We start from the raw sequence: 57,671 nt of genomic DNA, 5'->3' as shown, positions 1-57,671 counted from the left end.
AGAAGACAAGGTCATAGACCCCTTGGGACAGGCAGCGGAAAGCCAGCATCACATTATCAACCTGCTGCGGCAGAAACTGCCCAACCTTTCTCCCCGTCCTATTGTGGGGCGGGCTGCCTGGTTTACCTCGGTGGTTTTGGACAGGAAACTTCCCTTGCCTCCATCAGCCTCTCTTGACATACTGCTTGACGAGAGTGATTTAGATGCCCCGGAAGCCGGGCTAAAAAAAGCCTTTGCCTTTTGGAAAGAGAATCTGAATGCAGGTAAGACAGACCTCTCTCCTGCGCAGTTTGCACAAGTGGTCAATACTCTCATGCCCAGTTTCCGCATAGCGCCCGCCATTAGCAGCATTATCCGGGAGAACAAGGAGCAGTATGTGCGTATGACCGGTCAGCAGTCTGCTATCCTGGAATTTTTAGGCGAACAGCCTATGGCTGCCATCCATGGCCCTGCGGGTACAGGCAAAACCCTGCTGGCCGTGGAAAAAGCCCGGATGCTCTCTGCCTCCGGCCAGAAGACCTTGTATCTGTGTTTTAATGAATTCCTGCTGGAATCCCTACGCAAAGCCTACCCTAACGAAGAAAATATCACCTTTCACAATGTACGCACCTTAGGGCAGGAAATCCTTGGCCGGGAGGATATTCCCATTGATAAGATAGTTGCTGCCTTTGAGCAGTACCTCGATGAAGAATACGATGACAGCCTATGGCCTTACCCCAACATCATTGTAGATGAGGCTCAAGACCTGAGCGATACCCTGCTGGAGCACCTTTCCTATCTCATGGAGGTCAATAATGGTGTCTTCTACACATTCTATGACCGCAATCAGGCTATTATGAAGAAAGAGCCGTCCAAATGGATTGACGAACACGCCGACTGCCGTCTGGTACTTTACCGTAACTGCCGCAATACCTCCGAAATTGCAAAGCTGATCAGCGGACTGGTCCCCGTCAGAAAGGAACGCTATATCAACAACATCCACGGCAATCAGCCGAAATGCTTTATTTATCGGAATGGCAAGGAACTTCAAGCCATTGCCGCCAACTTCGTCAAAGATATGCTGAAAAACGGCTTGACGCCAAATGATATCGCTATTCTCAGCATCCACCGAACAGAAACCAATCCACTCCACGAAATAACGGCCGTTGCTGGTATTCCCCTTTCCGGCAAGAAAGAACCAAACAAGGTCTGGTTTACCTCCATTCGGAAGTTCAAGGGTTTGGAAGCCCAGGCTGTTCTTATCGTAGACTTCAGGTACAGTGAGGCAGACAGCGAACTTGCCCGCCGTGTTTTTTACGTTGGCTGCTCAAGAGCCAATGCCTATTTACAGGTGGCTCTCTGCAAGGATACGGAAGAAATAAAGGACGCAGAACTGATGCAAACTTTAGGCATAAATTGACACTCCCCATGCCTAAAGGCAGGGGGAGTGTCAACAAAACTATACCATGCTATCCATGGTTATATAGCCAGACATCAAACGTTGTGCAAGATGTTCCCGGAAAAGCATCGTTTCTTTATTCCGAAGGTCACGTTTCTGAATTTTAACTCGTGCTTCTCCTTCATCATAGGACATTCCCATATTAGCAGCCATGTTTTTCATCGATATAGCTGCAATATCGAAAATCTCAAGAAGTTTCTTCATGTTGCCCTTTTTGATCAAGACACCTGCATTATTTTTGCAGGTCTTATAAACATCCTCCAATTGCATATCGGTCTTCTGTAATTCTGCTTCCACAGTACCGTTGGTATTGGCTTTACGTAGCCAAGATTTACGGCGGGATTTGGCATAGTCTTTTTTCACACAGTTAATCAGGTAACCGGCACTAAGCGGTTCCTGTTCCGGTTTGCGTTTTTTCAGTTGTTCCTTATAGTAAGCAAGGTTGCTCTTTAAAACGTCAATACTGTAATGGTTAATGATATCTAAACAAGCAGACTCAGGTTTAACGCCAAAAGAAGAGAATTCATCAAACAATCTAAGGTGCTCAGAATCAAGCATCTCTATCTTGTCTTCGGTAGTCACTACTTTTTTCGGGGCTGGTAAAACGTTACCAGCAACATCGCTCAAATGAATGGTAATCGTCGTGGCAGCACGACGTCCTTTGCCATCGTGGGAAAAATGAAATTGTTTCAGCGACGTATTCTTGCGGATTTGTTGTTCTGCTTTCTTGAGTACATCACGCTGAAAGTCACGGAAATTGCCATAAGCCGTAACCGGCATGTTCAAACGTTCTTTGAAGCGTTCGATGCTTATGGTATATGTCCCTTCAGCGAGAAGTTCCTTCACGACCATAAAGACCTTTAGCTGCGTGATTCCACGAATAGCCAGCATTTCATCAATATCTACTTCCGTAAATTTCTCGGTAAAATCCTGTAGATAGGGCAGCATCTTTTGATTTATCGTAACAGAAACCGTATCATTAAAATCATTGTACTCAACTGAATTATACAATGGTACTTTTAGCCAGTTGTGTTTATCTTCTTCACTGGAGTAACGTTTGACGATTTTAAGACTTTTATCGGAAACATGGTCAATGGCCTCGCGGATGATGTTCCTCCATCCTTTGTCCTTATTGATACAAAGTTTATCCGCTAGGACAGAAATGTTGTATTCATAGAATACGTTATTGTCGATGGTCTGTTCTTTGGCTAGGGAGGCCATAGTAAGAAGCCAGATTTTCATCTCGTTTTCTTTCATCGAATGTTTAGCGAACATGAGTTCGTTGGCAAATTTTGTTGATGTTTCGAAATCGAGATTCTGATAAACATATTCCGTTTCATTTGTAGTGGTTATTCCCTTTTTTGCTGGCATAGTCTGTATCCTTTCGAGAAGTGTCAACTATAGTTTACATTATACTCTTTGCGGTAGAAATATGCAATTGGTTTTCCCACAACAAATATTACTCTTATATATTATATGTTTATATAATAAACATATAATAATATATATAGGGAACGTTGTGGTGGGGGAATTTGTCGGAAGGGGCGTGAGCCCAGTAGTGATGCGGGTTGCAGAGAATTTCATGGGCTTGGTGAAAAGGTTTATGGTGGTATGTTTTGTCGGTAAATCCGTTGTAGTGGGGGATTTTGTCGGAACAAGGCGTTATCCCTTGATACAGCTGGGCTGAAAGGGATTTTTTCGTCTTGTGGTGGGGGAATTTGTCGGTGTTTTTGACTTTGTGGTGGTATGTTTTGTCGGTTGTGGTGGTATAATTTGTCGGTAAATTATTTTTCATGCGAAGGAGAAAATGATGTGGTGCCAGTCTGGACAAGGCTTCCTGAGAAATTTTGTGGTGGTATGTTTTGTCGGTAAATGCTTTGTAGTGGTATAATTTGTCGGTAAATTTTTGAAGCAAAAACAGTGATTTTTATTTGTGGTGGTATGTTTTGTCGGTTGATTGTTTATGGTGGGGGAATTTGTCGATTTTATCCACATTTTCCTGTAGATAACTATGGGAGGCCGCTAAGATAAAGGGGGAATTTATCCACAGCCTGTTGATAATGATGATAAAACAGGTTGTCCTGGATGTAAAATAGGGAATTAACGACAAAACCCCCCACTATAAACGTTTTTTTGTCAAAAAAGGATGACTTTTGTACAAAAGCCGGTCCTTTTGAGGGTTAATCCTTGTTTTTGAATGGTTCAACCGGGATGATAGAGAAAAGGGATATGGAGAGCAGCTTTGATGCTCTCCATATCCTAACCAGTAAAGAAATAGCCCGCCAAGGCTATGTAAGCCTGACGAGCTATTACGAGCAAGTATGCAAAAACTAGAGAACCGCTGTGTACCGAATGGTACGCATGGTGGTGTGAGAGGGCTTCCTAGGGGGAAGCTAATATCATTGCTGCTGATTTTCGCTGATTTTTATTCCTCCCTCAACATCTTTGACAATGGCCAGTTCCCGAGGACGTTCTGCGCCCACATTCGTTTGGTTCGTCTTCCTCGTTACGCCTTCATTCTCCAGCATTACATCTTTAATCTCCATAGCTTCATTTTCATCACTTGCCGTCAAGCGATGGGGCTCCTTAAGCGCAAACGGGCTTTCCAGCCAATCATAATCATCCCCATAGAATCCATAAAGATCCTTGTAAAGTGCATCGCTCCGGTCAAGCATCCACATAAAACGCTCCGGATTGGCAAGCGAAAGGGTATTGACATTGTAACGATTAATCTGAAGCGGTACTCCTGTTCCTACTGCTCTCAGCCAGGCATCATCACAGTCCAATTTCAGTGCCGCACCATTGGCATAGATACGAAGAGGATCATTCCTGGTTCCCAGGTTAGCGGCACTGAGGTTTACGGAGCTGCCCATCAGGTAGCCCATATCCCTGCCTCTGTCCTGACTCATCTTCATATTGCCCATAGTCTTGAGGAACAGGCCGGTGGTTTCGCCTTCGGCAATGGGCTGAACCTGGTTGGTTCCCACCAGTACCGGACGACGGTCGGCACCTGCCACAGCGGAAACGATAGTCAGATCACCTTCATTACCATTACCGATAAAGATTGAGCCGCTGGTATTGGCATCCAAATAACCGCGTATATTCGTCCGCAGATAATTGTCCAGACTCCCGATATTGCCCCGGCCTGCATATAGGGTAACTTTGTCGCCGCTGATGACAGAATTACCATCATTGGGCAGATAAATGCCATTGCCGGTCATCAAGCTCGCATCGTAATCTTTATGACCAAAACCTGTAGTAAAATCAAAGGTGGTGTTCTCCGTACCTGCCAGCGACGTAGAAAGACTATCTTTAACGGTGAGTTTGCCGCCTTTCTTTATATCCAACGTCAGCGGTACGTGACGTGCTACCGTTACATTGCCATTTGCATCCCAGGTAAGGTCACCAGCCTTGGCCAACGACAAGATTTGGAGGTTTTCCTTGTTGCCAATATCCTTGGCCTGAATAGTAACTGCCTTATCCTTGAACCCCACGGATTGGCCGGCATCAAGGCTGATATTCCGGGCACTGATGTTCGGCTTGGAAATGATTGCTATCTGTCCCGGCGTGCTGTTTACGATGCTGTCCTGAATCGCATAGAGAAGCTGATTCTTGGAGAAACCATAATCGTTGCTGGCTTCTAAAAGGCCATATTCCATGACCGCCGCGCGTTCTGCTTCGCTTAAACCAGCATAAGCGGAAGCAAACCAAGCCTGCTGCTCCTGCCTGTACCCTTGGAACAGCTGTTCATAGGCAGCCTCATCAGTAATGTTCTGCGCCTTGGCCTCAAAGGCAGCCTTGCGTTTCAATACTTCATTATCCTTGGCAAAGATACGGGCGATATTGATATAGTATGCCTTATCCTTACCATGGGTATAGCCCAGGGTTTCCAAGCGGCCAGTAACCCCCGCCAGACGTTCAGCTTTTTCGGCGGCGCCAGCCACAGCACTGCTGCTATCCTGGTCTTGGGCGCTGATAAGTCCTAGTGCCTGCCAGGTATTCACCTTATCCCGGCTGTCGGATAGAGCACCGCTGGTGCCAATGCCATCTACGATACTGCCTTTTTCCGCTTTTAGTGCCACATCACCGCCGGAGCTGACGATATGGCCCACTTTGAGATCGCCATTCAGAGCTGCCAAATAGATATTGCCTCTGGCATCAGCATTGACGCGAGGCTGATTACCTTTCCACTCTAAATCGAGATATTTCTTGTTGCTGCCAATGGTGCCCTGATGGCTGGTGAGGTTGATCTCCATTGCCATCAGTACCCCCTGATAACCATTATTTGTCCCTTTGATGTCATCTTCTGCCGTCAGGTTTACCCTGCCATCGGGTTTGACTGAGGAGACATTATCCACCAACAGACTGCCCCGAGCCGTGATGCTGACATTGCCATTTTTAGAAGCACCGGTGACTATCGGGCTGCCGTTGGCACTATTCACGGTCACATCAACATCCTTGTCGCTATTAAATGTCAGCTTATTAGTGGTAATAATCTTGCCTGCCTCGGCCGTGATAGCACCATTCAGCGAACGGATACGAATCTCGCCTATTCCTTTGCCATCTTTTACCGCTCCAGCAATATCGTTGGCAAAAATCACATTGCCGCCAGCCTTGATGGTGATAGAACCACCGTTTTTAGACTCCAATTGTTGCGTATCAATTAAATAATCTGCCTTGATGCCAGTCTGGCTTTCAAAAGTTGTCTTATTTGTACGGTTGTAGCTATAAACCTGAAAATCATCATTCCAAAAACCACGATGTATTTCCTTGGTTGGCTGAGGATCCGATGGCGAAATGGTCAAATTATCTCTAGGTCCCGCACTGATGTTCATTTTACCGATCATATATTGCTGCCTATCATCTGCTAGAAAAGTAGCGGAACCAATCTTCTTAATTTGGTTCAAATCTATGGATGCCTTCATGGAATATTCCGGTACTTTTTTATGGCTCCCTTTACCTAGAAGCTCAAAATAACTCAAGGCGCTTTCCTTGCCTTGTTTTACTTGCTTATCATGGAAGTTCGCCTCTACCTTATAGTTATAACTTTGTTTGATGTTGGCGTCCGCATTCATATTCCACAGGAGCAAATCATTCGTAGGCTGATAGAATTTGCCGGTCTGCAGCTTGCCATTGATAAAGATATTGCCATTGCGGTAATTATTGGCAATAGAACCAAGATAGAGATCCTTGTTCAGATTTTCCGCATCGATTATCAGGTCTGCCGCTCCCTTGGCGGAAAGAATCCGGCCTGCCCCCTGAACGGTAGAGTAGACTTTCCCCGTAAGGTAGACATTGCCGCCCCTAACCACGGTATCTGCCGTCAACAGGTGACCGGTGTAAGGATTGTAATAGGTACTGATTAACCCTTCGAACGCTTTTTGGTTAGCATTCCAGATATTGCCGCCTTTGACGCTGGCGCTGTCTACCGAATAGTTGGCATTGCCCAACACATCACTGTCGGTAAGGGTCACGCCCCTCCGGACCTGTTTGTCCAAAGCTGCTACCTTTGCTGCATCAACGGCGGTGCTATAGGTACTGTAGCCGCTTTGGATAAGGCCGTTCACAAAGATATGACCAGCTGCAATGGACACATCCCCTCCAGCCACAATGGCGCCTTCCTTCGTTAGGGACGCATATTTTTCTTTAAGGATGTTTGCATTCTGTTCCTTGGAATTCTTCTCAAACTGAGCATAGGGGATGCCCAAAATTTTGGCAATCTCTGTCCGGCCAGCCTCCGTCTGCTTCATGCGCTGGAACACGTTATGCACAACACCGACAAGATATTGGCCATAATTGCTAATATCGCGTTGCTCAAATAAAGCATTCTCATTCAGGACTCGGTACGCGCTTTTATTTGCTATAGGCTCTATCAGGTAGAGATAGAGTTCCCGCGTGAACATTTCGCTACCAAAAGTATAGGGTGTCAACGGATGAAGCCCTACTACCTGAGACTCCCCACTGACCTTTTGGCTATAGTTGCCATTAGGTGCGTGGATTTCTGTAGCATAGGCCGAAGAGATGGTTCCTGTGTTCAGAATGTCCCCAACATCATTACGAATGCTGACTTTGCCAGCATTGTTGATCAGGTTCCCCTGCAGCAGGAGAGCGCCTTCTTTGCCATTCCCACCCATCTTTTTAATCGTAAGGACAGGAGCAGTAGTATCGGTAGATGATTGGATATTGGCAGCCTTATAGTTTTTGCCATTTAGTCTTACTTGACCACCCATGCTGGCCAGTTCCAAATCATTTACCACTAGACGGCTGTTACCTTTATCCGTAATGGAAATACTTGTTGCCCCAAAGGCCTTAAGGGAGCCACCCACCGTCAATCTGGGGGAATAGACATCGACATTGGCTCCAGCTACAGTAATATTGGGTAACACCGTAGCCGTGACCGTAACCGTCTCCAACACTTTATAGCTGCTGCCGTTTTTCTGGGCATAGCCCTTGGCTGCCATAGTCTGCAAGAGATTATTTATCGCCGTATCATAGGTTTTGGCTAATGTACTGTCTGTAACTGTCTTGCGAGCATTTACGAGTTCATTGTATTCCTTGAGATAAGGATTGTTGACTGTTTGCTGCTGGCCGAATTTAATACCATCAGCCTTAAACCAGTCGCCGCCTTCCTTGACATTGACCGTTTGGTTACTGTTGATTTCCAAAGCCAGTGAATTATAGATACCTGCCTTGACCTCTCCCGCGATATTCACGAAATTATCCTGCTGTTCCGCATTGTTTTTCTCATTGGGTAGTACAGCCACGAGTTGGTTGTTCGCCTTACTGGAATATGTCGTATAGACATAAGCGGATTCAAGCAGGGCTTCCTTGCCGGTATTGGCCGTAAGACTTATATCCCGGGCTGCAGTAACCTTGCTGCCCTTGCCAATATCCACCTGATTGGCCTGTTTCATGGTATTGGTGATTCTCGGCTTGGTACTTACGGGAATGGCGGTACGATTATATACATCGGCCATAACATACAGATCAAGATTCCCCGTCCGGCCAATGGTATCGGCGCCTGCAGCCATGTTGATTTCACCCTGACTGAAGAGACTGCTGTTGTCCGCGAGGGTGACCTTAGCACTGCGCTGCAGTTTATTGTCCGTGAGGGCCGTCGCCTTACCGCCCAAGCCGCCCTGAATATTGCCCACCGTAACCAGGTTCAGGGCCGTATTATCGGCTGCCCCCAGGTTAATGTCGGAAGAACTGCCTTTATTGAGCAGATTGGCATTGCGCAGGATGATGTTGTTGTCATAATGGACATCATGCTGGCTGCTGGCCCGTATCAAAGAGGCCGCACCGCCTGCTTGCAACTGGTTTTTGGCATTCACATTGCCGCTGGTCGCAGCGCCCATGCTGATGCCGGCTTCTTCTCCATTGGTCGTCAGGGAAACAGCGCCTTTGCCGTTCGCCTCCCCGATTTCCACATTGGCCCGATAGATGCCTGTATTCTTCAGTTCACTGCCCGAACCATTGATGCCGCCATAACCTGCAGCGTCTACAGTTTCATTGACCGAAAGGTCATTGTTGGCGTTATAGGACTGTTCCTGGTCGCTGGTGACACGGGTGCCGGACTTCAGCTGCACCATGGCCGTATTGTCTGCCTTACGGGTCATGGACACGCCGCTAAGACCGACCATGGCGGCGCTCTTGCCGTCAACAGACAGCACGTTAGCGTTATTCGCATTCTGGACATTAGCTAGCATATAGCCGGACAAATTCCAGTCACCACCCAATAACAGATTGGTTTCCCGTTTTTCTGTGTCATTGATGACTGCCGTAAAGGGAGAAATGGTGGCAAAGCCGGCACCATAGCCCACAGCCCGGAAATTCTGCGACAGACCATTGTACGAGCCGGTGACAACTCCCCGAATTTTTTCCTGCGGATTGCTCATACCGCCCAAATCCACAGCATTCCGTACATTGCGCACAGCGCTCAAGAAATTGCTGCCGGACGCCAGACCGCCTGCTGCCAGCCCTCTTACAACGCCATCCTGATTCAGCGCAGAATTGGCGCTCACCGTAAGTTCCGCATCCTTTGCATAAGCAGATTTGCCCACCTGCACATCATTTGTTCCATAAGCCGTCAATATTCCATGGGTCACGCCGACAGATGCCGAACCGGCACTTAAGGAAATAAGGTCCAGATTCTGATAGGGCTTCCAGTTGCTCTCAATGTTCATCTGTTGTGCTAATAGGGAACTGTTTTCTCCTATGCTTACCCGGGTTACATGAGGATTGTTCTGATTGCCCATAGCGTTTTTCACGCCCGTAGCTGATAGTGCCGCCAGCATACTCAAAGAACCCGTTCCCACCTGGGTGGTGATTTGCGGTGCGTTTTGCGCTTTGATGTTCAGCCTGGATCCCTTAAGGCTGGTATTGGGCGCGATGTCTACCATAGTCTTGCCCGTGTATTCGGACTGCGCACTGAGGCCCACACCTGCAAAGGAGGCGCTGCCCACAGCCGCTATGGCCGTCAGCTTGGTTTCAGGCGCACTTTGGGCCTGAATGCTGATTTCCGCATTTTTCGCATTGATCTCCAGACCGCTGCCGACAACCACGGAATTGTTGCCCGTGCCGGAGGTCTCTGCCACAAGCGCACCTATGGCTTTACCCGCTACCGTCACGCCAATGGCGTTTACGGTGGATTTGACCGCATCTTTGCTGTCGATGATAATGTTCCCGCTATCTGCGGTCAGTCTTTCGCCGGAGATATTGACACTGCTGGCCGAATTATTCGCCAGTCCCGCATAGGCAACACTGCCTGCCCCGGTCAGGGCAGCACTGCCCTGAAGGATATTCAGCTTGTTCTGCCCCTCCAAAAGCGTATTGATTTCGATATTTTTGGCGGCTTTCCCATAAGTATTGGTAAGGTTCAGCGTCGTACGGCCGGCGTTGTTCAATATGCCCACGGCACCATTGATAACCGCCCCGCCAAAGCTTACGGCCTTGTTGCCCTGCGTCACATTGTTCGTGGCCTGACTGGTCAGTTTGATATTGCCTGTGGTGGCCTGCATAGCCGAATTGGACATATTGAGGCTCACGCCTGCACGTTCCCGGCCTCCGTTATCAGCTACAGCGGCCGTGGTCGTACCGGCCAGCCCCTGGGAAGCTTCAGCCTTCAGCTGGGTTTTCTTCGTGTTGTTATTGGCGCTGTTCAGCAAGCCCTTGACATCCACCTTGGAGCCATCAGCTGCCTTGCCCTTGTTGGTAGCCGATTCATAGCTGTCTGCCAGTTTCTGTCCCACGTTGGTAAGCATCACATTGGCAGAAGCGCCAACGGCACCCAACGAGGCATTATAGGCACTCTGTGCAATATCCCGATTTTCCTTTGCCGTCAGGGAAATGTCCTTGGCAGACAGTTTGCTGTTGGCAATATCTGTCTGTACCCGGCTGTCAATGGTGTTGAGCACAACGCCTACCCCCATACCGGCTGCCAGACCGGCGGCACCGGTGAACGCGGTGTTGTTGAAATGGATATTGTTCTCTGCAGCAATGGACAGTCCGTCAACTGCCACACCATTCCAGCCAATTTCGCTGTTCAGGACTCTGGCCGTCACATCATCGGTTACATTGGCTACACCGATGGAACCGGCCAAACCGCCAATGCCACCCACACCTATATTGTAGAGTTCATAGCTCAGGCGCGTATCGTTCAGTGCCCGGATAGTGCTGTTCCCCTTGTTCGTAAAGGATACTTTGGCGTTGTTGACCAGCGTATCCACTTTGCTCTGTTCCTTGACCACAGCCACGCCTGCGCCTACACCTGCGCCGACGCCGGCAACGCCCAGGGAATAGGCATCGCTGTACAATTTGCCATGATGGTCAGCCTGTTGGTAAAGGCTGCCGCGGAGATTTGCCCGGACATTATCCATAGCGGTTTCTGTTTGCGAAGCGAGGGTATAGACGCCTGTACCAAACATGATACCGGCGCCCATGCCGGCAAAGCCAATCCCTGCCACATGGGAGGCCAATCCCTGCCAGGAGGAGGCTTCGATGTTCAGCATATCCGCCGTGATATCGTTGTTCTGGCGGTTCTGGCCGCTGGCCTGTGCCCTGGTCTTGCGATTGACTGTGGCCGTATCGCTGCCAATGCCTGCCCCTGCGCCCTGACCGGCGGCACTTACCGTGCCTACCATGCCATAGGCATTGGTATAGTCATGGGCAATGATGCTGACATTGCTGCCGTTCCCGGAGGTGGACAGGCGGGCCTTATCCACTTTGGCCTGAGTGCTGCCGCCGATTTCATTCACGTTAAAGGTGCCGTTTATCGCTGCACCCTGACCGGCTATGCCGGCATTGGCCAGCAGGGACTTGATGGTATGGGTGCCGGAGGCAGAGGCCACGATACCCATATACGTATTTTCGCTTCGCTTGTCTGCCAGATTGGCATAAGAACCCAAAATTTTTTCGCCATCGGCAGCCGAGCTCTTGTTGCTGCTATTCTTGGAGGCCGAGGCCAGAGTTCCGGCAATGGCTCCGTCGGTGCCGGCTAAGCCGTCTTTGATTTTTACTTCACTGCCGTTCGCCATCTCGACAGTAGTCTTATCGCCGCTGATGGCAGCTGAGGTATCGCTGTTGATAACATTTTTGGCCACAGCGGCGCCCACAGCGGCTCCCTGGGCAGCGCCGGAAACTACGCCCACGGTGTTGGTGATGTTTTCGTCGCTCAGGGCAGAAAGAGCAACACTTCCTCTCTGTGCTGCTATGCTGCTGTTGTCGATAGCGGCGGTGGTTTTATTGTTGATGTTGTTCAGTGATACCGAACCGGTTACCGCTGCCCCCTGGAGGGCCACACCGCCACCGGCTGCAACGTTATGGATTGTAGAGTTGCTGGCTGCTTCCACCTCCAGACTGCTGGCTGCAATTTTGGCGTCGGATAGCAGCGCCGTGGTATGGGTGCCGCTGTTGTTGACGGCCAGTCCGGCGCCTATGGCGGCATGCCGGCTCACGGCCAGCACAGCTGCTGTAGTGGTGATGTCCTCAGTGGATTTGGCTTTGATGCCGGCCTGGGGGGCATTCGTGACCTCAGAACCCTTTATGGAAGTGGCTATATCCTTGTTCAGGGTGGTCATGGCCGCTGCTCCTTCCACTGCTGCAGCGCCCGTGGTGAGTCCTACACCTGCGCCGATGGTGGTGAGCTTGGAGGTATCCTCTGCCGTTACGTTCAAAGAATTGGCGGGGTTAGATGGCTGGAAAGCCAGTTTGGCATTCAAGATGGAGGCGGCGTTCTGCTGACGGCGCGCAGAGGTGCCGATGTCGTTGTAGGCTAAGGCGCCTCCGATGGCGACCTGGGTGGAACCTTGCAGACTGCCTGCTACGGACAGTTTATCCGTCTTGTCCTTGGTGCTGATGTTAACGGTCTTGAGATTCGTGGCCTTGATGTTTTCCAGGGAAGCGTTAACGGAGCTGGCGCCACGGTTCATAGCGGCTGTGCCGTTCAGTGCGGCCTTGCCTAAGGCAACGCTCACGCCGGCGCCCACGGCATAGACTTTGCCCGTGTTTGCGGCGGTGAGGGAAATGCTGTCCGGCAGGGCGTTTCCTTGCTTCATTTCAAGTCTGGCATTTTTGATATTGGCATTCGTCGTATTGTCCAACTGGTTGTAGGCCATGGCCAGGCCTGCTGCTGCGTTGCCGCCGACACTGACCTGACCGGCCACGTTGATTTCCTTGGCGGCAGAGTTTGCCTGCAGGTCTGCTCCGCGCAGATTTTTCGCCTGCAGCAGATGGTCCTTGTCCATGCCTTCCAAAGAGGTAAAGACCTTATTGTTCGTAAGTTGCAGAGCCAGGGAGCCGGCAGTGCCGAAGCCCTTGGCGGCAGCTGTGGCGGCGATTCCGGCTGCGGCGTTCACGTCCAGCGTGTTGGAGTCTGCCTTGCTGGAAAGCGTAAGGGCAGACTCAGCCGGGCTGTTCAAGTTGCCGCCCTTGATGGTGGCCTGAAAATCATTGGCGATGTCGCTGATGGCCGCAGCAGAGCTGCCACTGCCCTTGTTCGAGGCGGCAAGGCCGAAGGCAGCCGTGATGATTTTGTTGCCATAGCTGCCGGAGAGGCTGTTGTTTACTTCACCGTTGGGATTCTTCCTGACTTCCGCAAGATAGCTTTCCCCTGTCACATCCAGCCCCGTGCTGCCGATGGCACGATCATAGGTTTTCTGGCCAGCGGCCTGATCCGAGGCAATATTCTCCAGCGTTTTTGTCTTGACGTTGGCATTGAGGAGGGAAGCAGTGTCTTTGTTGCGCAGGCGGTTGTAGGCCATTACGCCCTGAAAGCCGTAGCTGTTTCCCTGGGAGGCCGCTACGGATACGCCCACTGCGCCTCCAATTTGGGTGACGGATGTGCGGGCTGTATTGGACAGCATGCTGCCGGCTGCATAGTTCCCGCCTTCGATGGCAGCATGGACATCATTGGCGAGGTTGGCAAAAGCTGCTGTCCCCCCGGCTGCGGTGCTGCCATTGCCACCAGCTGCCACGGAGACGTTCACGCCGCCAGTGACCTGAGTATCCTCATCATAGGCCTGGTTCCTGATGCTGTCCAGTCCAATAGCGGAGCTATTTATAAGTTCTGCGCCTACCACATTGGCACCAAGGTTCACGGAGACAGAGTCTGCCCCGGCATAATTCTTTCCGCCGGAATTCCCGGAAGCCTGGGCCGTGAGGGAGAGTCCGGCCGCCACAAGGGCGCCCTTCTTCTGGGCCAGGTTGGTAAGGGTGCCGCCGCTGAGGGAAATATTGCTGTCTTCAATGCGGGACAGTACCGCCCCGTCAAGCCAGTTCATGGCAATGGCTCCGGCCATCCCCTTGCCGCTGCCGGAGGAGTTGGATGAGTTGGATGAGCTGGAGGAACTGCTGCCCTTCATGTCAAAGCCGCGGAAGCTGATGGCGGCAGCGCCACTCCAGGCTCCGGTGAAGGCATTGTCCAGAGACTTTAGGGAGAGGGAGGGAAGTTCTCCGCTGTTCTTGCGCAGGATGATATTTGCTTTTTCCAGCACGGCGGTGGTCTCATTGTTGGTGATGTTCAGAGCCGCACTGCCTGCACCGGTAAAGGTGGACTGGGGGGCACCACCTTCCATGAGTTTGCCGATGCTGGACTCTTTCACTGCGTCCAGCTTCTGCTTGGCCTCCATGGCTTTCTTCTGGGCCTCGGACAGCTTGTCCACAGTCTGTCCTAATACGCTGTTTTTGTCCAGGGTAAAGCTGTCCTGATATTGGTCGATCAGGTTGCCTACTTTGCTGCCGGCGTTCTTCTTGAGAACCTGCAGCAAGGCATTGCTGGCGCCGTCCTTTTCCTTTTCAGGGGCGTTGTCGGAGCTTTTGTCCTGGGGCTGTTGGGGATTATCTTTATCCTTATCCTTCGACTGGCCGGATTGCCGGCCAACAACTCCGGCTACGGCCAAGGTATTTATAAGGCCATCTGTGTCCGCCTGGATATTCAGGGAATGTCCCTGTATGCTGCCGGAATCCTGTCTGTCGGCAGTACCGAAAATAACGGGGGCTTCCTCCTGATTGCCGGATCCGGCCAGCTGTTGCATGATCTTGATGGAGGCGCCGTCGCTTTCGTCGAAGGTTATGTCCTCCGGTTTGTCGGCATAGCCTGCCCGCTCCCGCAGCAGTGGTGTCTGGAGGGAATCGCTCCCGCTGTCGTTGTCACTGATGGCGGCCAAGGTCTTTACGTCATAGTTGGAAACGGCAACAGAGGCTCCCATGGCGGTTGTGCCTGAGCCGAAGGAGAGGCCGCCGGCAATGTTTAACAGATCTGCCTCGTTCTTGGCGAAGATGGAGATATTCCCCCTGTCGGCAGCAATATCCGTGGCCGAGAGTTTCGCCTCGTCATCCACTGAGACGAGGGCCTTGCTGCCACCTCCCACATAGCTGGCGTTGCCCATGACATTCAGGCCTGCGTTCACCTGCAGACCTGAGCTGTCGTTCAGATAAATATGACTTACATCGTTCGTGCCCTTTATGGCGATGTTACGGCCGGTGAGGCTGGCGCCCTCTGCCACAGCCACCACATTGTCTGCATCTACCTTGGAGATGTTGACCACTGCGTCTACGGCAGAACGTTTCGGGTCCACATGGCTCATATGCCCGCTCAGGGTGATGTCTGACTGGTTGAGGTTAGAGCCAATGTCAATATTGCCGCCAGTGGCCTTTATGGCCGTATCCTGGCCGATGAGGATGCGGGAGCGGTCAGAACGCAGCCCTACATTCACCGCGGCTGCAATGGAGGTAGTGCTTTCCCCTTTGGCCGCAGAAGATGCCGCTCCTGAGAGGTCCACATAGCTGGAGCTGTCCGCATAGTAGTTGGCGATTTTCGAGGCAGAAGAAAGGGCGTTGAGCTTTTCGATGAGGCTGTTGGCCTGCTTGTTATTTTTCCCATAGGCAGACTGAAGGAGTGCGGCCACCTCTGCGCTGCCCTGGAAGACAGGCAATAGTTCTGTGGGACTTCCTACGGCATTACTGCCGTCCAGTGCTTCCAGTCCCTTGAGGAAAGACTCAGCGCGGGATTTGGCCAGGCCTTTGCCATCCAGCAGGGATAAAAGGGCAGATTTCTCCTTCAGCAGTTCTGCCCGTGCTATATCGAAGCGGCCGTTGGACGTGTCGATGGATGAGGAGAGGCTGACCTTGCTGCCCGTGAGGGCTGCATGAAAGTCCGATTCGTCGGATCCTTCGATAACGATGCCCGCATCACTGTCACGGTTCACCACGGCGATGGTGGGACGGAACAGGGCAGACTTCACCCCTCCGCCACCCAGACCGCTTTTTGTGCTGATGGCGCCCACTTCCGTTCCGATGCTGGCCGTTTTGGCCGACAGGGCGAGGGTATCTGCGGCAGTGAGCTTTGTTTCCCGTGACAGGTCAATCTGGGCGATGGATTTGCCCACACCCACGCTGACATCCGTGGTGATGTACTTTGCCAGGGAATCCAGCGTTTCGCTGGAAAAGCTGCCAAACTTTAGCTTTTCGACCATACCGCCCTTGCTTGCCAGGAAGGTGTTCTTCAGGTTGTTGACATCCTTGAGGGTTTCGTCCACGCCGCCTTCGTCCTTCTGTTTGCCCGCGGCTTTGGTGGTGTTCGTTGCCAAAAGGCGGTAGCCCGTTGTGGTATTTCCAGCCTGAATACGGATGTCCTTTGCTCCAGCCTCCACAGCTCCCTTCACCCGGGCAGAACTGCCCGCCCAGGCAAAGTTTGCCGTGAAGCCGCCGAGACCGCCTTTTAGGTCCAGTTCGGCCTTGGCGTCCACCTGATTTGTGCTATTGGATTTGATGGAGATGTTGCCATTGTTGGCAAGCAAACGAGCTGTGTCCCCGAACTCCATGAAACTGTCGTTGTTTCCGATGAGGACGTTGGCAGCCAGCCAGGACTTGCCGTTCGTGTTGGCATCCTTGACCCGGCTGACCAGCTTGACATTAGAGGTGGCATCCGCGCCCAACAGGATGTTGCCCTTCGCAGCCGTGAGACTGCCATCTACGGTCAGGCTGGCCTTGTTTTTCTCATAGGCAATAGAGGCCGTGTGGCTTATGGCGCTCTGGGTCAAAAGCTCTGCGGTCACATGACTGCCTGAGGAAAGAGCGAGCGCGTCCCCCGTGCCTTGCGCCTCGATGATGGCATTCTGGCCGACGTCGATATTTGCTGAGGTGTTCTCCATGATGTAGGTGGCGGCCAGGCCGGCCCGATGCAGTGCGCCGTCCACCGCCGTGACGCGGCGGGATAACCAGTCATCGTCAGAGCCTCCCTTAAGGCTCCACCAGTCTTTGTAGGTATAGTTCGTGAGGGCGTTTACGCTGACTTGCTTTCCGCTGACCTTACCATCAAGAGAAACATTGGCCTGCATGCCGGAGACAGGAAGGAAGTAGTGGGTAAGATCCAAATTTCTCCAGGCAGCATCATCCAGATTCGCAGCCTGGTCAAAGTTGAACTGCAGCGTGGCCTGGGAAGTCAGTTCAACATTTCCACCGGAAGTGATGCTGGCACCATTTGCCACATTGATGCCAGCCGTAGAGGGATAGCGGAACTGATCATAGTCAAATCCCAGACTGGATTTAAGCCGCCGTTCCTTGTTCCAGGTCAATGTTTCCCTGGGCTGCACGGTTGCAAGCAGTACGATATCTCCTGCTTCGTTCCGCGACAGGGCCAGGTTGCTGCCCAGTCCGGCATCAGCCGTGATAGTTCCATTTTCTTTTATGTTTACCAAAGAGGAGTAGTCGAGCGTGTTCCGGCTGAGGATTTTTGCACCGGATTCAATATGGATGTTGGAAGCTGCCAGGAGGACGCCGTCCACGGTGTTGATTTTTCCCTGTACAGTGAGACTGCCGTCTTCGTTAAGCGGGATTTCTCCCGAGCGAAGTTGCTGGGGGCTTAGCGATACTTTCCCCTTAAAAGCATTCGACAACAGGGTATCGTAAGTGGATTCCTGAGGTACGATGAGACCTACTTTGCCTGCATTGATGACGCCGTTGGCGCCGATGGCAATGCCACTTGGGCTCAGGAAATAGAGGTTGCCATCCACGCGGCCGTTCCGGATGGCGTTGAGCGTGCCGTTCACGTCCACCTTGCTGTCTACAAAATTCATCAGAGTACTGGCTGAGGCGCCAGATTTTGTCGTGCCGAAGTAGAGGTTGGCGATATTGCCCTGATCCAGCTGGAAGCTTTTGAACCTGTTGATGGCGATGTTATTCACCACTTGGTCAGCCAGGATGTCCGTAACTTGTCCGTTTTTTGAGATGGTGCCGGCGTTGGCATTGTCCGCCTTGGCAATATCATTCTGAGCATGTGTTGTCAGAGCAGGCAGGGAAAACATCCCCGCTACGGCAATAACGGAGAGAATATGATAAGTAAGACGTCGCTTGCCGATGCTGCGGCGGACGCTATGTGGTAAGTTGAACATGATGTGTCACGCTCCTGTTCTATGCTTGCGGAAAATTTCCCAGTAATATTTATCCTGCCGGTTTTCGGCTGCGGCGAACAGCCTGGCTGCTGGTAGTAGTGGTGGCACTCTCCACCGTGGAAAGTATATCGCTCAAAACCCCCATGATATTGTAGGCCATCTTGAAATACATGGCGGGACCTCCGCCGGACGCACAGGCTGCCAGCTCATCGGGCAGTTCTCCTCCCTGCCGCTGCACGTCTGTGAGGCATTCCAGCATCTCTTTTAGTTCCTTGCCGTCCAGCTCCAGCCCATATGCGTGGAAGGCGGCCTGAACATCCGTCATGGTCTGAGATGCTTTCAGTCTTGACCGGAAAGCATCGTCATTGCAGAGTGCCTCCAGCTTTTTTATGGATGTATCATTCAATGCCTTTATCATATCCATACACCTGTCCTTTATGCTTTTCTTCTTTTTATGCAGTGGAATTAGAAACTTTACAGGTTTTAAAAAATTTTATCCATTAGTTTATAGGGGAATACGGCAGGAATATTATTGATTAGCGTGGAAGTATGAACAAGTCAAGTTTGTTTGCCGGAGGAGAATTCTTTTCATGAAAAAAACATATTTCATCATTGGGCTTGCCATGCTGATGCTGTTCTCCATCGCAGTCATTTCCTATGGCGCCTATTTGAACGAGCGGGGGGAACTGCAAATTGCCCGGCGCCTGGAGGAACGAAGCGTGCATGTGGCAGGGGAGCGGGCCGCTGTGCGCGTCCTGCATCCTAAGATACGATTAGAAACGCTGAATCTGTACAGCAACGAAATGGTGGATGCGGTGACCCTTATCGATGGGCGCATCACAGAAAGCTTCGTGGAGAAGAACAGCTATGTGCATGCAGGCGATCCGCTTTTCACCATCGTCAACGAGAGCATCCCCATACGTCTCAAGGAAGCAGAAAGCAATCTTCTGAAAGCGCAGGCAGCACTCCGTCATGCGAAGATTACCTATGAGCGCTATCAGCGTTTGCGGAATCAGAACGCGACTTCTGAGGAAAAGTATGATGCAGCAGCGGCAGAGTATGAATCTGCGTTGGCATCCGTGGAGGAGATGGAGGCACGTAAGAAACAAATACTCATTCAGGATGCCCAACAGCAAGTGACGGCTCCTGTAGACGGCAAAGTAATCCTGATGTACCGGCAGCCAGGCGCTTTTGTTCAGGCTGGAACTTCACTGGCTCTGGTGGGAGATTTCCGGCAGCTCTATTTCACCATGTCTGCCAGCGACGATGCGGCGGAGTTCTTCCAGGTCGGGCAAAATGCGGAGCTTGTGTTCCAGGGCAAGGAACTCAGAAAAGTCTTTGCCAGCGAGATGCATGTGGGGGCTATGGATTCCCGGCATTCCATTCCGGTCACTATCGCCAGCATCTCGCCGGACTTGTCCGAATCGGCAAAGATTCGGACGGTGCTCTGCAGGGTGGACAACAGCCAGGGGATTTTGGAGCCCCAGACCTATGGCGGTGTGGACTTGCAGCTGTCTGATGGCAGGGAAGCGCTGGTCGTTCCGGTGGCGGCACTGGGCACCGTTTGGGATGGGGCTTTGTTTGTGGTGAAGGACGGAACGGTGGAACGGCGCGAGGTGAAGACAGGCCAGAATGACGGCGAATACGTGGAGATCCTGAGCGGAGTGTCAGCTGGAGAGGTGGTCGTTTCAACACCGGAAGGCCTGCATGATGGTATGCGGGTATCTGTTGTTCTGAAAGAGGGGTAAGGAATGAACCGAAATCAGGTTTTTAGCCGTCAAGCGCTGGAAAAGCTGCGCTCTCCGGATCGGCTTGATACATTGATAGCAGTGACAAATCCCATCGGCTGGATGGGGCTGGCCGCTATCTGCATTCTGCTCCTTGCCGTTCTGCTATGGTCTTTCTTCGGCGCTTTCACCGTGAAAGCAGATGGCATGGGACTCATTATGGATTCTGCCGGCATTGTCAGCATATCTCATGCGGCATCGGGCAAGATCCGGGCAGTCTATGTGAAGACGGGGAGCCAGATACGCAAGGGAGAGATTATTGCTCGCATGGAGCAGCCGGATCAGAATGCAGATACGCGCATGGCACAGTATGGGGCAGATTTGGCTGCCAACGACAGAGAAGTCATCGGACGGGTCTATCAATACGATGCAAGACTGCATCAGCAGGAGGCAAGAGAGGCCATCTACAGTGCCTATGACGGCATTGTGGACGAGGTGCTGGTGGAAGAGGGCAGCATCATCAGTGCGGGAAGCCCCATCTGCACGATACGCTTGACCCAGGATGTGGAGGAACTGAGCGGTGTGCTCTATGTCCCGGTGGACAAGGGCAAACGCATAGAGCCGGGCATGCTCGTGCAGCTGGCGCCCAATGGGGTGGATGTCTCAAAGTCCGGCAGCCTCATCGGCGTTGTACGTTCTGTTTCCCAATATCCCGTGACAGGGGCAGCCATGCAGAAAGGGCTGGGCAATCCGCAACTGGCGCAGTGGATCATGAACCAGAAAGTTGGCGCAGCGGTGGAGGTGCGGTTTGACCTTGTGCGGGACGAGGATTCCCCTTCAGGATATCTATGGACATCCTCTGTAGGGGATCACAAGCCCATCACTCCAGGCAGCTACTGCACAGGTTCCATCGTCATCGAACGGGAGCCTCCCATCGAGAGGATTTTTTATAAGTTCAGCCAAATGCTGAGGAGCAGGTGATTTTCATGAGCGAATCTATCCGTGACAGGCTGAGGGGCCTGTTCTCCGGGAAAAAAAAGCGCGTCAAGGTTCCCACAATCCTCCAGATGGAGGCAACGGAATGCGGTGCGGCCTCTTTGGCCATGGTGCTGGCTCATTACGGTCTCTGGCTCCCTTTGGAACGGTTGCGGCAGGAATGCGGCGTTACCCGGGATGGCAGCAATGCCAAGAATATTCTGCAGGCCGCACGGCGGCTCGGATGCACGGCAAAGGCTTATGCCTGGCCGGCGGATGTGCTGCGCATCAAGGAATATCCGCTCATCCTTCATTGGGAATTCAATCATTTCGTGGTGCTTGAAGGAATTCAGGGGGATACGGCCTATCTGAACGATCCCGCTATGGGCCGTCGTACAGTTCCCTGGGAGGATTTCACAGGCTCCTATACAGGAATCTACCTGTCCATCCTCCCCGGCGAGGGCTTCCAGCCGATGGGCAGCCGGTACAATGTCTATCGGGCTGTGGCAAAAAAACTCTGGCAGGACAAATGGGCAACCCTGTTTGTCCTGATTCTGGGGCTCTGTATGATTATCCCAGGGCTGGCTGCTCCTGTGTTCAACCAGATATTTCTCGACGAGATTCTGACAGGAGCGCATGTAGATTGGATGTCCCGTCTCTGTGCAGCCATGGCGGCTGCCATACTTTTGTCCGGCATCATGTCCTGGATGCGCGCCGTTGTGCTGACGGTATGGCAGAAAAAGCTCACACTTGCCGATGCATCCAGTTTTTTCTGGCATGTGCTTCGGCTGCCCGTTCAGTTTTTTCAGCAGCGGCATGCAGCAGAAGTGGCATCTCGTGTCAGCTTCAATGAATCTGTGGCGGATGTATTGTCCAACTCGGCAGCGACGGCTGTGCTGGATTTTTTGGTGGCAGCTTTCTATTTGCTGTTGCTCTTCCAATACAGCGTGCCGCTCACCCTTATCGGCCTGTTTTTCAGCCTGGTCAACCTTTTCCTGTTTGCCTATATGCGTCGCAAGCTGACGGATCTCACCATGCGAATACAGCAGGATTCCGGCAAGGAGTACGGTACGCTGATGAATGGCCTCATGATGATTGAGACAATCAAGTCCAATGGTGGCGAGGGGGATTTCTTCACAAAATGGGCAGGATACCGGGCCAAAGCTGTCGCGGCAACGCAGGAAGCCTTGCTCTGGTCCACCAATGTCTCCCTGTTGCCCAGTCTGTTCGCCGGCATCAATGGGGCACTCATCATGGCGGTGGGGGGCTTTTCCATCATGGAAGGCATCATGACGGCCGGTATTTTCATTGCCTTCCAGAACCTCATGGGAGCTTTCCAGGCACCATTCCAGAAGATTATCGACCTAGGGAACACGCTGCAGACGACGGAGATGCAGATGCAGCGGCTAGAGGATGTACGTCGTTATGAGATTGATGGACTGAACTATCCGGCAGAGGAAGGGGATTTCCCAAAAGACAGGTTGTCCGGCGAGCTGGAACTGGAGGATGTCAGCTTCGGTTACAGTCCGCTGAGCCCGCCTTTGCTGGAACATTTCAATCTCCATCTGCGGCCAGGGCAGTGGGCCGCTGTGGTGGGGGCCTCAGGAAGCGGCAAATCCACACTGGCAAAGCTCATCATGGGCCTTTATGAGGAATGGTCCGGGCAAATCCGCTTTGACGGTGTGAGGCGCCGCGAGCTTCCACGGGCCGTCCTTGTAAATTCTGTTTCCTCTGTGGATCAGGATGTATTTCAGCTCACGGGAACAGTGGCAGAGAATATCGCTTTGTTTGATGAAACCCTGCGGCGTTCCGATATCCTGCGGGCAGCTCGGGACGCCTGCATCCATGAGGACATCCTCGCAATGGAGAACGGATATGAGAGCATGGTTTCCGAGGGAGGACGGAACTTCAGCGGCGGGCAGCGGCAACGTCTGGAAATCGCCCGCGCCCTGGCCAAGAATCCTGCCCTGCTGGTGCTGGACGAGGCTACCAGCGCTTTGGATCCGCTGACAGAGCATAAAGTGCTGGAGAACATCCGCCGGCGCGGATGTTCCTGTGTCCTCGTGGCTCATCGCCTGTCCACCATTCGAGACTGCGATGAGATCATCGTCCTCTCTCAAGGTAAAATCGTGGAGCGTGGCACTCATCGGGAAATGATGCAGCATAACGGACCTTATCGGCAGCTCATCGAAAATCGCAGTGGCCGACAGGAAAATTGATGTTTTTTTATTTTACGGGATGAACAGTTCCCAAGGAGGAGATGACGATGTCCTGGAAACTTGCCCCGGGAGAACGTTACCGCATGCAAATTGAAGATTGCTTCGTTCTTTTGACAAGCGGCAGAGTTGATGTCTATGCTGTGGCTTGCGGAAAAGAATCCTTTCGCCAGGAATATCTCATGGAGCTTAAGGCGGGGGAAGCAGCCTTTCCGTCAATGGATGAATTCGGGGCGGTGGAGATTGTCCTGTATGCTCTGACGGACGCGGAACTGGAGGAACTGTCCGGGCCTGTCTCCGGACATGAGCACCTCCCGCTCATACATCGCTGGCTCATGGGACTGCTGACCATTCCCTGGCTGCGTCTGCTGGCCGACCGTGGTGATGATTTGCTCACGGCATGGCAGAAGGAAACATTCTTGCAGGATGCGGCGTCCGCGGCTGAGCTTTGGGAGGACTTCCAAAGGAACATGCGGATTTTTTCTGCACTCTGCTCTGCCCGCTTTCAATCCGAGGATATCAAGAACTCCCGGCGTATACAGGCCAGAAAAAAAAGGCAGCAGCGGCGGATTGAGAACACCATCGCCCTGCTGGTGGGCGAACAGGAAGAAATTCTGGACGCGGGGGAGAATCAGAATGAACAACTGGACGAGGCGACCTTCCTCGCGCGCAGCATCGCTCGGGCACTTTCCATGCCCACGAAGAACCTGCAGCTCCAGCCACTCATGGTGAAAAGGCTGGATCAGCAGGGCATGTTGCGCCGGCTCATGCAGAAAGGCAATATGCAGATGCGCCTCGTCACTCTGGAACAGGGCTGGCATCGCAAGGACTGCGGCGTTCTGCTCGGCTGCTACGGTCAGGAGAAGAAAATGGCGGCGTTCCTGCCCAATGATGAGAAAAGCTATCGGATGGTAACATGGAAGCAGCCGGAGGGGAGGGAAGTCAAGGAAGAGGATATACAGAACATAGACAGGAAAGCCTTTGCCTGCCATGCGGGACTTCCTGCCCGAAGGCTTAAGAAGAGGGACCTCCTGCGTTTTGTTTACCATCATTCCTGGAAGATGGATTGGCGCACGATTATTCTGACCAGCTTCTTTGCCGGACTCATACCGATTTTGACACCGATCATCACGGAAACCATCTTTCAGGACATCATCCCCATCCAGGATCGTCAAGGCTTGGCGACCGTTGCTCAGATTGCTATGGTGTCAGGCTTCACCTTGTCGGCTCTGTCCATTGTTCGCTCCATCGCCATGCTGCGTCTGGGAACAGACATCGATATCGCCATGGAGACGGCAATTTTTGGACGAATGCTCTCATTGCCCACCAGTTTTTTCCGGCGGTTCTCCACCGGAGAACTGGCCAGTCGTTTCAAAGGGATGGAAACGGCCAAGCAGATTCTGTTTGGTAATTTTTCATCCCAAGCCTTTGAATTTCTGTTTTCGTTCTGGAGTTTGTTGCTAATGTGTTGGTACAGCCTGCCCCTCACAGCTGTGGCCATCGTCCTGTGGATGATTACCGGTGGCTGCAACCTCTGGCTGGTATGGCGCATGCTCCGCTTTCAGCGTGGTCTGGTGGCGGCACGGAATAGTACGGCGGGCATCCTGCAACAGATATTTACAGGCCTGACAAAATTCCGCGTTCATGGCGCGGAAGAACAGGCCTACCACCTGTGGGGAAGAGCCTTTGCCCTGGAGTGGCAACAGAATCTCTCTTTGCGCTGGCAGCATAATTGGAGCACCATCTTAAGCACTGTCCAGCCTATCCTGCTCACGCTCCTCATGTTCTATGTGGTCATGTATCATGTGAACAAGTTCAGTGATGATGGACAGATTCTTCAGGTGGGCATTTCCTATGCGTCCTTTCTGGCATTCCAGTCCGCCTGTACCGGCTTCAACAGCGCATTGAACCGATTCCTGGCAGGTTTAGGGCAGTTCCTTGCGGTGCAGCCTCAACTGGAGAACCTGCGCCCCTTTCTGGAGGAAGAACCAGAAAGCATGGATGACCGCATGGAAGCCAGTGCGCTCTCAGGTGCTATCGAGGTTCGGGAACTTACCTTTTCCTACAGTGATGGCGGCCGCAACATCCTGAATGGAATCAGCTTCCGCATTAGGGCAGGGGAAAGTGTGGCCATCGTAGGGCGTTCGGGTTGTGGCAAGTCCACACTCATCCGACTCTTGATGGGATTCGAGCGCCCAAAGCGAGGCGGAATCTATTATGATGGTCAGGATCTCGCTGAGCTTTCCCTGCCCTCTGTCCGCGCCCAGCTGGGCGTGGTGCTGCAAAATGGTCAGCTCATGTCAGGCGACATCTATACGAACATTGCAGGCACCAATGCACTGACACAGGAGCAGGCATGGGAGGCGGCTGAGGCAGCAGGGGTAGCGGAGGATATCCGCAATATGCCCATGGGTCTGCAGACCATCATCAGCGAAGAAAGCTCGAACATCTCGGGTGGGCAGCGCCAGCGTATCCTGATTGCCCGGGCCCTGGCCGCAAAACCAGCAATTATTATTTTTGATGAGGCGACCAGCGCACTGGACAATCGTTCTCAGGCTATCGTTACTGAGAGCCTGGAACGTCTGCGGGTAACGCGCATCGTTGTAGCGCATCGTTTGTCCACCATACAGAATGCAGACCGCATTCTGGTCATGGATCAGGGGCGCATCGTGGAAAGCGGGAGCTATGAGGAACTGATGGCCCAGGGGGGCCTGTTCGCCGACCTTGCTAGACGGCAGATTGCATGAATCAAATGGCTGCTGGCAAGCGGCTTATACACCGGAGGAGGAATTATTTTGGACAGAACGTATAGATGTGGAGAGGAGCGGCGATGTTTCCTTGCACGAAGGATTTTGACCGTGGGAGGGTGGAGCATTGCCTTGGCAATGACAGCCTTGCTGGCCGTTCCTGTTCCTGTTTTGGCAAAGGATGTCGGAGTGCAATATGAGGCGGAACTCCCTTCCAAACAGGAAGGGAGGCGGCTGGATATTGACGAGGCAATCCAGCTGGCGCTCCAATCGCATCCTTCCATCGCACATGCCGAAGAGAACAAGAAGTCTGCGCAATGGCAGTATTCTTCTGCTCGCAGGGCCGCAGGGCCGCGCCTCCGCATTACAGCCAGCGGCATGAAGCTTTCCGGACGCACATACGAGGCTATGCAGAACAAGCCGGCTATGTCTGAAATAACGCGCTTACTGCGTGAACTATTTGGACTGCCAAATGGCGAGACAGATTCTTACAATCAGGAATATAACTGGACAGCCCGCCTGTCCTATCCGCTCTATACCGGCGGGCAATTGGAAGGACAAAGGAAACAGAGACGCTACCAACTCAACGCCGCCGATCTGGCATTGGAGAACGTGCGCCAGACGGTGCGGTACAATGTGCAGGCCGCATACTATCGACTTCTGGAACGTCAGGCCTTTCGAGGCATACATGAGGAGGCCGTGGAACTGCTTCAGGAACATTTGAATCAGGCGAATATCCAGTATAAGGAAGGGGTTGCAGCCATGTCCGATGTGCTGGCTTCCGAGGTGCAGCTGGCCAAGGAAGAAATGCGGCTAAATGAAGCGCAAAGAGACTGCCTGAAGGCCATGTCTGCTCTTAACCAGCTCATCGGGCTGCCGCTTACTACAAAGCTGGAGCTTCATGGTGAGCTTTCCTATCAGCGTCATGAAAAGGACCTGTCCGATTATGCCGCATACGCTTTGCAGCATCGAGCAGACGGCATGGCCTCGGATTATGCCGTGAAACAAGCAGAGGCCGCAAAGAGCACGGCCAAGGCGGGTTACCGCCCCACGGTCACCGCCTCCTGGAGCAAGGATGTCAGTGGTGAGCAGCTCTTTGAAAAACGACATGGTGAACGAGAATACCTGGGCGTCTCGATGGAATGGAATGTCTTTGACAACGGTGTCACCGCCGCCAATGTTCATGCAGCCCAGGCCCAAGTACAGATGGCCGAGGCACAGAGGAACACGACCAGAGACGCAATCGAGCTGGAAGTGCATCAAGCCTATACTGATCTGGTATGCGCAGAGCGTACCACCAAGACTACAGAGACCGCCATGAAGAAGGCTGAGCAGGAGTACCGCATCGCCCAGGTGCGCTATGTGGAGGGCGTCGATACGAACCTTTCGGTCATGGATGCGCAAGAAAAGCTCACAGAGGCGCGTACGGATTATTATAACTCACTCTATTCCTGCAATCTGGCAAAGGCTGCTCTGGAAAGGGCTGTCGGGACTCCAGTCGCCATTGACGCAGTGCGTTACGCAGAAGCGGAGCAAGCAGGGAAAACACCGGCCAAAGCAATCCAATATGCCGAAATTGGGAAGGCTGCGGATGAGCCAATGATATACAGCAAAGAGGCGTATCACGACTAGGAAGGTGATTTTGTTGAACGGAATGGAATACTGGAACGATTTGGCAGGGCAGGCTATTCGGGACAAGGATGCGCTGGTGGAACTTTATGAGCATTTCTTTCCCCGCATCTATCAGCATCTTCTATGCAGGACGCAGAATGCGGACAAGACAGACGAGGTGGTGAGCCGCACTTTCCTGCAGATGTATCAAAAACTGGAGCAGTTCAATCCGGCCAAGGGAGCATTCTCCACTTGGCTGTTCGCCATAGCAGAGAATGAGCTTCGCATGCAGTGGCGAAGTGAGAAAAACCATCCCTGGGAGGAATTGGACGAAACATTTGGTTTTCAGGAGCCAGAGGAGCATACGCCAGAACAGCGTTTACTGACGAAGGAGCAGCATCAGGAACTGCAAAATGCTCTTGCCGCATTGCCCGAACGGGAGCGGCGCATTCTTGGAATGCGCTATTGGCTAGGGCTTTCCCATCGGAAGATAGCGGAGGCCCTAGGTTTGACAGAGAATCATGTGGGCGTCCTGCTGAATCGTGCTAAGAAATCCCTTAAGCAATACCTGCAGGATATGCATAAAATTTCTCCATGACCGTGTTACCACAGAAATTTTTTTCATAACTTGTGTAAGATTTACGTTATTGCGGCATAGAAAAAACAGAACGAAAAATGTGACAGGAGTGAGGAGCATGGAAGACGGTAATCTGGAGGAAAAACTGGGTGCGTTTGATTTCTCCGTATTCAGCAAAGTCAGAGACAGCCTTCTCTTTCAACTTTTGGCCATGCAACGCCAAAATGCTGGAAGGAAGCAGTCATTGAGGGGGCTGCTGATGGAGGAAGACTTGGATTTTGTTGCTGCGGCCAGGGAGTCCTCCTGCATGGGCACGGACAGAAGCAGGAAATCATCTTCCGATACAGAGCCTTCCTTGGAAGGAAAACTTTCTCGCAGTATTTGGCAATAAAGTTTCAAATTGTCTGTAAGGTTTCCACTTCTGGTGCATAGAAAGAACAGAAAAAATCAAAAGCGTTATAAAGAAAGGGGTTCATCAAAATGGCAATCGTATGGAACGAGGAATTTATGGGCAAGCTCTTGAAGGCAGTTGAGGACGAGGCTTTTGTAGACCAGCTGAAGGCTGTAAAGGATGAGGCAGCGCTGGTAGAGGCATTCAAAGGGAAGGGCTTTGACCTTAACGCTGAAGACCTCAAGCAGATGATGAAGACCATAGACAACATGGCGCACCAGACGGGGGAAATTCCCGATGAGATAGCTGAACAGGCAGCAGGTGGAGCCAGCGCTGGAAGTATGTTCAAAATGGCGCACACCTTCTTCGGTGTTGTTGGCGGCGTTTTGGAGGCGATTGGCGATGCCCTGGGTTACCGCAAAAACAAAGAATGGGTCGTGTGAGTCCTGAAAGAGGCCTGCTGAAGCAAAGACAGCCGTGATTCACGAGACAGCAGGTGGATGAATAGAGAAACAAGCGGTTGAAAAAATCTCTGTAAATTAATTTTCCTCAATAACAGAAGGCCTCCTATGATTTGATAAACTATAATCAAATCATAGGAGGCCTTTTATCATGGCAGGACAGAAAAAAGAGATTCACAAAGTAGAAATGGGCTCACAATTCGGGATGAAATTCATCCCGAATTGTTTTTAGGCATTTTCTTTTTTCTTTTCTCCGGCAAACATTTTTCTCAAAATATCCTTCGTCTGTTCGGAAATACCACTATCTTCACATACATGCCATTCAATGATGCCACGAACTTTCTCAAGTTCATCCTCTGAACAGAACATAAGAACCGGCTTGTAATGGGAAGGCAGCTGCTCAGTTAGTTCAGCTTTTGCAGTCACGGTGAAAACTTCCGGGGCAGTGAAAAGTTCATCAAGGTCAGCAGTGGATTCAGCTTTCTTGAGTTTTGCCAACTGTTGTGACGTGAGCTTGTTTTTATATAACGCATTCTTATAGATGTATTTTTGAAGTTCTGGTTCCAGTACAGCTATGGCTCTTGCCAGCTGATTGGTGATTCTATTATCACGGTCACTCGCATCAACGAGCGGCCAAAACTCTGAAATGAGATTTCTTAACCGATAGAGGTCTTTTATTGTGCCGATAGGTTCTCCCAAGGCCGCTGCAACGTTATCAAGAGCACGGGTGCGGCGTGTATCAGGTCTTCTGGAAGAACGGGTATCTTTCTCCAGCTGAGCCATGGTTATAACGGAGCGAGCTTTTACTGCCGTGGAGTTTTCACGGCGGATTACATTGTCGAAGATGATAATCTTACGAGCCTCAACCTCGTCAAGTTCATCGAAGGCATAGACATTACAGTCCATGGACTCAAAGCGTTTGGCCTGTTCCTCGTCACCTGCTTCCGTAAATATCTCATGGAGCTTCTGGATAGCCTGGAATCTCGTGTGCCCACCTAAAATAGTGTAGGTGCCATTAGGCTGCTTCCAAACGATGGCAGGGTTGAGCTGACCATAGACAACAATATTTTTCATCAACTCTTCAAGCACACCATTATTCTGAGTGGGGAAAAAGTTCCAGCCTTCATCAGCAGGAACCAAGTCTTTCAGAAGAACCTGCTCCCTGGTAAAGACAGGGTAGAGGCTTTCAATCTTCTCCTGTCTTTCCTTAGATGCTTTTGTCTGTTCTCCATTAAGCTCCTTCACATCTTCTTTGGTGAGATTCGTCCAGTAATCCAAGCTGGAGGTTCCATCGCCATAATTGTCCGAAATGAAATTGTCTTTAGTAGAGGATAAGTCCATCTTTTTACCCATTTGCCAGTGCCTCCGTTACCTCTAAGTAAAGTTTCTCAAAGTCTTTACCAACCTTGTTCGAGCGGAATCTCTCGGTAACTGCGCTATGCAGGATAACCGCTTTTCTTACATCCTCACTATCACGAATCACCGTATCAAAGAATTTGCCTTCCTCGGCACCGCCGTTCACTTCAGAAATAACTTCAGGGATAGTCTCTCTGGCTGTGGGAATAAATTGTTTTGCCGAACCAGTATTGGCCTTGACTCGGTTGAAAAAATATCCCAAAAGCTTGATGTTGGGATTCATAACCTTACGAGCTTGAATAATTTTCTTATAAACCTCCTTGAAACCGGAAACAGAACTGGGGTCCGGCTCAAGTGGAATAATCACATGGTCACAGGCCTGCAGAGGATAAGAAGTCGGCAGACCAGAGGAAGGATGCGTATCCATCATGATTACATCGTATTCCTGAATATCCTTGATTGCATTCATCATTTCTATCCAGAGATTTACATCATTATCCAGCTTTGCTTTACGAATCTGCGAAAGAAAACCATCTTCCTCGATAAAGGGATTGCCAGGAATTATATCTATATTTTTGTACTGCGTGGGAAGTATGAAGGTGTTGATGGGAATGTCTGGATTAACCAATCTAGTGATGATTGCCCCCTGAATATCTCTTTTACCATCAATATTTGCCTTCATTAACTGGGTAAGATTCGTTTGTGCATCTGCGTCAATAAGCAATACTTTCTTTTTACCGATTGCTGAAAACAGATAGGCGAGAGCAGCAGTTGTTGTAGTCTTGCCAACGCCCCCCTTACCACTTGCTACGCAAATTACATGCTGTGTCTGTCTTGTTTCTCCGTCACTCATCAGCTGAATTCCACCTTTCTCTGCATACTTTGCGAGCAGTCCCATTACAGCTTCATCAATCAATACAGAAGTTTTAACGCCGAGAGACTTACTAAGTGCTCGAAGCCTGTCCCTTAACGCAATGGATATACTCACGTTAAATGCTGTCCTCTTAACAGGAGCATTTTTTGGCATTTTATTCTCCTCCTAAAACATGAGCATGTTTTATAGGTTTAGTGTATATTATTTCATAATACATGTCAATCTTAAACGAGAAAACAATTCGGGATGAAATTCATCCCGAATTCAATTTCTTATAAACTAAGGGCAAGCCATATACTACAGCTTGCCCTTAGTTATCCTAAATTCCAGTATTATTTTTCACTGACGTTCAAATTTGCCTCTATGTAATCAGCTGTTATACCTGACTGGCCCTGAAGTTTGAAGGCAATCTTGAATAGCAACACCTCAGAATACTTCTCCAACCAGCGTGCTATTCTATCATCAGAAATTCCCATCCCTTGATAAAGAGCAGTCACCTCTGGGTGCTCTGCCAAAATACTCTGCTCCAAAGCTTTCTCAGAAGATTGACTTGCTGTCTCAAATAAAGAATCCATTTTAACAGCATCTTTATTCCATGCTGCTATTTCCTCGTGTTCAGCTTTTTCTGCTTTTGCAGCCTCTATCTGAACCTGCTTACTCCCGGCATAATCTCCTTCAATGGCTTTTCGGAAGTAACCACCAATTCTTTTTATTTCTTGTTTGAGATTTTCCTGACGAACATATTCCATCTGCGCCTTGCAATATTCAACACCATAATTCCTTATGTAGGATTCTGCGTTCTTTTTAGTCTGCCGATATTCCTTAGTCATTTTCCTGATAACATCACGTTCTTCCAATGTGAATGTTACCTCTTGCTCAACAGTAGGGGATGAAGTGATATTGCTTTCCACAACAATATCGTTTAGCTCTGCTTCTGATGCTTTTCCTTCGGGCAGATAAGACTTTTTGGTTACATGAATTTTCATATGTGTTGTTTTTCTGCCCGTCTTGATATACTCTGGGGTAATATCAAGGTCTGTATTTTCATTTACAATTTTGACAGCTGGCTTTATGATTTTTTGATTAAAGTTTGAGAAACGCGCATATATTTCTTTATCTCCACCTAAAAGGCTTCTCCATTCCTCTATACTGTAATATGCGTAACCTGTTCTCGCCCAGCTATTACATGTTTCGTATAATCGAATTGCAGCATATGTGTCACATTTATTTGTTTGTAACATATTGCCTCTTGTAAAGTTCCGCTTGAGTCCATAGATATACGGAGCTACCTTGGGATTTATATCCGCCGTTAAAATTCCGTCTTCATACGTCATATTCGGAATGATCTGTCTTACTTTCCAATTGCCGTTATCATCCATGACACTGATTTGTGTTAACGCTACCTTTTTGCATTCACTGAGCAAAACTTCTGAAAAATTTGTTGCTTTTATGTTACAATCTTTTATGATAGTCCTACAATCAACCGACAGACCGTCTAATTTGTTTTCCTGCTGTGCTCTCCAAAGGAAATAGTTTGTTAGCTTATATGTAGTTGCCGTCATGTTAGCATGCATCGAAACGAGTTTGTTATCTTTCGTAAGCCACAAACCACTTTTCTCGCGTGGTAAAGTTTTTGGAATTCCCATAGAATAGCCCTCACCCTTCCTGATTTTCTAAAAGGCAACTAGAAAAATATGAAAATCCTTTTATGACAACTAAACTAATATATATCTGCAAAATCATATTTATTTAGTTGCTTTTCATATTTAATAAGTTGCTTTTCGCCTATTGTATACCATTTTTAGCCATATTTCAATATTTATTTAGTTGCCTTTATTTATTTAGTTGCCGTTCATATTTAAAAAGTTGCCTTTCGTATTTATTTGGTTGCCACTCATATTTAAAAAGTTGCTTTTCATATTTATTTAGTTGCCGTTCAATCCTGCTAGCCCTTGATACACAAGGGCTAGCAAGGTCCTAACAAATATAACAAATATATAACAAATAAACAACAAACAGAGACTGCTTTGTGGATAACTTTTGTACGCTCACAGTATACATGAAGAAGGTACCTAAAATATTTTCTCTAGATATGTTGGGTAATTTTGATAAGCCGGAAAACCTGCTCTACGGTATCCGTCATGTTTTGCTGGGCGTTTTGGGGCTCAAGAGTCTGTGACAGTGTGGTAACCTGTCGCAGAATGGGGAAGTAGGCATCTATGCCATGTTCATTGCACAGTCTTGCCTCAGGGGTGACACAGCCGGAAAAAGCAATGACCGGTTTTGCATGTTTTTTGGCGAGCTGGGCGACACCTATAGGGGCTTTGCCCATTATGCTCTGTCCGTCAAGCCGGCCTTCGCCGGTGATAACCATGTCGGCAGCAGCAATCTGCTCTTCGAGTCTGGTTTCCTCCATGACGATGTCGATACCGGATTCCAAGGCAGAGTTGGTAAAGGTCAGGAAGGCAAATCCCAGTCCGCCAGCAGCCCCGGCTCCAGGTGCTTGAGGATTAGCCTGCGGGTACTTTGCTTTTGCCAGTTCTGCATAGTGTTGCAGCCATTCATCCATGATGGGAATCATGTTGGGCGATGCTCCTTTTTGTGGACCGAATACAGCGCTGCATCCTTCCTGTCCCAAAAGGGGATTGGTCACATCGCAGGCAATACGGAACGTGCATTCCTTTAGTTCCGGCAGTACAGTCGAATCGTCGATGACGGCTAACTTTTCCAGCCCAATGGCATTATGGGGAACAGCATTACCTACGTTATCCAGCATCTGCCAGCCTAAAGCTTGCAGCATACCCAGTCCACCGTCGTTGGTGGCACTGCCGCCAATACCGACGATGAAATGGCGGCAGCCTTTGTGGATGGCATCATGCAGGATTTCCCCTACGCCATAAGTTGTAGTATAAAGAGGATTACGCTTTTCAGGGGGAAGCAAGGTAAGACCTGCAGCAGCAGCCATCTCGATGATGGCTGTTTTTTTGTCCCGTAAAATACCATACTTGGCGGTTACCTTTTGCTCGTTGATAGGACCTGTAACAATGATGGATTGCAACTCGCCACCCATGTCGAGCGTCAGGGCTTCGACGGTTCCTTCACCGCCATCGGCCAAGGGCAGTACGTTGATTTTAGCATCCGGATAGACGCGAAGAATGCCGGAACAAACGGCATTTCCCGCTTCTATAGAACTCAGGCTGCCTTTGAATGAATCCATTGCAATGACGATTTCCAAAACAAACACTCGCTTTCTGAAAAAATATTGCCTGGTGAACTAACGCGAAGAGAATATTGGGGAAGCGCTTCTTAGCTTTACTGCCAGCCTTTCCAAATATCCGGCTCATAGCCTAATGTTGACTCTTTGCCATTTCGTACTACGGGGGTTTTTATAACCTGTTGGTTCTCAAGGATTGTTTCCAGTTTGTCTGCCATATAATTGACACGAGCCAGAGCATCCTTGTCCTTGCACTCCGGATTTATCATACCGTCGATGCCGCCATGAACTTTGGCCACGGACTGGAACTCGCCCTTGCTCATTCCCTTGTCCAGGATATCAATGAACTGGAACTTTATGCCGCGTTCTTTGAAGAAACGCTGTGCTTTTTTGGTGTCATTACACTTCTTGGTGCCGAAAATTTGAATGTTCATGTTTTCCCTCTTTTACCGTTTTATTATAAATAACCTGTGTCGATTCTGGCCGCAGCAAAGATAAATCTTCTGTTTTTGCCAGCTGACTGAGTATCGTTTCCACAAAGTCCTGCATATTGGGGCTCATGCCAATACCGGTCGCACACTTATTCTGCCACCATTCGTATTTTCACAAGTATAGTAAACAAATATAATCAAACTATTCAAAAATATTAAAAACAATGCTATAATAAACTTAGCGAACCTACGAGGACTGTACTTTAGAAAGGTTGAGCCAAGAAAAGAGCCTCATTTCTACGCAAATGATGGAGACATCGCCTTTGGGCTCGTAAAAATGTACAAAGTTGGCGCAGGGAATCTCGCTCAGCGGCAAAAGCCGCCTACTTGAAATCAGCAAAACGACTTAAAGTATTCCTAAATAGCTTTTAGCCTATGGGATAGAGGGCGTAGTGCTACGTCCAGTTGTAGTAGTTGCTACGTAGACCGCTTGCTTGGTGAGGACTTGCCCTTACTCGGTTTGTCGAGAGTAGTTAATGAGCAATAAAGTTTATTAAAAAAATTAACATTATTTGTTAAGTTTGGTTATAAACATAGCATAGCCTCCAAGTTTTGATTATTATCCTGTCTCAAGTATAATGTGGTTTTCCGGCAGCGTCAAACGTCGTAAGCTCATTGAGGGTGAAAAAAACCGGTCCGCTGGGGTATGAAACCGGCCCCCTTAACTATCCGTACGAACTAAAGACAGGTCCTTTAATGCCTGGCCCATCCCAGGAGATCGGTCCATTAACTATTGGGGGATAAAAGGTGATTGACCATCCAGGTAAAACGCTGGGGCTGTTGTACGTAATCCTTTTGCCACAATACTAGTATCTAAGATGATTATTATATACTAGATATTGCAGCGAAATGGCTTAGTGCAACAGCCCTATTTTTGCATGGCTTTCGATATTTTCGAAGATAAATATGGTACAATGATAGATATAAAGTGCTACGGCCTACGCAAATTATATGAGGTGCGGGGATAGGGAAAATAACAGAATGGAAGAGTCAAGGAAACGACTGGCTGTTCATATGCGAGGGGGAAAAATTATGGATAAGGTAAACAGGCTGCTTGTGTTTGGCGATATCCATGGAAACTGGGAGCGGTTCATGGATGTATACCAAAAGGTGAATGTGAACCCCGAAAATGATTTGGTGGTATTTCTGGGAGACTACTTGGACCGGGGGAAAAATCCTGTACCCGTGATGGACTGGGTGCTGGAACATTTTGAAACAAAAAACATGATTTTTCTTCGTGGAAATCATGAGCAGATGTTTTATGAGTCGCTGCGTACCGAAGGACAGGACGCAGGTATGGTCGATTACCGGATAAGTTCCCCGAAGGCCTTGTGGTTTGCTGAGGGGAGTGGCGGTTTTGAGACATACAAAGCCATTGGAAAGTCCGGCAGAGGTAAAGAACTTATTGCAGCGTGGCTTCAACTGATAGAAAAAATGTCCTTATATGCGGAAATAGAGGTCAACGGGCAAAAATATTGGTTTGTGCATGCAGATTGCAATCCGGAGCATCCTTTAGCGAAACAGGGTTCGAAAACACTCTTGTGGGGAAGGGCTTTGGCTAAATATCCGGGGCTTCATCAGGAGACGCAGATTATTGTTTTGGGGCATACTCCTGTACAGGCGTTGTATCCTGGTTCCAAACCGCAATGGCTGAATCAGGGGAAAGTCGTGCTCATGGATACGGGCAGCTTTTTGGAAAATGGTCATATATCTTGTGCGAATCTGCTGACAAAGGAAGTTTGGCAGTCGGATTAAGGAAGATGGCAAGTTGTATGTTGTCGAAATATTTTTTCTTTGCCGATTTTGCCTACAAGATTGGAGCAAATCTCTAAGATAGAAAGAAGTCCGGGCTGCCTATCAGGCAGTCCTTGACCGTATAGGCGAGGCTTGCGGTGAACATGGCAGCTTTCATGGGCAGTATGTAGAGGAACTTTTGCAGTATGTGCAGAATACCTATGGTGATGAACTCGAATATCCGTGGAAGGATATGAATGCGGCAGTTATTCGCTCCCACATCACAAAGAAGTGGTATGCAGTTTTCATGAAGGTACATCCCGGCAAGATTGGCCTCGGTGGCAGCCAGCCTATACGGATAATGGATTTGCATGGTACGGCAGAACAGGTGGCCGCCTTAGTAGATGGGGAAAGGTATTTTCCAGGCTGGCATATGAACCGGAAATATTGGTATACGATATGTCTGGACGGAAGTGTGCCGATGGATGAACTCCAGCGAAGAATTGACGAGAGCTTCGCATTGTCCCAGACCAAGAAACGGTCTGGCAGCTGAAAAACAGGAGGAGAAGATGGTAAAGGAAATTATGAAGGATTTGCTGTTTCTGGGTCAGAAGGCTGAGGCGGCGGTCAAAGAGGATATCGCTATAGCGGAAGATTTGTTGGACACCCTTCGTGCTCACCGAGAGCACTGCGTGGGCATGGCAGCCAACATGATTGGGGAGAGGAAGTCCATTATTGCCATAGCAGAGGGTAACAGGTTCACGGCTATGCTGAACCCAGAGGTAATGAAGAAATCGCCAAGAACTTACAAGGCTGTGGAGGGCTGTCTTTCCATTCCCGGTGAACGTGAAGTTGAGCGTTATGAATGGATTGAAGTCAAATACCGCGATATGGACTGGCACAAGGAAAAGAGGAAGTTCACAGGCTTCGAGGCAGAAATCGTGCAGCACGAACTGGACCATTTGGAAGGGAAGCTTATTTGAGACAGAAATTTTTTGGAGTAGATAAATGCAGATATTATATGTACACGGCAAAGGTGGAAGTGCTGAGGAAAGTGAGTATTACAAAACGCTGTTCCCTGGGGATGAAGTAATCGGACTGGATTACCAGACCTTTTCACCCTGGGAGACGGGAAAGGAAATTCGGGCAGCAGTGGATGAGCTGGTGGAAAAACATGAGGATATTGGACTGATTGCCAACAGCATTGGGGCTTTTTTCAGCATAAATGCTGGAATAGACGGACTTATTCAGAAGGCATATTTCATTTCGCCCATCGTGGATATGGAAAAGCTGATTTTGGACATGATGAAATGGGCCAATGTGACGGAGGCGGAACTGGAAGCCCAGAGAATAATACATACCGAATTTGGCGAGGATTTGTCCTGGGAATATCTGAACTACGTCAGGAGCCATCCTATCAAATGGAATGCGCCGACGCAGATTCTGTACGGCGAAAAAGACCAGCTGACGTCGCTGGCAACGATGAAGGATTTTGCTGAAAAGCATCATGCAGGGCTGACGGTCATGGAAAATGGGGAACATTGGTTTCATACGGAAAAGCAAATGCAATTCTTGGATGATTGGATTCGGGGGACAAAGTAGATGGATATAGAAAGCATGGCCCGATATTGGTCGCAGGATGCTGAGAATTATGGCGACATAATACGAAAAGAACTGGCCAGTTTTCGTGTGGAGGCGTGGCAGAACTACTTGCGGGAAAAATTGCCTGCGGGTACTCGCAAGGTGCTCGACTTGGGCTGTGGTCCCGGATTTTTTTCCATTATCTTGGCAAAAATGGGCTATGAAGTAACGGCCGTGGATTGTTCAGAGGGGATGCTGGCTCAGGCAAGGCAGCTGGTCAAGCGAGCAGGCCTCGAAATCACGTTACAGCAAAAGGACATCAATCATCCGGAGTTTCCGGATGATTCCTTCGATGCCATTGTGAGCCGCAATGTTACCTGGACTTTATCCAATCCGTGGCAGGTATATGCGGAATGCCAACGGATGCTGCGGACATGTGGACGTTTGCTGCTCTTTGACGCTAACTGGAATATGCCGCTTTTCGATGAAGCTATGGCCAAACGGGCAGAAGAACGGCGGGAAGAATGCTTGCGGCAGTATGGAGATGCTCTGGACTCTGCCGCAGATATAACCGAGCCGTTCGACCCGTTGCAGCTGCCCCTCAGTGGAACAAAACGCCCTTATTGGGATGTGGAGCTGTTGCGTAACATGGGCTTTGGCGATGTGCATACAGAATTTGATGTAACGGACAAGCTTTGGGACGAAAAGGAACGGTTGCTTTACGGTGAAACACCAATGTTCGGTGTTTTTGCCACGAAATTTTAGGAGGATGGCTGATGGTTACTTACGAATACGGTAATCCCCATGCGGTCATTACGCTCATTCAGCCTGTGGATGACCATGATATAGCAGGAATGGATGCTGAAGTGGCAGAAATTCAGAGGTTGTCCGGCAAAGACTTCCGCTTGTTGGCGGTCAAGGTGGATAGCTGGAACCAGGATTTATCTCCGTGGCCGGCACTTGCGGTTTTTGGAAAAGATGATTTCGGCAACGGTGCGAGGGAAACGCTGACTGAGATACTGGAGTTGTGTAAGGATGAGGACAAGGTTTATTGTCTTGGCGGCTACTCCCTGGCGGCCCTGTTTTCTCTATGGGCGGCATACCAGACCGATAGATTTGCGGGCATTGCTGCAGCCTCCCCCTCCATATGGTTTCCGGGATTTGTTGATTATATGAAGAGTCATGCCAGCCGATGTTCCAACATATATCTGAGCCTTGGGGATAAGGAAGAGAAAACCAGGAATGCTGTTATGTCCCAAGTTGGGGACTGCATTAGGGACGGATATGCATGGCTAAAGGAACATGGCATCTACTGCACGCTGGAGTGGAATAAGGGCGGCCATTTTAAGGAACCGGAGCTTAGGACTGCCAGGGCCTTTGCCAGGCTGCTGAAGTAGTGTAAAGGACGGAGCGTTATGGGTCAAAAAGAAATGGCAAAAATTGCAGAGGCTGTCAATATTTTGGGCAATTTCTGCGGGCCGAGGGATATCGATAAATTGACTACAGCAGCCTTAGAGGATAAGTACCATATTCCACGGGTAGATGTGGCCGTGCTTTTTGGCGGCAGTATACTGGCTGGCGGTGAAGTCTTTGCGGAGATTATGAAAAAACAGCTGGCCGAAAAATACATAATAGTAGGTGGGGCAGGGCATACAACGGAGACATTGCAGAGGAAAATGGCGGCCTGTTTGGGCAGGAAAGTTCCTTCTGACGCTTGTGAGGCGGAGCTTTTCAATGAGTACCTCCAAGAGAAGCATGGTCTGGCGGCAGATTACTTGGAGAAGGAATCCACCAACTGCGGCAATAACATCACCTTCTTGCTTTCCTTGCTTGAAAAGGAAAAACTGCCCCATGACAGCGTTTTGATGGTACAGGATGCCACTATGCAAAGACGCATGGAAGCTGGCTGGCGGCATCATGCAGGTGCGGGGCTGGTGGTAAACTACGCTGCCTACAAGGTGAAGGTAACAGGCAACGAAAAGGGACTGGCCTATGAAGGCGTTCCAGCAGGCATGTGGGATATGGACCGATATGTGGAATTGCTTATGGGCGATGCACAGCGGCTACAGGATACTCCTGACGGCTATGGCCCCAAAGGAAAGAATTTTATCGCCCACGTGAATATGCCGTTTGAGGTGAAGGAGGCATTCCGTTATCTTCAAAAGTTCTATGGGGTACGCAAGGCCAATCCGGCCTATGCTAAGCCTTAATCATATATCTTTCTGAGGCGGCAGAAATTCATTGCCTGAATGATTCTTGTTGCGGTTTGCGAAGAAGCAGGGCAATAATACTTTGGGGTAGAATTTTGACGAGGACAGAAATTCTGTTTGATAAGTAAGGTGAGGTACATGAATATTTATATGGTAAAATCCTTGATTTTCGGCCATGCGATAGCAGACGCTTTGGGTGTTCCGGTAGAATTTCAGACTCGTGCACAACTTGAGGCGGACCCAGTCGTTGATATGCGTGGTTATGGTACTTATGATGTGCCAGCCGGCTCTTGGTCGGATGATACCAGTATGACCCTTTGTCTGTTGGAGAGTCTGGCAAGGATCGGCCACATAGATTATACGGACATCATGTCTAATTTTGTCAGTTGGATGAATGAAGCCAAATTCACCCCCAATGGCGTGATGTTTGATATTGGCCGTGGAACCATGCAAGCCCTTATGAAATTTACTCACGGAACGGAGCCATTACTCTGTGGTGGCGGCAGCCCATATGACAACGGGAACGGCTCCCTCATGCGGATTGCCCCTATGGCTCTATATCTGTACAAACAGAAGGGTACCAATTTGTCGTGGGAGGATTTGTCGGTAGTCCATGACATATCAAAACTGACGCATGCTCATGCCCGTAGTCTGATGGCTTGCGGTATATATGTGCTTATCGCCATGCAGCTGCTTGACGGCTCGAATGTGTCAGATGCCATCAAAATAGGAGTTGGCATGGCACATAGGCTCTACGAGCAGCATGATGAATTTGCTGAGGAAATGGACATGTACGAGCGGCTGTGGGATGTGCAGGCATTTGGGCAGCTTCCGAAGGATACCATCCAGAGCAGCGGTTATGTCGTAGATACCTTGGAAGCCGTGCTTTGGTGCTTGCTCAACACCAAGGATTACCAGTCATGTGTGCTGACTGCCGTAAATCTTGGTGAAGACACGGATACTGTAGGTGCTATCGCAGGCGGGCTGGCAGGACTGGCCTATGGGCTGGACAGCATTCCTGCAGAATGGCAATTAACCCTGTTGAGGCGTGACTTTATAGAAAATCTCTGTGATGAGTTTAGTACGAAATGTCAATATTGCTAATCAAATAAAGAGGAAAATTTTTTTTGAAAGCGAATAAAATCCATAGAACTATACGATGCCAAGCGGCGTGATAAAAAAGTAAGGAATGGGTAGGATGGCTATGGAAAATGATGTGTTGACGCGGGAACTGGCTGCATATATCAGAAAAAATCTACGTCCGGAAGGGTTAAAGCTTCAGGATATCTTGGATATCAATATACGACATGGGGCCGCCCCTGGTCTTGGTGGGGCAAAATGGGCACTAGAATTTCTGCTGAAGAATTTGGAACTTACCTTTTCGGAGAAGCTGATTGAGCTTATTGGCGAAAAGGGGCGTAAGGCATCTGAGATATATGTAAAGGCGGGAATCACCAAAACACATTTTTCGAAAATCAAAGCCGACAAAGATTACCATCCCACCAAGGAAACGGCCTTAGCTTTTGCTATTGCCCTGCATTTAGATATAGAGGAGACCAGCGACCTGTTGCGAAGGGCGGGCTATTCCATATCTCATAGCAGTGAGAGTGACCTGATTGTAGAATTCTATATCAAAAAAGGTATCTACAATATTGATCGAATCAACAACCAGCTTGATTTGCGTGGACATAAGACCCTGACGAACTGGCGCAAAACCAAGGATTCGTAACCCCAGTGAACCCCTGCAACAGGATTTTTTGGCATCATCCATGTCATGGCTGTCTCGCAGGCTGGCAGCTTGTCCAAGCTATAAAAAACAAACGCTGCTGCGTCTCAATTACGGATGCAGCAGCGTTTGTTAATAGACAGCAGAAGTCTCCAGACTTTTGGCTCAGGTGATTTTACATACCCATTGCGAACAGGTCTGGCTGGCTAACCGCTGTATTTTTCCCGGACGAAGCGTGCAGAAGCTTTTGGCCTTCTCGTCATAGTTCCACAAATTCAGGCCGGGATTAAGTGGTTCAATAGCACTGTTTCCGGGGTCATACCAGTGGGTACAAAAAGCACAAAGCTTGCAGTTTTTTACGCTGGCACGTCTCATATCACATCATCTCCTATCTACAAATCTATTTTCTGCATATATTCTACAGGGACAATATGTTTCCTGCTGTTAGACGGTAACCGTACAGATTTTGTACATCAAAAAAATTGCTAAAGGTTGCCAGGCAGGCAACCTTCTCCCTCTGCCACGTCTGTATACTGACGATATAGACAATTTTTTGGTTCAGGCCAATGATAACAACGGAGTTGAAATTTATGACGAAAAGAAAGAGTTTAAGAAATCCACAAATTCAAAAACTGGAACCTCTCCTATATGGCGAAGATTTATCTGCTCCTGAGTGGCGTAACTATATTGAGGTACTGGCAACAAAACTTGAGCTTAATGATTATGACTGGATGAATTACAAGCTTTTTGCAAATGTTTCGACCAAAGAGTACGGAGAACTCAAAATAGAATTTGCCTATTTCGGAGCATATTTTTGTGAGATGAAGGTCGAAAATGAAAATGTAATATATTCTTTCGAATTTGCTGACCAAATATTTCAGGAGCATATTGTCCGTTATATTCAAAAACACATGAAAAGCTGGGGAGAAACATATACATTCAATGGTGCAGAAGAAGTAATCGATTTTTATAACGATGTTCTGACTTCTCCGTATACGGTAGAGAAAAGCAGGCAGGTAATAAGGCGAAGAAAACATTAACTGGATATCAGATCTATATAATAAACCGGGTTGATTATTCAGAGAGTAGATAACAAAAAAATATGCGGAGATGAAATGCTATGAAAAGACGAAAATACAGAAAGTACGCTCTTAAAGATAATACCGTATTTGAGCCAATAGTATATGATAAATCATCCTTTAATCTGAGAAATGAATTAGACTTGTTTGCGACAACCGTTGAGCTCGATGATTATGATTGGATGAACTATAAACTTAAAGCATGGCTGCCCACAAAAGCATATGGAGATATCGTAATCGAATTTGAGTATGATGGAATGGGACCTTGTACGATGACGATAGAAACAAAAAAGAAAACATATAGATTTACTTTCGCTAGGGATTTGTTTCAGGAACATATTATCAAATTCCTCCAAAAGCATATAAAACATTGGGATAATAAGTATGCGTTCAGCGGTACGGAAGAAGCTGTAAATTTCTACAATGCTGTTATAACCCATCCAAAAACGGAATCGGAAGATATTGAAACAATTACACGCGAAGAAGCACTGAAACGGATGGCAGCCAGGAGACAAAAGGACATGCCACAAGAATGATAAGCGAAAAGAACGTCAAAAAAGAATAAAATTTTTTCAAAGGTTGCCAAGCAGGCAACCTTTTCGTTTTCCCTGTCCGATATACTGAAATCATCACCAAGCATATATAGGTTGAGTACAAGGATAGGAGTGATTATTATGACATGGTGGAAGAACGGGCTTTTGCTTGCAGCAGGCGGCGTGGCTGGTCTGGCACTGGCGGCATGGTTGGAGTCCGAAGGCAAGTCGGATGACTACGACGATGATTACGAGGAACGCCCCCGCAGGAATGTTCCGAAAGCAGATGGTATGGAGCTTTTGGTGGAGAAGGTACGCCGTGATGCGGAGTGGGCCATGGAGGAATGCACTACAGACGCTGAGCGGGAAAAGGTTTACGAAGAAGTAACCGCATCCATTCGGGAATTGCAGGCAACCCTGCAAAAGCGTGGAGAAGAAATCATCGCGGACTTGCGGGAACAGGCAATGTCTGAGGGAGATACCGAGGAGTTGGAGGACAGTACGGGGGCGATTACCCAGTTCAAGAGCTCCATGGAGGATTTAACCAAATCGCTGGATGATACCCTGGCATCACTGAAGCCTGCCCCGGCAGGAGTTTGACCAAATGGAGGGGGGAGAGCCAAATGGCTGACCAATTGTTAAATATCCTGTTAAAAGGCCTGTTAGGACAGGCGTTCCATTCCGGTTCTCCCCGCCATCGACGGCGGGAACTGATACGTGGTGACGTCCTATGCGTCGAATATGGATTCTCCAATCGCTATGGCATCTGGACAGGTAAGGACATCATTCTATACGGGAAAAGTCCCAAAGGTACCAGAGATGTTCATAGACGTTCTCTCAAGGATTTTCTGCAGAACGCAGAAAGCTGTTCCGTCTGTGTGTTTCCGAAGAATTATGGTCGTATGAAGAAATACCAACTGCCCTCACCTGTAAGCAGCATTGTGATGCCGCAGCAGAAGATTGGGAAGCTGTTGGAACAGGCGGCAAAGGCAAAACGATACAACAGATATACCCACGAAGAGACAGCAGACAGAGCTGAACAGGCACTAGGGAAGAGCGGCTATGCCAGCAGCGAGCATTTTGCGGTGTGGTGCAAGACCGGAATCGATGAATCTCAGGAGCTGGAGACTATGCAGGATTTCTGGGATAAGGTCATAGTCTACTAAGTGACATGGGCGCAGCGGTAACGTGTATTTCTTTCACGATAAATGAAGGAATAAGAATAAAAATATCGAAATAATACGGAATAGGAGGTATATCAATATGAACTTAAAGGAAGCCTTTCAGGCACAAAACAAAATAATTGAGCTTTTGGATTACATAAGTGGCTATCTGTCTGTCGAGGACAATGTAATGACGGTCACGGAAAAGCATCTTCGCAGCAAGGCATTAGCTGGGCAGCAGGATGATAGCGTGGATGTCAGCTGCAAATCGGAAGAAATGTTCGAGGTAGGAAAGCTGATAGATATCTGGCAGCAACTGATGAATGAGAAGGAACAGCTTGGGCTGGCTATTGGGAAGGCCAAAGCAGGGATGTCGTTCAACCTTGATGCTGCCGTAGATGCCAACAAAAGCCGCCGGGCATTCCTCATGACCATGCAGCGGCTTGCCAACCGCAAGAGTTCCCATGAGCTGCAGAAGGGCGAGGGCAGGGGGTATGTCTTCAACAATGACGGCAACCAGACCACCTATTTTTATGACATTGACCGCATCAAGACCATCGACTACGACAGGAACAAGGTGCGAGCTATGGTAAAGGAACTGACTCGTGTGTCGGATGAGGTGTCCATCAAGATAGACGAAGCCCTTTTGCACACCCAGGTAGACTACGAGCCAAAGTTCGTTTTAGCAGGGGAAGAAAGCTTTATCATCGAGGAATTGATGGAAAAATAAGCTCAAGCGGCATTGGCCGCTTGAGCAGGGACAGGCATTGAAGGGAATTCGGTTCAGGTGTGGATGAACTATGAGCCCACACAAAAAAATAGAATGATAAATAAGGCATAGAGACAAAAGTCTCATTTTCTACGCCAGTACGTATCATGAAACCGTGCTATCGCCATTCATCCTCCGATAAGCCTGTAGTTCGATATGACGCAATTTGCGGCAAGGCTAATAAGCTCCGCATGAACGCTTCGCATCTACGATTCGCCACTTTCTTGATTTCCCACATAGGGAGAAAAATACTATACCAAACGCCTTGGCTTTAGCTAAGGCGTGAGGCAATTGAAGGAACTTTGGTGGCTGTCTCTGCTCAAACGGCTGATTTTATTATGCAGCATATTTTGGATATTAAAAAAGATGGTGAATAATAGTGTTTATAATCGACAAAATAAGAAGTATACTTGGTAGTTCGAATTCTAACGCTTGTGTTGATGCTAATAGTATTGGAGATATTTTAAATAATAATTCGATGATAATGACAGATAGAAATAAAATGTCATCGTTATTAAAAGATTATTATAGTCATGATAAATGTCAAAGTAATCTGCTACTAGCAGCATATGAAGAAGGAATAGCTAAAATTGCCAAGAAAGAAAATTCTCTGAATGATGAGATGTTTATTTTGTTACGAAAAAAGTTAGAAAATAATCGTGGCATTAGTGAAGAACATGCAAAGTGGTCGGTTATAACTTGGTTTGAAATTTTTGGAAAAAATATTTCAATTAGTCAGAACAATGCGTTAGATGCTGATAAATCATTGACGAATAAAAACAAAATAAATGGAAATAGTAATTCGTCAAACAGAATACAAAGCATTAATGATTCACTTATAAATGCAACCAGTGTACAGAATATTAATCCCAATTTGATAAACTCAAATACCATACAAGGAAATAATCATCCAGTGTCACGCTCAACTAGCGCACAAAGCTATGGTCAAGCATCAGCAAATGCAGTTAAACTATCTGCAATAAAGAAGTTGTTTGAAGCGTCGTTTCCCCATGCTCCTTATAAATGGAGAGTCGGAACAAGTTATTATAATGATAATGGATTAGATGATGGTAGTAAATTTTTATATACACAATTAATTTGCAACGGTAAAGCAAAAGTAGACAGTATAATTCATCTAAGCATAGATAGCGATAATCAAAGAGGTTGGGCTATTACAGATGAAGCATTTTATATTAAAAGGCCGAATAATAATGAAAGTGTGAAATATGAAGATATAGAATCTGTATTTACGGAATCATTTTATACATATAATAGAAAGTATAAGAATAATATATGGCGCATAAATAACAAGAATGGTTATCCGATTTCATATATTGATAGACTTGATGCATTAGACCCTAAATGGAATGGAAAACCTAATTCTTGGAATTATGTAAATGGTGATGAATTTAATTGCCTTGCCAACTTTCTCATGACAGTTCAAAATATAGTATAATTTTTTTAGAAGAGCTGGTGATATAATGTTTGGTCCATTGTCTAGAGACCCCTTATCGACTGTGTTGGATATTGCGAAATTTGTTGGAGGTGGTGAGGCGAAAAAAAGAAAAAACAGTCCGGATTACGGTGATGTAATATATGTACAGCGCATTGGATACAAGCACTTCGGTATTTATGTAGGAAATAGAAGAGTTATACATTATGCTCATGATAGAAATGGTAGGCTTTGTATACATGAAGCGCCTATCGAAGAATTCCTGGATGGGGAAACAAAATTTTACTCTTGTGATTTTCCACAGGAGTATGGTTCACCTACTCCTGTAAAAATAGCAGCTTTTGCAGCAATGCCACAGTATTCCTTACTAGCAGCATGGATAAGAAGCCACAAGAGCAGTAAATATCATTTATATTCACCTGCGGAAACTGTTAAACGTGCACGGCAAAAGTTGGGAGAAGAAGAATATAATCTGGTAACCAATAATTGTGAACATTTTGCTTTGTGGTGTAAAACTGGATTACATGAGTCGCATCAAGTTAATGAGGTGATTGAAATGATCACTAATATACCTATTGGTGGTTAAGACTATAGGGAGGGAAAGTAATGAGTGTACAAACAAGATTGGAAAGAAATCAGAAAGTTAGGCTAATTGATGGGAGGACAGTGACAGTAATTGACAAATTAGGTGAAGGGGGTCAGGGAATTGTTTATAAAGTGAGGTTAGATAATACTGGAAAGGAAAAAGCTCTTAAATGGTATTATGTTTCTAAGTTGAATGATCCAAAAGGATTTTATAAACATCTTCAAGATAATATAGAGTCTGGTCCACCATCGAGTGCTTTTATTTGGCCTGAGCAATTAACTGAATGGACCAATAATACCTTTGGGTACATAATGGATTTATATCCAAGCGGCTATGTAGGTTTTTCAAAGTTTATTACAGCAAGAGCAAACTTTGCTAGTGCTACTGCCATGGTTGATGCGGCAATAAATATTGTAAAAGCGTTTGAGGCCTTGCATAACAAAGGATATAATTATCAAGACTTAAATGATGGTAATTTTTCCATTAATCCTAATGATGGTAGCGTTTTAATTTGTGATAATGATAATGTTATGGGACATGGAGGATATTCTGGGATTTTAGGGAAATCACGTTATATGGCTCCAGAAATTGTTAGAGGTGAAAAAAAACCAGATAAGTTAACCGATAGATTTTCATTAGCAGTTGTGTTATTTATATTGTTTATGGGTGATCACCCATTAGAAGGCAAAAAAACCAATGTACCTGCACTAACAAGTAAATATGAAAAAAAATTCTTTGGTGAAGAACCTGTTTTTATATATGATAAGAATAATGATTCAAATAGACCAATACCAGGTCTTCATAGAAATGCAATTGCGAGATGGAAGTATTTTCCAAGCTATGTAAAGGAAGCTTTTCAGCAGTCATTTAGCAAGGAAAGCCTACTAAAAGGCGATAGTAATTCAAGACTGTTAGAAGCAATGTGGATACATGTACTTATGAGATTGAAGTCTTCTTTGGTAAAGTGCCCACATTGTAATTCTGATGTATTTATAGAATCAGATAGAGATATGTCTTGTCCTGATTGTAAGAATAATATTCATATAATTGGGTATATTAAATTTCCTAAACGTGCTAATATAAACGTGTGCATACCAATTTATGGCGGAGCGAAACTATATGATTATCATATAGTTCCTGCAGAAAAGAATAGTTCGTCATGTGCTGGAATTGTTTTAGAAAAACCGGGAAAAGTTGGATTAAAAAATCTCTCTAAATTAAAGTGGACAATAAAAGCTCCTGATGGAAGTAGTGCAACAAGAGATACCAATGAAGTAGCGGTTCTAGGAAAAGGCTTTACAATTGATTTTGGTAAAGGCATCGTAGGAGAAGTTATGTCTAATTGAGGAGGTATATATCATGGGTGGAATTTTAGATAAAGTTGAAATGACTAGAAGAATGTGTCCTGTTATTTTTCTGCTGGATACTTCAGGGAGTATGGCTGGTGATGTTATAGGACGAGTTAATGCTGCTATTGAAGGTGTTTTGCCAGAATTACAATCGATGAACGATGTGAATGGCGATGCAGAAATTAAGATAGCAATTATGGCTTTTTCTAGTGGGCCTAACTGGGTAACTGGCGATCAACTCGTTTCCCCTGATAACTTGGCTTGGAATAGTTTGGATGCAGCTGGACCTACAGCTATGGGGGCAGCTTTTAGAGAATTGAACAATAAACTTTCGGTGGATAAAGGATTTATGAAAAGAGCTAGTGGTTCTGTAGCTCCAGTGTTATTCCTTTTATCTGATGGTGCGCCTACTGACGATTATGAATCTGGTTTGCAAAAGTTAAAAAATAATAATTGGTATAAAGTTGCGATAAGGGTAGCTATTGGGTATGGTGATGCAGATGATAATATTTTAGCAGAGTTTACAGGTAATACCGAAACTGTACTTCATACCAATAATCCAGAGGATTTAAAAAATATGATAAGGTTTGTTTCAATTACATCATCAATGGTTGCTAGCCGAAAAGTTGATCCAGGAAATAGCAATAATAATCCTGATGATAATACTGCTGTGCTTGCTGATGAGATAGAGGCTCGTGGTGGCGAAGAAGCTGCAGCTAAAGGTGAAATTTCAGCAGCCAAAGCTGATGAAGCTTGGTAAAAAATAACTAGCTCCTATGCCCTGATGCATATGAAAGAATGGTGAGAATTATGAATTATAGAATTTTTTCAGTCTCATTGCCTGGCGAAAAATATAGCAAAAAAGGATTTCCTTGCCAGGATAGTTCTGGATGTATTGAAAAAAATGGAATAAAAATTGTAGTTGTTGCAGATGGGCATGGGAGCAATGATTGCTTTCGTAGTGAAGTGGGGTCACGCCTGGCTGTGGAGTGTTTAATAAATAGTGCATTGCCATTATTAAAATATAAAGATGGAACATTTAGCGAAACAGGAATAAAAAACTTTAAGTATTCATTTTGGATGTCATGGAGAAATGCCGTAAAGCAGGATTGGGAAACAAGAGCGCCAAATGATCAAGAGGTGAGGTTCAAATATATCAGCGAGAAATATAAAGAAAGGTATTTTACTTCAGATTCAACGATTCAGGAAAGATATTTGTACAATGCATATGGAACCACAATGTTGTGTGCAATTGCTATTGAAAATCAGATATTATTGTTACAAATAGGAGATGGAACTTGTATTGTTCTTCAAAAGAATGGATTATTTACAACTCCAGTACCGAAAGACGATGATAATTTTCTTAATGTAACGACTTCGCTGTGTGAGCAAGATGCTGATACAAAAATTAGACATGCAGTTTTAGATTGTAGTTTGCAACACCCAAATTGCCCCGTTGCTGTTTTTTTAAGTTCAGATGGTTTAGATGATTGCTTTGCAAACTGGAAAAATGAAGAACATTTATTTAAGTTCTATAAGGTGATTATCGATGCCATAGCTAATGATGGATTCATTTCTGTTAACCAAGAAATTATAGAGGATGTTTTACCTAAAATGTCCTCTAATGGTAGTAGAGATGATATTTCATTAGGTTATTTGATTATGAATAAGTTGGTATTGCTTAAACATACATTAAAAAAAATCAAGTTGCCTCAAAGCGGTGATGAAGAGAATGATGATAATTAATATCATAAATTAATATGAGGTGAGATAAATATGGGGCTTAAAGAATTTATGACAAAAATAATTACCTTTGCTGATGAAGAAAAATTTGAGGGCGATCTAACATTAGACAATTTGGGCGATTATTTATTATTGAATAAAAATGTATTGGGTGATCGTAACAAATTACAGAGTATTTTAAAAGATATTATGCCCCATGAAACATTGAAAAGAAATTTATTAATGATGGGATATAACGATAATATACTTTCCCTATTGGACAAAGGCAATGAATGTGAAAAGCTTAATATGTTTGAAAATCAGCTGAAGAATAATTACGGAATAGATGAACAGAATGCAAAGTGGATAATTATAACATGGTTGACGGTAATATTTAAAAAAAAAGTAACGCCCCAATACATGGGGTCAAGTCCTATGTCCAACAATAATGTAAATACAAATCTATCAACTAATAAAAACAGTGTCATTACTAATAATGTGCCTAATAGCAGTAACTCTAACAATAATAATTATAAAACGTTGTCAATGGCTGAATTGAATGAAGTTTTACAAAGTACGTGGGCAGATTTTATCCAAAATAATTGCTGGAAAAATAATAAAATAGGTGTTTGGGATATCATGGATAGAAGAAATTGTGAAGATTTTTTTTACACATCTGGACATTATATCGAGGTGCCTAATGATACAAAAAAACGACTTATATTAAAAAAACTTTGTCGAGGTAGTTATAACGAAAGTGATTTGTTGTATGTGCGCACTACATATGATATTAATTGCGGATGGGCACTTACAAAAGATAGTTTTTGTATTGGCGAAGTAATTCCTTATGAAAGTATTGAAAAAGTATTTACATCTGATAGTTCTGCAAATAGAAGATCAAGTACGTTAGTATTAAGGGGGTATGGGAACTATAGTTGTGATGACACATTGAATATTCAATGTAAAAATGGAAAAGTATATAAAATAAATGAGGATATGTTATTAAATACAGCTAATGATGATACAGTAAATATGTTACATAATTTTTTAAAATTGGTAATTGAGTTGCTATAGTTTAATATTATGAAATTAAAACACCGTAAATTAACCAATATATATGCTCTTTAATATATAACTAATTTCAAAAGAACCGAGGTGAATTGTTGATGGGGTTCAAGGAATTTGTCGATAGGATAACAAAATCACCTAAGGGTGAAGATGCATTTAATAAAGAACTTAATATAGATTCTCTTGGTACTTATTTAATATCAAATAAAAAAATAATGAATGAACGCAATAAAATTCATAGTCTTCTAAAAGACTTAATGCCACATGAGAAATTGAAATGTAATTTATTGATGGTAGGTTTTGATGCTGACATTCTTTTTTTAGTAGACAAATCATTAACTAATGAAATGTTATTTAAATTAAAAAATAAATTAGAAATGGAACATGGTGTTACTCCCCAAAATGCTGAATGGATAATTGTAACATGGCTCTCGGTTATTTTCAAAAAAGAACTTCCCAAATTAAATATTTCTGATAATAATTCTGCAGATAATTGGAGAGAATTCATTAATTATAGCAATTCACCATCTATATCAGAAGTTAATAAGACTGTACCAATGCAGTTGAATCGTGTTGAGCAACCAAACAATTCGTTTAGCTGTACTACGAGAGAGATGATTAAAGTAATTGCTGATAAAAGTGTATTTGAATCGAGTAGACGCTATTCGGTTTATACTGGTAAATATATTGTTAATGATTATGATGATATTACTATAGATGAAGAATCGAGAAATATTTATATACAATTAGTTACAAAAGGTCAAGCTTGTCCAAAAGATATATTGCATTTGAGTATTGATGATGAATTTAACTTTGGTTGGGCGATTACCTATGATAGTTTCTATATCATGTTTTTCAATAAAATAGCTAGAATAAAGTATGATGACATAAAGACTATTACATATACTGAAAAAACATATCATGGTCATAGTGGCTACAGTTCTTATGAAGTAATATTAAAAACTCCTGTTATGAAAATTTCCTTTAAAACTAATCAAAATGATATATATATTTTTTTTGAAGAAGATGCGCTTAATGAATATGCATTAGTAAATCATGTTTACTTTTGGTTAGATCCGTACTTTAATATAGATACTATAGATCGTTTTATAAGGGCTATAGCAAAAGTAATATAGTGGTTTTTCTAAAATGATAATTATTGGAGGCAATAATGGCTAATTTTATATTTCTAAAAGATATAGAGGAATACCGTGCCTTTGGGGAACCATGTATTAATGCGGAAAGTGTATTTAAGGAGTCACCGCAATCATGTATTAGCAGTACACGAACTGCGTTAGAATGTGCTGTTAAATGGATGTATAGAAAAGACAAAAGGTTATCATACGATAAACAAGAAAATAACGGTTCTGATTTATACTATAGAATGACAAGTAGTTCTTTTAAAAATATTGTCCCAGGACAGTTGTTAAGTAAAATTCATAAAATTAGAACTATGGCAAATTCAGTTCTACATGATGGATATACAGCCTCCGAAGAGGATGCCATAAAATGCTTAGAATATCTATTTTATTTCGTTCAATGGTTAGACAAAAGATATGGGAAAAATTATGAACCAAGAAAATTTTCAGTGGATAAAGTTCCTAAGAATCCATCTATGCTTTCTCAAGGAATGAAATATGCTGGTGCAGCACTTGGAGGAGTCCTAGTTACAGTAGGAGCATATTTATTCGCTCAGGATAAAAAAAGGTAATTTTCGTTTGAAAAGCCTCATGTCAAAACCTGCTGCTTTAGTCACATAAAAACAAGGATAGATGTAAGGGGATGAAAAGTATGGAAACGACCAATATGTCAACTTACGAAAAAAGACAGTTATCAGAAATACGAGCTTATCAGAACCAAAAACCGAGTGTGGTGACAGAAGGTCTGAGTTTACTGGGGAAACCATTGGAAATTCTAACGGGCTTGCTAATTCCAGAGCAAGTAATACAAGCTGTACTTAACGGAGCTAATGCAACAGCAGAATTTTTAGCCGATGAAAAAGATATTATCAGAGATGGCAAGGTAAAAAATATAGAAGAATTACGATATAAAAGTTTAGAAATATCTGATGAAATGGCAAATGAAGTGCATAACTGGGCAATAGCTTTAGCTATTGCAGAAGGGGGAGCCACTGGAATGTGGGGAGCGGCAGGAATGGCAGCAGACATACCCGCTATATTGACTTTGGCATTAAGGACTATTCATAAAATAGGCTTATGTTATGGATATAAAGCCGACACCGTAGAAGATAAAGAATTTGTTCTATCTGTAATGTCGTTAGCTGGTTCAAATAGTATGAAAGAGAAAAATCAAGTTTTACTTCAATTAAAGATGCTTGAAGCAACATTACGGAAAAACGCATTGTGGGTTATTGAACGAAAAGCTGCAAAGCAGATGGCAGATAAGACAGTGGGTAATGAATTAATAATAAAAATGATTAGAGATGTTTGTAAGCAGTTGGGAATAAATTTCTCAAAAAGAAAAGCTATGCAAGTTATACCTATCGTTGGTGCTGGAGTAGGTGCTGCTATGAATGGTAGCTTTATAACCTAAAATCCCGGAGATTTTTTACCCTACGCCAAGAACTCAATAATACCAAGGCTTCACGGCGTTTTTCTGTAGGGTAATAAAACTTAACCTACAAAGCCCTAAAATCGTACTTGAAATACTGTAACCCCTTATAAATACTAGGTTTAAGAATTGTAGGTTAAATTTTGAGCGGGATTTTAGGTTATAAGAGATATAGGTTACGCTGCAAGACGACAATTTCAGGAACGTTGGTTAGTAGATAACGAAAAATTGATTATTGTATAGAGATAAAAAAATATAAAAACTACCGCATAATAAGCCTTAGGAAATAAAAAAGAGTTGTTATCCTTCAAGCAGCCATTTCAGGACATTTTTCTTTTGTATCCCATCGTAGTCAGCTGTGGCGTTGACCTCATCGAGGGTCAGGAGATACTTGGGGTAGTTATCCTTAATCCTTTGCAGCGGCTTCAGCTCCCGTTCCATGACTTCCGGCTGAAGCGTGGACTCGGAAACCTGATAATAGGCCAGACGGCCCTGGGCATCCTTGGTCACGAAGTCCACCTCGCCGCCGGTCATGGAACCCACATACACTTTGTAGCCCCGGCGTAGGAGTTCTAGATATACGGTATTTTCCAAGATATGACCTGTATCCTGACCGTGTCTGCCTACTTTAAGGTAACGGATGGCTGCATCGACCACGTAATACTTAGGATTTATCTTCAGAAGTTCCTTCCCACGGATGTCAAAGCGTTCTGTCGGATAGATAAGGCAGCTGTCCTGCAAGCCCTTCAGATAGCGTTCCACGGTCTTGCCATCGATTTTCCGTCCGGCACTGGTCATAGCGTCAGCAATCTTCTTGACAGAGAGCAGGCTTCCGACATTGGCAAACAGGTATTTGACAATGCTTTCCAGCATCTTTACATCGGCGATGTGGAGCCGCCCCACTACGTCCTTCAGAATAACCGTGCTATAAATGCCCGACAAGTATTCCGATATATCCTGTTGCCTGCCATTCAGTTGCATTGTATAAGGAAAGGAACTATCGGAGATATACCGCTCATAGATTTCCTGTAAGCTGTGATTAGCCGCCAGTCCGCAGGCCCCGTAATATTCTTTGAAGGACAAGGGCAGCATCTTCAACTCCACATAGCGGCCAGACAGTAAAGTGGCTAGTTCTCCGGACATGAAGTAGGCATTGGAGCCGGTGATATAGACATCGGCGTTTTCCTTGATGAACAAACTGTCAACCGCCTTTTCGAATTCTGGCACATGCTGAATCTCGTCAAGAAAGATGTAATTCATCCCATCTGGCCGCATATGGGCGGTAACATAGTTGTACAGTGCGTGATACTCCTGTAAATCCTCAAAAGCCAGGTCTTCGAAATTGATGGCAATGATGTTTTCCTCTCGCACGCCCTGTTCCAGTAAATACTTTCGGAACAATTGGAAGAGAACAGATTTGCCGCAGCGACGGAAGCCGGACACCACTTTTATGATATGCTTGTCCCGATGACGCTGCAAAAATCCTAAATATTGATTTCGTTCTATAGTTTTCATGACATTTACTCCAAATAGAATTAATTCATACTCAAGTTCATTATATCATAAACTTGGATTTTATTCTAAATTTATGATATAACAACACTAAAATAAGAGACGGTTCCAAATTGTTGAAGCATCTCTTATTTTAGTATTGCTAAAAAGCGAAAGCCACTGTAAAATGAAAAAAGAAACATTTCCACCATCTTTTTCGTAGCAACTGGTATTATCATAATTATCTGATAACTTAGAAAGGAGGATTCCATGTCAGACACTAATTTGACTATATCAACAAATTCATTATCACAAACGCTTGATGTTCATCAAATTACCCCGGAATATTTCATCCTGCACTATGCTGAATTCATTCGCCGGGTTGTTGCCAAGGGAAATCCCTCCGATGATACGATGCGGCATTACTGCAACCAGATTGACTTCTTCATCCGTTGGTGCTTGTCCCATGAACGCAATCCGTTATCGATGAACGAGTACCAGCTTATCCTGTATCGGGAATTTCTCTTGAACAGGCAGTACAAACCGGACAGCATTCAGGTTATGCTCGTCGCGGTAAAAGCCTTTTATACAGCCGCAAGGAAAGTCGGTCTTATAAGGATAAACCCTGCTGCGGAGTTAGAAGCACCATCTACTGGCAGCAACAGCGAGGCGCTGTTACATTACTATACTCCCCAGCAGATGAATGAAATCGTACATGTTTTTGATGAGGACACGAATCCCTTTACACGGTATCGGAACACGCTCATCCTGTACCTGATGGGCGTTGAGGGGCTGCGCAACATTGAGGTTCATCGGGCCTGCGTGGAAGATATAAACTGGGATGCCCGAGCTATAATGGTTCGTGGGAAAGGTGCAAAAGGGCGTATGGAACCCATATATCCATGCGATGAAACCTTTACTATTCTGGAAGAATACCTGCAGTCTATTCCGAGTGACCGGGAAATAAAAAAAGATGGCGTTCTCACGCCGCTGATTCTTTCTTCATCTAATAGAAACCTCATGGGCCGTATTTCCCGGAATGGAATTCGCTCCATTATGAACAAAGCGCTGACTGCCTGCGATTTGAAGCACCCCGGTTACTCCTGCCATGTTTTCCGGCACAGCTGCGGCACAAATTTGTATAAGGAAACCAAGGACTTGCGACTGGTGCAGGATACACTCCGCCACCGTGATCCTAAGGTTACAGCCCGTTATGCCCACGTCGCTGACCGACTAAGTAAAAGATATACTTCCAAGCTGGTTCCGCATGACTAGCTGCATATTGCAAAGCGTGAACGGCCAGCTTATCCAAAACGCCGTAACCCCATAACTTTAGTTATGGGGATATAAGGCGTGTCCACCGAATTTACGTAAGTAATTGAAGGTGGAGAATTACTTTTTAACTTGTGTTGTATTATCTTTCTTAAAGTTGTATAATACAAATATGGGAGAAATAAAATATCATTCAATCCACAATATCGTATATTCATGTAAGTATCATATCGTGTTCTGTCCCAAGTACCGCAGAAAAGTGTTGGTCAATGGCGTTGACACCAGACTAAAGGAGCTGGTCAAGTCAATCTGTGAAGAAATCCAAGTCGATGTAATCGAAATGGAAATCATGCCAGACCATGTGCATCTTCTACTGGAGGTTCACCCGCAGTTCGGT

45 protein-coding genes (1 of these 45 running past the window's edge) are annotated in these 57,671 nt (G+C 46.7%); 35 read left to right on the top strand and 10 right to left on the bottom strand.

Translation table 11 applies throughout. The features are described 5' to 3' along the window. Positions 1 to 1,399 carry the 3' portion of an NERD domain-containing protein gene (locus G598_RS0110715; protein ID WP_026766968.1) on the top strand. 269 nt of this gene lie to the left of the window's left edge, so only the last 1,399 of its 1,668 coding nucleotides appear in the window; its start codon lies off the left edge, out of view; its stop codon occupies positions 1,397 to 1,399. A gap of 39 nt (positions 1,400 to 1,438) precedes the next feature. Here the strand turns inward: G598_RS0110715 and G598_RS0110710 are convergent, their stop codons facing one another. Continuing rightward, positions 1,439 to 2,809: a replication initiation protein gene (locus G598_RS0110710; RefSeq protein WP_026766967.1), complete on the bottom strand. Its 1,371-nt coding sequence runs from the start codon at positions 2,807 to 2,809 to the stop codon at positions 1,439 to 1,441. A gap of 175 nt (positions 2,810 to 2,984) precedes the next feature. Here G598_RS0110710 and G598_RS20040 point away from each other — a divergent pair, with 175 nt between their 5' ends. Continuing rightward, the gene (locus tag G598_RS20040; RefSeq protein WP_157833320.1) at positions 2,985 to 3,125 is read left to right on the top strand and encodes a hypothetical protein; all 141 of its coding nucleotides are present in this window, start codon (positions 2,985 to 2,987) and stop codon (positions 3,123 to 3,125) included. A gap of 712 nt (positions 3,126 to 3,837) precedes the next feature. Here the strand turns inward: G598_RS20040 and G598_RS0110705 are convergent. Together G598_RS0110705 and G598_RS0110700 are read right to left on the bottom strand one after the other, a co-directional pair. After that, a complete protein-coding gene (locus G598_RS0110705) occupies positions 3,838 to 18,327 on the bottom strand; it encodes a leukotoxin LktA family filamentous adhesin (protein ID WP_026766966.1) in 14,490 nt (4,829 codons plus the stop codon). 49 nt (positions 18,328 to 18,376) lie between these two features. Next, positions 18,377 to 18,745: a hypothetical protein gene (locus G598_RS0110700; RefSeq protein WP_026766965.1), complete on the bottom strand. Its 369-nt coding sequence runs from the start codon at positions 18,743 to 18,745 to the stop codon at positions 18,377 to 18,379. Between the two features lie 172 nt (positions 18,746 to 18,917). On the opposite strand from G598_RS0110700, the gene G598_RS0110695 reads away from it, so the two are divergent. From G598_RS0110695 to G598_RS0110660, 8 genes are all read left to right on the top strand, one after another. Beyond that, complete coding sequence (locus G598_RS0110695; protein WP_026766964.1) at positions 18,918 to 20,075, top strand: efflux RND transporter periplasmic adaptor subunit; 1,158 nt, start codon at positions 18,918 to 18,920, stop codon at positions 20,073 to 20,075. A 3-nt stretch (positions 20,076 to 20,078) separates the two neighbouring features. Beyond that, positions 20,079 to 21,035 carry an HlyD family efflux transporter periplasmic adaptor subunit gene (locus tag G598_RS0110690; protein WP_026766963.1) on the top strand — a complete coding sequence of 319 codons (957 nt, stop codon included), beginning with the start codon at positions 20,079 to 20,081 and terminating at the stop codon, positions 21,033 to 21,035. A 5-nt stretch (positions 21,036 to 21,040) separates the two neighbouring features. After that, positions 21,041 to 23,248, top strand: coding sequence for an NHLP family bacteriocin export ABC transporter peptidase/permease/ATPase subunit (locus G598_RS0110685; RefSeq protein WP_051180219.1), 2,208 nt, complete (start codon positions 21,041 to 21,043; stop codon positions 23,246 to 23,248). A 47-nt stretch (positions 23,249 to 23,295) separates the two neighbouring features. Next, a complete protein-coding gene (locus G598_RS0110680; protein ID WP_026766961.1) occupies positions 23,296 to 25,992 on the top strand; it encodes an NHLP bacteriocin export ABC transporter permease/ATPase subunit in 2,697 nt (898 codons plus the stop codon). 138 nt (positions 25,993 to 26,130) lie between these two features. Beyond that, a complete protein-coding gene (locus G598_RS17745) occupies positions 26,131 to 27,624 on the top strand; it encodes a TolC family protein (RefSeq protein ID WP_051180216.1) in 1,494 nt (497 codons plus the stop codon). A gap of 22 nt (positions 27,625 to 27,646) precedes the next feature. Then, complete coding sequence (locus G598_RS0110670; RefSeq protein ID WP_245582798.1) at positions 27,647 to 28,201, top strand: RNA polymerase sigma factor; 555 nt, start codon at positions 27,647 to 27,649, stop codon at positions 28,199 to 28,201. Positions 28,202 to 28,298: 97 nt separating this feature from the next. After that, complete coding sequence (locus G598_RS0110665) at positions 28,299 to 28,571, top strand: hypothetical protein (RefSeq protein ID WP_026766959.1); 273 nt, start codon at positions 28,299 to 28,301, stop codon at positions 28,569 to 28,571. Positions 28,572 to 28,660: 89 nt separating this feature from the next. Next, positions 28,661 to 29,014, top strand: a complete 354-nt coding sequence (locus tag G598_RS0110660; RefSeq protein WP_026766958.1) for a hypothetical protein — start codon at positions 28,661 to 28,663, stop codon at positions 29,012 to 29,014. Positions 29,015 to 29,260: 246 nt separating this feature from the next. Here G598_RS0110660 and G598_RS0110650 read toward each other — a convergent pair whose 3' ends face one another. The 5 genes from G598_RS0110650 to G598_RS0110630 form a co-directional block, all read right to left on the bottom strand. Further along, positions 29,261 to 30,385, bottom strand: a complete 1,125-nt coding sequence (locus G598_RS0110650) for a ParB/RepB/Spo0J family partition protein (protein ID WP_026766957.1) — start codon at positions 30,383 to 30,385, stop codon at positions 29,261 to 29,263. Beyond that, complete coding sequence (locus tag G598_RS18680) at positions 30,378 to 31,415, bottom strand: AAA family ATPase (protein ID WP_026766956.1); 1,038 nt, start codon at positions 31,413 to 31,415, stop codon at positions 30,378 to 30,380. Before G598_RS18680 ends, G598_RS0110650 begins: the two co-directional genes overlap by 8 nt. 179 nt (positions 31,416 to 31,594) lie before the next feature. Then, entirely contained in the window at positions 31,595 to 32,908 is a 1,314-nt protein-coding gene (locus tag G598_RS0110640; protein ID WP_026766955.1) for a replication initiation protein, read from the bottom strand. 440 nt (positions 32,909 to 33,348) lie between these two features. Further along, positions 33,349 to 34,479 carry a glycerate kinase family protein gene (locus G598_RS0110635; protein WP_245582796.1) on the bottom strand — a complete coding sequence of 377 codons (1,131 nt, stop codon included), beginning with the start codon at positions 34,477 to 34,479 and terminating at the stop codon, positions 33,349 to 33,351. A gap of 95 nt (positions 34,480 to 34,574) precedes the next feature. Next, a complete protein-coding gene (locus G598_RS0110630) occupies positions 34,575 to 34,910 on the bottom strand; it encodes an arsenate reductase family protein (RefSeq protein WP_026766953.1) in 336 nt (111 codons plus the stop codon). Between the two features lie 1,089 nt (positions 34,911 to 35,999). Between G598_RS0110630 and G598_RS0110625 the strand changes: the two genes are divergently transcribed. The 9 genes from G598_RS0110625 (at position 36,000) to G598_RS0110585 (ending at position 42,221) form a co-directional block, all read left to right on the top strand. After that, complete coding sequence (locus G598_RS0110625; RefSeq protein ID WP_026766952.1) at positions 36,000 to 36,722, top strand: metallophosphoesterase; 723 nt, start codon at positions 36,000 to 36,002, stop codon at positions 36,720 to 36,722. A gap of 187 nt (positions 36,723 to 36,909) precedes the next feature. Then, on the top strand, positions 36,910 to 37,254 hold the full coding sequence (locus G598_RS17735; protein WP_245582797.1) for an MmcQ/YjbR family DNA-binding protein: 345 nt from the start codon (positions 36,910 to 36,912) through the stop codon (positions 37,252 to 37,254). Between the two features lie 16 nt (positions 37,255 to 37,270). Next, the gene (locus G598_RS0110615; protein WP_026766951.1) at positions 37,271 to 37,684 is read left to right on the top strand and encodes a peptide deformylase; all 414 of its coding nucleotides are present in this window, start codon (positions 37,271 to 37,273) and stop codon (positions 37,682 to 37,684) included. Between the two features lie 25 nt (positions 37,685 to 37,709). Continuing rightward, positions 37,710 to 38,303 (top strand): alpha/beta fold hydrolase, encoded by a 594-nt coding sequence (locus tag G598_RS0110610; RefSeq protein WP_026766950.1) that lies wholly within the window; start codon positions 37,710 to 37,712, stop codon positions 38,301 to 38,303. After that, complete coding sequence (locus G598_RS0110605) at positions 38,304 to 39,047, top strand: class I SAM-dependent methyltransferase (protein ID WP_026766949.1); 744 nt, start codon at positions 38,304 to 38,306, stop codon at positions 39,045 to 39,047. Between the two features lie 11 nt (positions 39,048 to 39,058). Further along, a complete protein-coding gene (locus G598_RS0110600; protein ID WP_026766948.1) occupies positions 39,059 to 39,679 on the top strand; it encodes an alpha/beta hydrolase in 621 nt (206 codons plus the stop codon). Positions 39,680 to 39,697: 18 nt separating this feature from the next. Further along, positions 39,698 to 40,492 carry an ElyC/SanA/YdcF family protein gene (locus G598_RS0110595; protein ID WP_080657014.1) on the top strand — a complete coding sequence of 265 codons (795 nt, stop codon included), beginning with the start codon at positions 39,698 to 39,700 and terminating at the stop codon, positions 40,490 to 40,492. 138 nt (positions 40,493 to 40,630) lie between these two features. After that, a complete protein-coding gene (locus tag G598_RS0110590; protein WP_026766946.1) occupies positions 40,631 to 41,596 on the top strand; it encodes an ADP-ribosylglycohydrolase family protein in 966 nt (321 codons plus the stop codon). A 94-nt stretch (positions 41,597 to 41,690) separates the two neighbouring features. Further along, positions 41,691 to 42,221 (top strand): transcriptional regulator, encoded by a 531-nt coding sequence (locus tag G598_RS0110585; RefSeq protein ID WP_051180211.1) that lies wholly within the window; start codon positions 41,691 to 41,693, stop codon positions 42,219 to 42,221. A 162-nt stretch (positions 42,222 to 42,383) separates the two neighbouring features. On the opposite strand, the gene G598_RS17730 is transcribed toward G598_RS0110585, so the two are convergent. After that, positions 42,384 to 42,593, bottom strand: a complete 210-nt coding sequence (locus G598_RS17730) for a hypothetical protein (protein ID WP_037363970.1) — start codon at positions 42,591 to 42,593, stop codon at positions 42,384 to 42,386. 215 nt (positions 42,594 to 42,808) lie between these two features. Between G598_RS17730 and G598_RS0110575 the strand changes: the two genes are divergently transcribed. From G598_RS0110575 to G598_RS17720, 14 genes are all read left to right on the top strand, one after another. Further along, positions 42,809 to 43,258: a hypothetical protein gene (locus G598_RS0110575; RefSeq protein WP_026766944.1), complete on the top strand. Its 450-nt coding sequence runs from the start codon at positions 42,809 to 42,811 to the stop codon at positions 43,256 to 43,258. Between the two features lie 80 nt (positions 43,259 to 43,338). Continuing rightward, positions 43,339 to 43,833, top strand: a complete 495-nt coding sequence (locus G598_RS0110570; protein ID WP_026766943.1) for a hypothetical protein — start codon at positions 43,339 to 43,341, stop codon at positions 43,831 to 43,833. 138 nt (positions 43,834 to 43,971) lie between these two features. Then, positions 43,972 to 44,430 carry a hypothetical protein gene (locus G598_RS0110565; RefSeq protein ID WP_026766942.1) on the top strand — a complete coding sequence of 153 codons (459 nt, stop codon included), beginning with the start codon at positions 43,972 to 43,974 and terminating at the stop codon, positions 44,428 to 44,430. Between the two features lie 23 nt (positions 44,431 to 44,453). Further along, a complete protein-coding gene (locus G598_RS0110560; protein WP_026766941.1) occupies positions 44,454 to 44,996 on the top strand; it encodes a C40 family peptidase in 543 nt (180 codons plus the stop codon). Positions 44,997 to 45,093: 97 nt separating this feature from the next. Next, positions 45,094 to 45,723 carry a hypothetical protein gene (locus tag G598_RS0110555; protein ID WP_026766940.1) on the top strand — a complete coding sequence of 210 codons (630 nt, stop codon included), beginning with the start codon at positions 45,094 to 45,096 and terminating at the stop codon, positions 45,721 to 45,723. Positions 45,724 to 46,246: 523 nt separating this feature from the next. Continuing rightward, a complete protein-coding gene (locus tag G598_RS0110550; RefSeq protein ID WP_211221564.1) occupies positions 46,247 to 47,218 on the top strand; it encodes a hypothetical protein in 972 nt (323 codons plus the stop codon). Positions 47,219 to 47,243: 25 nt separating this feature from the next. Then, complete coding sequence (locus G598_RS17725; RefSeq protein WP_051180209.1) at positions 47,244 to 47,801, top strand: lecithin retinol acyltransferase family protein; 558 nt, start codon at positions 47,244 to 47,246, stop codon at positions 47,799 to 47,801. A gap of 20 nt (positions 47,802 to 47,821) precedes the next feature. After that, on the top strand, positions 47,822 to 49,147 hold the full coding sequence (locus tag G598_RS0110540; RefSeq protein WP_026766938.1) for a protein kinase domain-containing protein: 1,326 nt from the start codon (positions 47,822 to 47,824) through the stop codon (positions 49,145 to 49,147). Positions 49,148 to 49,160: 13 nt separating this feature from the next. Further along, on the top strand, positions 49,161 to 49,910 hold the full coding sequence (locus tag G598_RS0110535) for a vWA domain-containing protein (protein WP_026766937.1): 750 nt from the start codon (positions 49,161 to 49,163) through the stop codon (positions 49,908 to 49,910). A gap of 50 nt (positions 49,911 to 49,960) precedes the next feature. Beyond that, on the top strand, positions 49,961 to 50,896 hold the full coding sequence (locus tag G598_RS0110530; protein WP_026766936.1) for a protein phosphatase 2C domain-containing protein: 936 nt from the start codon (positions 49,961 to 49,963) through the stop codon (positions 50,894 to 50,896). Positions 50,897 to 50,926: 30 nt separating this feature from the next. Then, positions 50,927 to 51,946: a hypothetical protein gene (locus G598_RS0110525; RefSeq protein ID WP_026766935.1), complete on the top strand. Its 1,020-nt coding sequence runs from the start codon at positions 50,927 to 50,929 to the stop codon at positions 51,944 to 51,946. Positions 51,947 to 52,038: 92 nt separating this feature from the next. After that, on the top strand, positions 52,039 to 53,076 hold the full coding sequence (locus G598_RS0110520; RefSeq protein ID WP_026766934.1) for a hypothetical protein: 1,038 nt from the start codon (positions 52,039 to 52,041) through the stop codon (positions 53,074 to 53,076). Positions 53,077 to 53,111: 35 nt separating this feature from the next. Further along, positions 53,112 to 53,651 carry a DUF4145 domain-containing protein gene (locus G598_RS0110515; protein ID WP_026766933.1) on the top strand — a complete coding sequence of 180 codons (540 nt, stop codon included), beginning with the start codon at positions 53,112 to 53,114 and terminating at the stop codon, positions 53,649 to 53,651. Between the two features lie 80 nt (positions 53,652 to 53,731). Then, positions 53,732 to 54,493: an EcsC family protein gene (locus tag G598_RS17720; RefSeq protein ID WP_051180207.1), complete on the top strand. Its 762-nt coding sequence runs from the start codon at positions 53,732 to 53,734 to the stop codon at positions 54,491 to 54,493. Between the two features lie 318 nt (positions 54,494 to 54,811). Here G598_RS17720 and G598_RS0110505 read toward each other — a convergent pair whose 3' ends face one another. Beyond that, positions 54,812 to 56,026 carry an ATP-binding protein gene (locus G598_RS0110505; RefSeq protein ID WP_026766932.1) on the bottom strand — a complete coding sequence of 405 codons (1,215 nt, stop codon included), beginning with the start codon at positions 56,024 to 56,026 and terminating at the stop codon, positions 54,812 to 54,814. Between the two features lie 246 nt (positions 56,027 to 56,272). On the opposite strand from G598_RS0110505, the gene G598_RS17715 reads away from it, so the two are divergent. Continuing rightward, on the top strand, positions 56,273 to 57,277 hold the full coding sequence (locus G598_RS17715) for a tyrosine-type recombinase/integrase (protein ID WP_051180206.1): 1,005 nt from the start codon (positions 56,273 to 56,275) through the stop codon (positions 57,275 to 57,277). Between the two features lie 169 nt (positions 57,278 to 57,446). Next, the coding region (tnpA, locus tag G598_RS0110495) for an IS200/IS605 family transposase (RefSeq protein WP_037363978.1) at positions 57,447 to 57,671 on the top strand (225 nt) is incomplete at its 3' end.

Source organism: Selenomonas ruminantium subsp. ruminantium ATCC 12561, from assembly GCF_000424065.1.
Taxonomy (GTDB): Bacteria; Bacillota; Negativicutes; order Selenomonadales; family Selenomonadaceae; genus Selenomonas_A; species Selenomonas_A ruminantium.
Note: the sequence above shows the minus strand (reverse complement) of the source record. Positions and strands in the feature narration are given on the sequence as shown.

Bases quoted from the DNA above. Each gene is read 5' to 3' on its own strand.
- G598_RS0110710 (WP_026766967.1), bottom strand. From the start codon at position 2,809: ATGCCAGCAAAAAAGGGAATAACCACTACAAATGAAACGGAATATGTT.
- G598_RS0110705 (WP_026766966.1), bottom strand. From the start codon at position 18,327: ATGTTCAACTTACCACATAGCGTCCGCCGCAGCATCGGCAAGCGACGT.
- G598_RS0110700 (WP_026766965.1), bottom strand. From the start codon at position 18,745: ATGATAAAGGCATTGAATGATACATCCATAAAAAAGCTGGAGGCACTC.
- G598_RS0110695 (WP_026766964.1), top strand. From the start codon at position 18,918: ATGAAAAAAACATATTTCATCATTGGGCTTGCCATGCTGATGCTGTTC.
- G598_RS0110690 (WP_026766963.1), top strand. From the start codon at position 20,079: ATGAACCGAAATCAGGTTTTTAGCCGTCAAGCGCTGGAAAAGCTGCGC.
- G598_RS0110685 (WP_051180219.1), top strand. From the start codon at position 21,041: ATGAGCGAATCTATCCGTGACAGGCTGAGGGGCCTGTTCTCCGGGAAA.
- G598_RS0110680 (WP_026766961.1), top strand. From the start codon at position 23,296: ATGTCCTGGAAACTTGCCCCGGGAGAACGTTACCGCATGCAAATTGAA.
- G598_RS17745 (WP_051180216.1), top strand. From the start codon at position 26,131: ATGACAGCCTTGCTGGCCGTTCCTGTTCCTGTTTTGGCAAAGGATGTC.
- G598_RS0110670 (WP_245582798.1), top strand. From the start codon at position 27,647: ATGGAATACTGGAACGATTTGGCAGGGCAGGCTATTCGGGACAAGGAT.
- G598_RS0110665 (WP_026766959.1), top strand. From the start codon at position 28,299: ATGGAAGACGGTAATCTGGAGGAAAAACTGGGTGCGTTTGATTTCTCC.
- G598_RS0110660 (WP_026766958.1), top strand. From the start codon at position 28,661: ATGGCAATCGTATGGAACGAGGAATTTATGGGCAAGCTCTTGAAGGCA.
- G598_RS0110650 (WP_026766957.1), bottom strand. From the start codon at position 30,385: ATGGGTAAAAAGATGGACTTATCCTCTACTAAAGACAATTTCATTTCG.
- G598_RS18680 (WP_026766956.1), bottom strand. From the start codon at position 31,415: ATGCCAAAAAATGCTCCTGTTAAGAGGACAGCATTTAACGTGAGTATA.
- G598_RS0110640 (WP_026766955.1), bottom strand. From the start codon at position 32,908: ATGGGAATTCCAAAAACTTTACCACGCGAGAAAAGTGGTTTGTGGCTT.
- G598_RS0110635 (WP_245582796.1), bottom strand. From the start codon at position 34,479: ATGGATTCATTCAAAGGCAGCCTGAGTTCTATAGAAGCGGGAAATGCC.
- G598_RS0110630 (WP_026766953.1), bottom strand. From the start codon at position 34,910: ATGAACATTCAAATTTTCGGCACCAAGAAGTGTAATGACACCAAAAAA.
- G598_RS0110625 (WP_026766952.1), top strand. From the start codon at position 36,000: ATGGATAAGGTAAACAGGCTGCTTGTGTTTGGCGATATCCATGGAAAC.
- G598_RS0110615 (WP_026766951.1), top strand. From the start codon at position 37,271: ATGGTAAAGGAAATTATGAAGGATTTGCTGTTTCTGGGTCAGAAGGCT.
- G598_RS0110610 (WP_026766950.1), top strand. From the start codon at position 37,710: ATGCAGATATTATATGTACACGGCAAAGGTGGAAGTGCTGAGGAAAGT.
- G598_RS0110605 (WP_026766949.1), top strand. From the start codon at position 38,304: ATGGATATAGAAAGCATGGCCCGATATTGGTCGCAGGATGCTGAGAAT.
- G598_RS0110600 (WP_026766948.1), top strand. From the start codon at position 39,059: ATGGTTACTTACGAATACGGTAATCCCCATGCGGTCATTACGCTCATT.
- G598_RS0110595 (WP_080657014.1), top strand. From the start codon at position 39,698: ATGGGTCAAAAAGAAATGGCAAAAATTGCAGAGGCTGTCAATATTTTG.
- G598_RS0110590 (WP_026766946.1), top strand. From the start codon at position 40,631: ATGAATATTTATATGGTAAAATCCTTGATTTTCGGCCATGCGATAGCA.
- G598_RS0110585 (WP_051180211.1), top strand. From the start codon at position 41,691: ATGGCTATGGAAAATGATGTGTTGACGCGGGAACTGGCTGCATATATC.
- G598_RS17730 (WP_037363970.1), bottom strand. From the start codon at position 42,593: ATGAGACGTGCCAGCGTAAAAAACTGCAAGCTTTGTGCTTTTTGTACC.
- G598_RS0110575 (WP_026766944.1), top strand. From the start codon at position 42,809: ATGACGAAAAGAAAGAGTTTAAGAAATCCACAAATTCAAAAACTGGAA.
- G598_RS0110570 (WP_026766943.1), top strand. From the start codon at position 43,339: ATGAAAAGACGAAAATACAGAAAGTACGCTCTTAAAGATAATACCGTA.
- G598_RS0110565 (WP_026766942.1), top strand. From the start codon at position 43,972: ATGACATGGTGGAAGAACGGGCTTTTGCTTGCAGCAGGCGGCGTGGCT.
- G598_RS0110560 (WP_026766941.1), top strand. From the start codon at position 44,454: ATGGCTGACCAATTGTTAAATATCCTGTTAAAAGGCCTGTTAGGACAG.
- G598_RS0110555 (WP_026766940.1), top strand. From the start codon at position 45,094: ATGAACTTAAAGGAAGCCTTTCAGGCACAAAACAAAATAATTGAGCTT.
- G598_RS0110550 (WP_211221564.1), top strand. From the start codon at position 46,247: ATGACAGATAGAAATAAAATGTCATCGTTATTAAAAGATTATTATAGT.
- G598_RS17725 (WP_051180209.1), top strand. From the start codon at position 47,244: ATGTTTGGTCCATTGTCTAGAGACCCCTTATCGACTGTGTTGGATATT.
- G598_RS0110540 (WP_026766938.1), top strand. From the start codon at position 47,822: ATGAGTGTACAAACAAGATTGGAAAGAAATCAGAAAGTTAGGCTAATT.
- G598_RS0110535 (WP_026766937.1), top strand. From the start codon at position 49,161: ATGGGTGGAATTTTAGATAAAGTTGAAATGACTAGAAGAATGTGTCCT.
- G598_RS0110530 (WP_026766936.1), top strand. From the start codon at position 49,961: ATGAATTATAGAATTTTTTCAGTCTCATTGCCTGGCGAAAAATATAGC.
- G598_RS0110525 (WP_026766935.1), top strand. From the start codon at position 50,927: ATGGGGCTTAAAGAATTTATGACAAAAATAATTACCTTTGCTGATGAA.
- G598_RS0110520 (WP_026766934.1), top strand. From the start codon at position 52,039: ATGGGGTTCAAGGAATTTGTCGATAGGATAACAAAATCACCTAAGGGT.
- G598_RS0110515 (WP_026766933.1), top strand. From the start codon at position 53,112: ATGGCTAATTTTATATTTCTAAAAGATATAGAGGAATACCGTGCCTTT.
- G598_RS17720 (WP_051180207.1), top strand. From the start codon at position 53,732: ATGGAAACGACCAATATGTCAACTTACGAAAAAAGACAGTTATCAGAA.
- G598_RS0110505 (WP_026766932.1), bottom strand. From the start codon at position 56,026: ATGAAAACTATAGAACGAAATCAATATTTAGGATTTTTGCAGCGTCAT.
- G598_RS17715 (WP_051180206.1), top strand. From the start codon at position 56,273: ATGTCAGACACTAATTTGACTATATCAACAAATTCATTATCACAAACG.